Source organism: Streptomyces sp. NPDC031670, from assembly GCF_055580545.1.
Genome location: NZ_JBVILC010000001.1, coordinates 1 through 56,112, shown reverse-complemented (window position 1 = coordinate 56,112; position 56,112 = coordinate 1). Strand labels below are relative to the sequence as shown.

General features: G+C 71.6%; 52 protein-coding genes, 1 tRNA gene and 1 rRNA gene (1 of these 54 only partly in view). 29 read left to right on the top strand and 25 right to left on the bottom strand.

Annotated elements, in window-relative coordinates; all coding sequences use genetic code 11:
• From ACZ5ID_RS00270 to ACZ5ID_RS00210, 13 genes are all read left to right on the top strand, one after another.
• On the top strand, positions 1-53 hold the final stretch of the coding sequence (locus ACZ5ID_RS00270) for a DUF6284 family protein (protein ID WP_468891991.1). 217 nt of this gene lie to the left of the window's left edge; 53 of the gene's 270 nt are visible here — the last part of the coding sequence; its start codon lies beyond the left edge, outside the window; it ends in the stop codon at positions 51-53.
• On the top strand, positions 50-493 hold the full coding sequence (locus ACZ5ID_RS00265) for a Pycsar system effector family protein (protein WP_468891990.1): 444 nt from the start codon (positions 50-52) through the stop codon (positions 491-493). Before ACZ5ID_RS00270 ends, ACZ5ID_RS00265 begins: the two co-directional genes overlap by 4 nt.
• On the top strand, positions 490-1,347 hold the full coding sequence (locus tag ACZ5ID_RS00260; protein WP_468891988.1) for a DUF2637 domain-containing protein: 858 nt from the start codon (positions 490-492) through the stop codon (positions 1,345-1,347). The genes ACZ5ID_RS00265 and ACZ5ID_RS00260 overlap by 4 nt, the downstream gene beginning before the upstream one ends.
• On the top strand, positions 1,347-1,718 hold the full coding sequence (locus ACZ5ID_RS00255; RefSeq protein ID WP_468891986.1) for an RRQRL motif-containing zinc-binding protein: 372 nt from the start codon (positions 1,347-1,349) through the stop codon (positions 1,716-1,718). Before ACZ5ID_RS00260 ends, ACZ5ID_RS00255 begins: the two co-directional genes overlap by 1 nt.
• 11 nt (positions 1,719-1,729) lie before the next feature.
• Positions 1,730-1,963 carry a hypothetical protein gene (locus ACZ5ID_RS00250; protein ID WP_468891985.1) on the top strand — a complete coding sequence of 78 codons (234 nt, stop codon included), beginning with the start codon at positions 1,730-1,732 and terminating at the stop codon, positions 1,961-1,963.
• A 12-nt stretch (positions 1,964-1,975) separates the two neighbouring features.
• Positions 1,976-2,293, top strand: a complete 318-nt coding sequence (locus ACZ5ID_RS00245; RefSeq protein ID WP_468891983.1) for a hypothetical protein — start codon at positions 1,976-1,978, stop codon at positions 2,291-2,293.
• A 47-nt stretch (positions 2,294-2,340) separates the two neighbouring features.
• Positions 2,341-4,458 carry an FtsK/SpoIIIE domain-containing protein gene (locus tag ACZ5ID_RS00240; protein ID WP_468891982.1) on the top strand — a complete coding sequence of 706 codons (2,118 nt, stop codon included), beginning with the start codon at positions 2,341-2,343 and terminating at the stop codon, positions 4,456-4,458.
• A 205-nt stretch (positions 4,459-4,663) separates the two neighbouring features.
• Complete coding sequence (locus ACZ5ID_RS00235) at positions 4,664-5,116, top strand: hypothetical protein (RefSeq protein ID WP_468891980.1); 453 nt, start codon at positions 4,664-4,666, stop codon at positions 5,114-5,116.
• 82 nt (positions 5,117-5,198) lie between these two features.
• Positions 5,199-6,101: a bifunctional DNA primase/polymerase gene (locus tag ACZ5ID_RS00230; RefSeq protein WP_468891978.1), complete on the top strand. Its 903-nt coding sequence runs from the start codon at positions 5,199-5,201 to the stop codon at positions 6,099-6,101.
• The gene (locus tag ACZ5ID_RS00225; protein ID WP_468891976.1) at positions 6,098-6,508 is read left to right on the top strand and encodes a hypothetical protein; all 411 of its coding nucleotides are present in this window, start codon (positions 6,098-6,100) and stop codon (positions 6,506-6,508) included. The genes ACZ5ID_RS00230 and ACZ5ID_RS00225 overlap by 4 nt, the downstream gene beginning before the upstream one ends.
• A complete protein-coding gene (locus tag ACZ5ID_RS00220) occupies positions 6,505-7,665 on the top strand; it encodes a DUF3631 domain-containing protein (protein WP_468891974.1) in 1,161 nt (386 codons plus the stop codon). Before ACZ5ID_RS00225 ends, ACZ5ID_RS00220 begins: the two co-directional genes overlap by 4 nt.
• Positions 7,666-7,888: 223 nt before the next feature.
• Positions 7,889-8,125 carry a helix-turn-helix transcriptional regulator gene (locus ACZ5ID_RS00215; protein WP_468891972.1) on the top strand — a complete coding sequence of 79 codons (237 nt, stop codon included), beginning with the start codon at positions 7,889-7,891 and terminating at the stop codon, positions 8,123-8,125.
• 74 nt (positions 8,126-8,199) lie between these two features.
• Positions 8,200-9,429, top strand: a complete 1,230-nt coding sequence (locus tag ACZ5ID_RS00210) for a tyrosine-type recombinase/integrase (RefSeq protein ID WP_468891970.1) — start codon at positions 8,200-8,202, stop codon at positions 9,427-9,429.
• A gap of 103 nt (positions 9,430-9,532) precedes the next feature.
• On the opposite strand, the gene miaA is transcribed toward ACZ5ID_RS00210, so the two are convergent.
• Entirely contained in the window at positions 9,533-10,471 is a 939-nt protein-coding gene (gene miaA / locus ACZ5ID_RS00205; RefSeq protein ID WP_468891968.1) for a tRNA (adenosine(37)-N6)-dimethylallyltransferase MiaA, read from the bottom strand.
• Here miaA and ACZ5ID_RS00200 point away from each other — a divergent pair.
• Both ACZ5ID_RS00200 and ACZ5ID_RS00195 read left to right on the top strand, forming a co-directional pair.
• Positions 10,440-10,520: a hypothetical protein gene (locus ACZ5ID_RS00200; protein ID WP_406551936.1), complete on the top strand. Its 81-nt coding sequence runs from the start codon at positions 10,440-10,442 to the stop codon at positions 10,518-10,520. The two genes, miaA and ACZ5ID_RS00200, sit on opposite strands and share 32 nt — an antisense overlap.
• A gap of 134 nt (positions 10,521-10,654) precedes the next feature.
• Positions 10,655-10,918: a hypothetical protein gene (locus tag ACZ5ID_RS00195; RefSeq protein ID WP_468891967.1), complete on the top strand. Its 264-nt coding sequence runs from the start codon at positions 10,655-10,657 to the stop codon at positions 10,916-10,918.
• Between the two features lie 144 nt (positions 10,919-11,062).
• Here ACZ5ID_RS00195 and ACZ5ID_RS00190 read toward each other — a convergent pair whose 3' ends face one another.
• Positions 11,063-11,782 (bottom strand): class III extradiol dioxygenase subunit B-like domain-containing protein, encoded by a 720-nt coding sequence (locus ACZ5ID_RS00190; RefSeq protein ID WP_468891965.1) that lies wholly within the window; start codon positions 11,780-11,782, stop codon positions 11,063-11,065.
• Between the two features lie 156 nt (positions 11,783-11,938).
• Positions 11,939-13,435, bottom strand: a complete 1,497-nt coding sequence (gene miaB / locus ACZ5ID_RS00185) for a tRNA (N6-isopentenyl adenosine(37)-C2)-methylthiotransferase MiaB (RefSeq protein WP_468891964.1) — start codon at positions 13,433-13,435, stop codon at positions 11,939-11,941.
• Between the two features lie 97 nt (positions 13,436-13,532).
• Here miaB and ACZ5ID_RS00180 point away from each other — a divergent pair, with 97 nt between their 5' ends.
• Positions 13,533-14,528, top strand: a complete 996-nt coding sequence (locus tag ACZ5ID_RS00180; RefSeq protein WP_468891962.1) for a TAXI family TRAP transporter solute-binding subunit — start codon at positions 13,533-13,535, stop codon at positions 14,526-14,528.
• Positions 14,529-14,590: 62 nt separating this feature from the next.
• Here the strand turns inward: ACZ5ID_RS00180 and ACZ5ID_RS00175 are convergent, their stop codons facing one another.
• Entirely contained in the window at positions 14,591-15,991 is a 1,401-nt protein-coding gene (locus ACZ5ID_RS00175) for a sensor histidine kinase (protein ID WP_468891960.1), read from the bottom strand.
• A gap of 15 nt (positions 15,992-16,006) precedes the next feature.
• Positions 16,007-16,711 (bottom strand): response regulator transcription factor, encoded by a 705-nt coding sequence (locus ACZ5ID_RS00170; RefSeq protein WP_406551922.1) that lies wholly within the window; start codon positions 16,709-16,711, stop codon positions 16,007-16,009.
• A 252-nt stretch (positions 16,712-16,963) separates the two neighbouring features.
• Here ACZ5ID_RS00170 and ACZ5ID_RS00165 point away from each other — a divergent pair, with 252 nt between their 5' ends.
• The 8 genes from ACZ5ID_RS00165 (at position 16,964) to ACZ5ID_RS00130 (ending at position 23,376) form a co-directional block, all read left to right on the top strand.
• Positions 16,964-17,749, top strand: coding sequence for an amino acid ABC transporter ATP-binding protein (locus tag ACZ5ID_RS00165; RefSeq protein ID WP_406551921.1), 786 nt, complete (start codon positions 16,964-16,966; stop codon positions 17,747-17,749).
• Positions 17,750-17,849: 100 nt separating this feature from the next.
• Positions 17,850-18,770 carry a glutamate ABC transporter substrate-binding protein gene (locus ACZ5ID_RS00160; RefSeq protein ID WP_468891957.1) on the top strand — a complete coding sequence of 307 codons (921 nt, stop codon included), beginning with the start codon at positions 17,850-17,852 and terminating at the stop codon, positions 18,768-18,770.
• Between the two features lie 142 nt (positions 18,771-18,912).
• Positions 18,913-19,560: an amino acid ABC transporter permease gene (locus ACZ5ID_RS00155; RefSeq protein WP_406551919.1), complete on the top strand. Its 648-nt coding sequence runs from the start codon at positions 18,913-18,915 to the stop codon at positions 19,558-19,560.
• A complete protein-coding gene (locus ACZ5ID_RS00150; protein WP_468891954.1) occupies positions 19,557-20,471 on the top strand; it encodes an amino acid ABC transporter permease in 915 nt (304 codons plus the stop codon). Before ACZ5ID_RS00155 ends, ACZ5ID_RS00150 begins: the two co-directional genes overlap by 4 nt.
• A gap of 143 nt (positions 20,472-20,614) precedes the next feature.
• Positions 20,615-22,219, top strand: coding sequence for an FAD-dependent monooxygenase (locus tag ACZ5ID_RS00145; RefSeq protein WP_468891952.1), 1,605 nt, complete (start codon positions 20,615-20,617; stop codon positions 22,217-22,219).
• Positions 22,126-22,338, top strand: a complete 213-nt coding sequence (locus ACZ5ID_RS00140; RefSeq protein WP_468891951.1) for a putative leader peptide — start codon at positions 22,126-22,128, stop codon at positions 22,336-22,338. Before ACZ5ID_RS00145 ends, ACZ5ID_RS00140 begins: the two co-directional genes overlap by 94 nt.
• 79 nt (positions 22,339-22,417) lie before the next feature.
• Positions 22,418-22,981 (top strand): cupin domain-containing protein, encoded by a 564-nt coding sequence (locus ACZ5ID_RS00135; protein ID WP_468891949.1) that lies wholly within the window; start codon positions 22,418-22,420, stop codon positions 22,979-22,981.
• Entirely contained in the window at positions 22,972-23,376 is a 405-nt protein-coding gene (locus ACZ5ID_RS00130) for a rhodanese-like domain-containing protein (protein WP_468893120.1), read from the top strand. The genes ACZ5ID_RS00135 and ACZ5ID_RS00130 overlap by 10 nt, the downstream gene beginning before the upstream one ends.
• Positions 23,377-23,593: 217 nt before the next feature.
• On the opposite strand, the gene recX is transcribed toward ACZ5ID_RS00130, so the two are convergent.
• From recX to ACZ5ID_RS00110, 4 genes are all read right to left on the bottom strand, one after another.
• Positions 23,594-24,250 (bottom strand): recombination regulator RecX, encoded by a 657-nt coding sequence (recX, locus tag ACZ5ID_RS00125; protein ID WP_468891947.1) that lies wholly within the window; start codon positions 24,248-24,250, stop codon positions 23,594-23,596.
• A gap of 3 nt (positions 24,251-24,253) precedes the next feature.
• On the bottom strand, positions 24,254-25,375 hold the full coding sequence (gene recA / locus ACZ5ID_RS00120) for a recombinase RecA (protein WP_468891945.1): 1,122 nt from the start codon (positions 25,373-25,375) through the stop codon (positions 24,254-24,256).
• A 270-nt stretch (positions 25,376-25,645) separates the two neighbouring features.
• Positions 25,646-26,797 carry an AI-2E family transporter gene (locus ACZ5ID_RS00115; protein ID WP_468893118.1) on the bottom strand — a complete coding sequence of 384 codons (1,152 nt, stop codon included), beginning with the start codon at positions 26,795-26,797 and terminating at the stop codon, positions 25,646-25,648.
• A gap of 307 nt (positions 26,798-27,104) precedes the next feature.
• A complete protein-coding gene (locus tag ACZ5ID_RS00110) occupies positions 27,105-27,299 on the bottom strand; it encodes a DUF3046 domain-containing protein (protein WP_406552668.1) in 195 nt (64 codons plus the stop codon).
• A gap of 79 nt (positions 27,300-27,378) precedes the next feature.
• Between ACZ5ID_RS00110 and ACZ5ID_RS00105 the strand changes: the two genes are divergently transcribed.
• Positions 27,379-28,329 (top strand): hypothetical protein, encoded by a 951-nt coding sequence (locus ACZ5ID_RS00105; protein WP_468891943.1) that lies wholly within the window; start codon positions 27,379-27,381, stop codon positions 28,327-28,329.
• An 89-nt stretch (positions 28,330-28,418) separates the two neighbouring features.
• On the opposite strand, the gene ACZ5ID_RS00100 is transcribed toward ACZ5ID_RS00105, so the two are convergent.
• From ACZ5ID_RS00100 to ACZ5ID_RS00090, 3 genes are read right to left on the bottom strand one after another with little or no spacing between them, the layout of a single operon-like run.
• On the bottom strand, positions 28,419-28,727 hold the full coding sequence (locus ACZ5ID_RS00100) for an AzlD domain-containing protein (RefSeq protein WP_468891941.1): 309 nt from the start codon (positions 28,725-28,727) through the stop codon (positions 28,419-28,421).
• Positions 28,724-29,566: an AzlC family ABC transporter permease gene (locus tag ACZ5ID_RS00095; RefSeq protein ID WP_468891939.1), complete on the bottom strand. Its 843-nt coding sequence runs from the start codon at positions 29,564-29,566 to the stop codon at positions 28,724-28,726. The genes ACZ5ID_RS00100 and ACZ5ID_RS00095 overlap by 4 nt, the downstream gene beginning before the upstream one ends.
• Positions 29,567-29,576: 10 nt before the next feature.
• Positions 29,577-30,431 carry an AraC family transcriptional regulator gene (locus tag ACZ5ID_RS00090; protein ID WP_468891937.1) on the bottom strand — a complete coding sequence of 285 codons (855 nt, stop codon included), beginning with the start codon at positions 30,429-30,431 and terminating at the stop codon, positions 29,577-29,579.
• Between the two features lie 56 nt (positions 30,432-30,487).
• Between ACZ5ID_RS00090 and ACZ5ID_RS00085 the strand changes: the two genes are divergently transcribed.
• The 3 genes from ACZ5ID_RS00085 (at position 30,488) to ACZ5ID_RS00075 (ending at position 37,029) form a co-directional block, all read left to right on the top strand.
• Positions 30,488-35,137 (top strand): ATP-dependent helicase, encoded by a 4,650-nt coding sequence (locus ACZ5ID_RS00085; RefSeq protein WP_468891935.1) that lies wholly within the window; start codon positions 30,488-30,490, stop codon positions 35,135-35,137.
• Positions 35,138-35,397: 260 nt separating this feature from the next.
• Positions 35,398-36,192 (top strand): Fpg/Nei family DNA glycosylase, encoded by a 795-nt coding sequence (locus ACZ5ID_RS00080; protein WP_468891933.1) that lies wholly within the window; start codon positions 35,398-35,400, stop codon positions 36,190-36,192.
• A 72-nt stretch (positions 36,193-36,264) separates the two neighbouring features.
• Entirely contained in the window at positions 36,265-37,029 is a 765-nt protein-coding gene (locus tag ACZ5ID_RS00075) for an SDR family NAD(P)-dependent oxidoreductase (protein ID WP_468891931.1), read from the top strand.
• Here ACZ5ID_RS00075 and ACZ5ID_RS00070 read toward each other — a convergent pair.
• The 10 genes from ACZ5ID_RS00070 to ACZ5ID_RS00025 all read right to left on the bottom strand — a co-directional run bounded on the left by ACZ5ID_RS00070 (position 36,977) and on the right by ACZ5ID_RS00025 (position 51,945).
• Entirely contained in the window at positions 36,977-37,210 is a 234-nt protein-coding gene (locus ACZ5ID_RS00070; RefSeq protein WP_468891929.1) for a hypothetical protein, read from the bottom strand. The two genes, ACZ5ID_RS00075 and ACZ5ID_RS00070, sit on opposite strands and share 53 nt — an antisense overlap.
• Before the next feature lie 191 nt (positions 37,211-37,401).
• The gene (locus tag ACZ5ID_RS00065) at positions 37,402-37,872 is read right to left on the bottom strand and encodes a Dps family protein (RefSeq protein ID WP_406555690.1); all 471 of its coding nucleotides are present in this window, start codon (positions 37,870-37,872) and stop codon (positions 37,402-37,404) included.
• 230 nt (positions 37,873-38,102) lie between these two features.
• On the bottom strand, positions 38,103-38,486 hold the full coding sequence (locus ACZ5ID_RS00060) for a helix-turn-helix domain-containing protein (RefSeq protein ID WP_067165033.1): 384 nt from the start codon (positions 38,484-38,486) through the stop codon (positions 38,103-38,105).
• A gap of 109 nt (positions 38,487-38,595) precedes the next feature.
• On the bottom strand, positions 38,596-39,105 hold the full coding sequence (locus tag ACZ5ID_RS00055; RefSeq protein ID WP_468891927.1) for a CinA family protein: 510 nt from the start codon (positions 39,103-39,105) through the stop codon (positions 38,596-38,598).
• Positions 39,102-39,791: a CDP-diacylglycerol--glycerol-3-phosphate 3-phosphatidyltransferase gene (gene pgsA / locus ACZ5ID_RS00050; RefSeq protein ID WP_468891925.1), complete on the bottom strand. Its 690-nt coding sequence runs from the start codon at positions 39,789-39,791 to the stop codon at positions 39,102-39,104. Before pgsA ends, ACZ5ID_RS00055 begins: the two co-directional genes overlap by 4 nt.
• Entirely contained in the window at positions 39,788-41,263 is a 1,476-nt protein-coding gene (rimO, locus tag ACZ5ID_RS00045) for a 30S ribosomal protein S12 methylthiotransferase RimO (protein ID WP_468891923.1), read from the bottom strand. Before rimO ends, pgsA begins: the two co-directional genes overlap by 4 nt.
• Before the next feature lie 94 nt (positions 41,264-41,357).
• The gene (locus ACZ5ID_RS00040) at positions 41,358-42,248 is read right to left on the bottom strand and encodes a helix-turn-helix domain-containing protein (RefSeq protein ID WP_468891921.1); all 891 of its coding nucleotides are present in this window, start codon (positions 42,246-42,248) and stop codon (positions 41,358-41,360) included.
• A 256-nt stretch (positions 42,249-42,504) separates the two neighbouring features.
• Complete coding sequence (locus ACZ5ID_RS00035) at positions 42,505-45,306, bottom strand: DNA translocase FtsK (protein ID WP_468891919.1); 2,802 nt, start codon at positions 45,304-45,306, stop codon at positions 42,505-42,507.
• A 219-nt stretch (positions 45,307-45,525) separates the two neighbouring features.
• Positions 45,526-46,206, bottom strand: coding sequence for a response regulator (locus tag ACZ5ID_RS00030; RefSeq protein WP_067165024.1), 681 nt, complete (start codon positions 46,204-46,206; stop codon positions 45,526-45,528).
• A 276-nt stretch (positions 46,207-46,482) separates the two neighbouring features.
• Positions 46,483-51,945: a HAMP domain-containing protein gene (locus ACZ5ID_RS00025; RefSeq protein ID WP_468891917.1), complete on the bottom strand. Its 5,463-nt coding sequence runs from the start codon at positions 51,943-51,945 to the stop codon at positions 46,483-46,485.
• Between the two features lie 300 nt (positions 51,946-52,245).
• Between ACZ5ID_RS00025 and ACZ5ID_RS00020 the strand changes: the two genes are divergently transcribed.
• Positions 52,246-54,948, top strand: coding sequence for a SpoIIE family protein phosphatase (locus tag ACZ5ID_RS00020; protein WP_468891915.1), 2,703 nt, complete (start codon positions 52,246-52,248; stop codon positions 54,946-54,948).
• Between the two features lie 110 nt (positions 54,949-55,058).
• On the opposite strand, the gene ACZ5ID_RS00015 is transcribed toward ACZ5ID_RS00020, so the two are convergent.
• From ACZ5ID_RS00015 to rrf, 3 genes are all read right to left on the bottom strand, one after another.
• Positions 55,059-55,131 (bottom strand) — tRNA-Thr (locus ACZ5ID_RS00015).
• A gap of 111 nt (positions 55,132-55,242) precedes the next feature.
• The gene (locus ACZ5ID_RS00010) at positions 55,243-55,929 is read right to left on the bottom strand and encodes a DegT/DnrJ/EryC1/StrS family aminotransferase (RefSeq protein ID WP_468891913.1); all 687 of its coding nucleotides are present in this window, start codon (positions 55,927-55,929) and stop codon (positions 55,243-55,245) included.
• A gap of 96 nt (positions 55,930-56,025) precedes the next feature.
• Positions 56,026-56,112 (bottom strand): 5S ribosomal RNA (rrf, locus tag ACZ5ID_RS00005); the annotation flags it as partial.

Here is a 56,112-nt window from a genome sequence, read left to right as displayed (position 1 = left end):
TCGCCCTGCTCAACCACACGAGCGGCACGACCCTGCCGGGCGGTGCCGCATGAGCGTCAACACGAGCCTGTGCATGGCGCATGCCGAGGTGAAGGCAGAGATCGCCCGGACGGATTCCAAGGCTGCGCTGTTGCTGGCATTCGTCGGCGCGGTGCTCGCCGGGAGCTGGAGCGTGGCGCGCGACCTCCCGCTCACCCTGCCTGCCTACGTGCTGGGCAGTCTCGGGCTGGCTGTGCTGGTGGGTGCGGCCGGGCTGCTGCTGCGCTCGGTCCGCCCGAACCTGAGCGGCCGTCACGGCTTCCCATTGTGGGCCGCCCTGACCCCGCAGGAGATCACGGCCGTTGCGGCCGTGGACCTGGCGACTGACATCGCGGGTCTGTCCCGGATCGCGGTGAAGAAGTTCACCACGCTGCGCCGGGCCGTCGATGCCACCATGGCGGGCGGCGCCCTGCTTGCCCTCGGGCTTCTTGTCGCCGTGGGTGGTGTGGCATGACCCGCCGGGGCAAGAGCCTGCTCGTGCTCGCGCTGGTGGCCGTGGTCGCCATGGCGTTCCGGGTCTCGTGGAACGCGCTGCGGGACATCGCCCGTGCGGTCGGTGCCGACCGGACCGCCGCCACGCTCTACCCGGTCGTGGTCGACGGGCTGATGGCACTGGCGCTGGTCGCCACCCTCGTACTCGTGGGTCAGGACCGCCGGTTCGCGCTGCGGGTGCTGGGCACCTACACCGCCGCCTCGCTGGTTCTCAACTATGTGCACGGCCTGGCGCCCGGTCTGCACGGCCGGGCGGTCGACTGGGGTCGACTGGCCGACTGGGGCCCGGCGAACTGGGCCCTCGTGCTGCTGGCGACGTCGCTTCCGGTCGGGTCGATCTACTTCGGGTCCGATCTGGTGGCCAAGGTCCTCCATCACCAGCCCGCCTCGATCGCGAATGCGGAGAAAACGACTGAGAACGTGAGTAATCGGTCGATGGCTGACCAGGGTGAATCCGTTCCCGAACCGGTCGTCGTGAACAGGAAGCCGATCCCGCGTCCGGTGCAGGTCGGCTTCCTGAAGCCGACCGTTGCGCTCAAGCCGCTGCCCGCGACCGCACCGGCCCCGGCCCGGTCCGCGTCGGCGGTGGCAGCCGACTCGTCTCGGCCGCGCCGGGCGACCGGTCGGGTCCCCGACATCGCACGATCGCCCCGACCCAAGCGCACCCCGGATGAGCTTTTGGAGCAGGCGCGGGCGGTGTCGGCCGACTGGCCGGACGCCCATCTGACGGCTGACCGCATCCGCAAGTCGGTCCACACGTCGGCCCAGAAGGCGCGCGGTCTGCGGGACGTGCTGCTCGCTGAGCGGGCCGCGTGATGGGCGCCGCGTACGGCAAGTGCTTCGACCCGTCCGGCGCCCGCTACGGCATCCCGACCTTCCCGTGGCGGCTCGCCCCCGAGGGCTACGCCACCCGCCGACAGCTCCGTGCACAGGGCTTACGGCCCGGTGGTCAGCCGGTGGCCGCGCAGGTCATGCGCCGCTCGCGGCGCCGCACGGGCGGGGTGAGCGTGGCCTACCTGTACCGCGTGGACCGGGCGTTGCCGGTGCGGCCGATGACGGCCCGCAAGTGGGGCGCGCTCGCGCTGGCGATGCTCGCCCGCCGCACCTGCCCCGAGTGCCGACTCGATGCCGGGTACTGCATCCCGCGCTCGCTCGGCATGTGCGTGACCTGCGCCTATCCGACCTGAAAGGGACACCGATGGTCTTCCGATTCGTCAACGACAACCCCAGTGGTGACCACGGGACGCTGACCGCCGAGCCTGTCATCGTGCGTGAGGGCTCCGACCGTACAGCGCCCGCCGTGGCCGTACGGATCACCGGGGGCGGGCGGAGCAGCATGCTCTACGTCCCGCTCGACCGTGTGGCGGAGCTGCTGAACGGCATCACGGGCGCCGCCCGGCAGGCCGCCGCCGACTTCGGCCAGGACAAGTGAGGGGGCCGAAGCATGGGTAAGGCCGACACCCGGCGCCTTGACCGGGAGATCCAGCAGAACGAACGCAAGTTGCAGGCGGTCCAGAACCGGGAGTTGTGGCCGCTCAACGGCCGTGAGCGCCGGGCGGTGCTGGGGGCGGTCGTCTCCACAGCGCGCGGCCTGCACAGGGGCACCGGCACCGACCGGGCGGACCAGCGCATGGACACCGCCTGGCAGAGCGCCGAAACCCGTCTGATCGCGGAGATCACCGCCTTGCAGATGGAGCGGCAGCGCGTCGTGACCGAAGCCGCCCGCGCGAAGGCAGCCAAGAAGTCCTCCGGCTGGTGGTAGTCCCCACCCGCTTCCCCGCACCCCTTCCCTGGCAGGAGTCAACACCCATGGATTCCAACGTCGTTCGCTTCACCAAGAACCCCGCACGCGCCCCCGTGGCACCCTCTGGGGTGCCGGACGCTGCATTAGCATCGCCGGGCCCTGAGAAGCCGTCTGTGCCCCTGTGGGTGCGCTCCGGGCGGGCACTGCGCGCTGCGGCCACCCACGAAAACACCCGCACCGCTGGACGGCTGGCGGTCCGGCACAGCATGTACGTGATCGGTGGCACCCGCATCGTGGCCCGCCGCACCTGGGAGGGCCGCACCGCCACCCGCTACGAACGCATGCTGCGCGCCGCCGAAGCGGCCGGGAACTACGAGGTCGCGGCGGAATGGGAAGAGCGCGGCCAGCGCTTCCGCGACGCCCGCCACCGCCGCCGCATGGACCTCCTCCACTCACCCATCGACGCGGCCAAGGGCGTAGCCGTGAGCACCGGAATGGGCGTCGGCTCGCTCGTCGCCCTCGGTGTCGTCATGGCGACCGCGACGAAGGACGCAACGCAGGTCGTCACGTCGCTGATGGCCACAGTGGACTTCATCAACCTGCTCATCACCATCGTTCAGGTGGTGTGGGGACCCGCGCTCACCATCGGCCCCCTCCTGGCCCTGCTCGCCCTGTGGGCCGTGGGCCAGCACCAGCAGGCCGCCCCCAACTGGGCACTGCCCGAGCGAGCCCGCAACGGTGAGGGTGAGCCCATCACCCCGTCCATCGTCGTCAAGGCCCTGCGCGACCTCGGCGTGCCCGCACTGCGCAACGCCATCAAGGAAATGGGCGACGCCGGGGCGTCGATGCTCGGACCGATCCGCATCGCCGGATGCGGCGTGGAAGTCGACGTCACCCTCCCGTCCGGGGTGTCGACGATCGAGGTGCAGAACCGCCGGCGGAAGCTCGCGGAGAACCTTTCCCGGCACGAGCACGAGGTGTTCATCACCATCCCGGAGGCGGCCCGCACGGTCCGCCTGTGGGTCGCCGACAGTGGCGCGCTGGACGAGCCGATCGGCCCCTCCCCGCTGGTCACGGACGAGACGATGACCGCCGACTACGCCAAGGGCCGCGCCCCCTGGGGCCAGGACCTGCGCGGCGACGCGGCGGCCATCAGCCTCTACCAGCGCCACCTCCTGATCACGGGACTCTCGAACCAGGGCAAGACCGTGGCCCTGCGGTCGCTGGCCCTGTGGCTGGCGCTGGACAAGTCGGTTCAGTTCCTGATGGGCGACCTCAAGGGCGTGGGTGACTGGGCCATGTTCGACGGCCTTGCCACCACCCTGATCCAGGGCCCGACCGACGACCACGTCATCCAGGTCACCGAGATGGTCGAAGGCGCCGTGGACGAAATGAACCGACGCATCCAGGCACCCCAGGGGACCGTGTTCCCGCCGCTCATCGTGCTCGTGGACGAAGCGCAGGTGGCGTTCATGTGCCCGGCCAAGGACGACGAAAAGCGCCCCTACGGCGGCTCGAAGGCCAACTCCCGCTACTTCATGGCCGTGCGGAAGATCCACAATCAGGGTCGGGCCGTGAACGTCCTCATGTGGCAGGGCACCCAGGACCCGACCAACGAAAACCTGCCCAAGCTCGTGCGCGAAGGCGCCCACACCCGGGCCTCCCTCGCGCTCGGCACCGAGTCCCAGGCCCGCATGGCGCTTGGGGACAAGGCCGTTGACGGCGGCGCCGCCCCGAACCTGCTCCGCCCGGGGCTCGACCGGGGAACGCTGGTCGTCGCGTCCGACGGCATCGCCATCCCCGCCGGACAGGCATCCATCACCGTGCGCACGCACCTCGTGGACGACGACGCGGCCAAGGCCATCACCGGCCGGGCCAAGGCCCTGCGCGACGGCGTCACCACCCTGCACGCGATCGAGCGGGGCGAGAAGTTTGACCCGCTCGCCGACATCGCCTCCGTGGTCGGGACGGCCGATCGGGTGCGGACCAAGGATGTTCTCGCCCGGCTCGCCGCCCTCAACGCGGGCGCCTACGGCAAGTGGTCCTTCCTCGACCTCAAGCGCGTTCTCGACGGCACCGGGGCCGAGCCGTACAAGTCCGATGGCGTCATGGTCGTCGGCCGTGACCGCGTCTCCCGGGCGCTCGCCAACCGCGACGGAGACGGTTCCGCTTCTGTCGCGTAGATCAGGGAGCCGGACCCCGGCGGGTCAGGGAGGCAGGGAGAACTCCCTGACCCCCTCCCTGACCCGCCTCCCTCCCTCTCACCTGCGCGAATGATCTGTCAGGGAGTCAGGGAGGCCCGCAGGTCAGCACCCCCGAAACCCCCTCCAGCACGCCCCCGGCAAGGGGTCCCCCTGCCTCCCTGCCTTCACCCGGAAGGGATTCCGCATGTACCCCGAGCACCCCGGCCACGCGCCCGCACAGCGGGCCGTGGAAGTCCACTACGCCACTCCCATTCAGCCCGTTGCGGCGCCGCTCGTGCCCGTGCAACCCGGCGCCGTTCCGGCGGTGGCGAGCATCGTCCTGCCGGACGGGCGAATCGTCACCGGCTACGCCATCGAACCCGCCAAGCCCGAACCGCTCGCCGCCAAACCGGCCGTGTCCCGCACGGCCGTGAACGTCGCGCTCGGTGGGGTCGGCTTCGCCGCCGTGTGCGGCGGCCTGCTCCTGCTCACGAGCTTCATCGCCGCGCTCGCCGCGTTCATCCACCAGCTCATCATCCTGGCCGCCGTGATCTTCGGCGGCTTCATCGCCGCGCAGGTCCTCGGACCCCGCCACGGCGACGGAACCACGGTCAACATCCGCAAAGCGATCTTCAAACGGAACCACTTCCACAGCTAGCAACGCCAAGGGCGGCCCCCGTCTCGCCAAAGTCCGGGGCCGCCCTCGTCCAGCACGCCCAAACGAACTGGAGGCATCCAGCATGACGCATCACCCTCCTTCCGCGCTGCTGTCGGCGGCGCTGGAAGCCGCTGAACGCGGCTGGCACGTCATCCCGCTGCGACCCTGCGACAAGCGCCCCGCCCTGCACGGAGAGGACGCCTGCCCCGGACTGCGGGACTGCGCGGGCGGTCACCGCAAGTGGGAGGACCGCGCGACCACCGACCCGGACCGCATCCGCCGGGCCTGGGCCGACATCCCGTTCAACGTCGGCATCGCCACCGGCCCCTCTGGGCTGGTCGTCGTCGATCTGGACATGCCCAAGCGAACAAGCAGTGCGGACACGCCTTGCGGCGTGACGACCTTTGGGGCGCTCTGCGAGCGCGCCGGACAGGCCGTGCCGACGACGCATACGGTGCGGACTGCGAGCGGCGGGAGCCACCTGTACTTCACCGCCCCGTCCGGCGTCCGTCTGCCCAACAGTGCGGGCAGGCTCGGCAAGCTCATCGACACCCGCGCATGGGGCGGTTGCGTGGCCGCCACCGGCAGCCGCACCGCCACGGGCGCGTACACGGTCACCGACCCCCGCGAGCCGGTGCCGCTCCCGGAGTGGCTGTACGCCCTTCTGGCGCCCCGCAAGGCATCGCGCGCCGCTCTGCCCGCAACGCCCTCGGTTCGGGCCTCACGCTACGCGGAAGCCGCCCTGAGGGCCGAACTCACCTCCGTGCACGAGGCGCTGGAGGGCGAGCGGAACGTGACGCTGCTTGCGGCGGCGCGAGCCCTGGGGCGGTTCATCGCGTGGGGCGACCTTCCCCGATCAGTGGTGGAGGAGGCTCTTCAGTCGGCGGGGGAGGCGACGGGGCTGTCTGAGCGGCAGTGCCGGGCCACGATCCGCAGCGCTCTGAACTGGTCCATTGCCCGCAACAGGACCCGGAGGGCCGCATGAGCCACCCCCCACGCCCCCCACTGAAGAGCCTCACTCAGCTCACCAGCCACCCGGTCGCCGCCCAACCGGCGTCGCAACAGAAGGCCGTGGGCGCCTTGAAGGTCGTCGCCCGTCAGGGCGTCCTTTCAGTCCTTTGCCCGGACCCGCACCCGCCCGCCGACCCGACACCCGAGCGGCCCGGAATCTGCATCTCTGCGCCGCCCGTCTACCGCCATCACTACGACGGGGCCCGCTGGTCCAAGCGCTACGCCAGCACCCCCACCGCCGCATACGCGTGTGCCTGCGGCAAGACCGCCAGTGCCACCGGCGCTGATGCCGTGGCCGCGCTGGTCGACGACTACGCCTACCACCGCTCCACCTGCACCGGAACGCCCCACGTCCCCGCCGAAGGGAGGGCCGCCGCATGACGACCGCCATCGACGGTGCCGCGCTGCTGAACGAGGTGGAAGCCTTCCACCGCCGCTTCAACGTCTTCCCCTCCGAGGCCGCCTACGTCGCCGTAGTCCTGTGGGACGCGCACGCCCACCTGCTCGACTGCTTCGACGCCACCCCGCGACTGGCGTTCCTCTCCCCCGAACCGGCCTCGGGCAAGTCCCGCGCGCTGGAGATCGTAGAGACTGTCGCGCCGTTCCCGATGGTTGCGGTGAACGCGTCCGCCTCAGCCCTGTTCCGGGCTGTGTCGGGGATGTCGGCGCGGCCGACGATCCTGTTCGACGAGATCGACACCGTCTTCGGCCCCAAAGCCGGGGACAACGAACAGCTCCGGGGCTTCCTCAACGCCGGACACCGCCGCTCCGGGGTCATGTACCGGTGCGTCGGAGACGGGGCGAACCAGCAGGTGCAGGAGTTCCCCTCGTTCTGCGCGGTCGCGGTCGCAGGACTCGGCTCCCTGCCGGACACGATCCTCACCCGCTCCGTGATCATCCGCATGCGCCGCCGGGCCCGGAACGAGAAGGTCGAGCCGTTCCGCCAGCGCGTCCACGAGGGCGAGGGGCACGCCCTGCGAGACCGCCTGGCTGTGTGGGCCGACAGCGTCCGGGATGTGGTCGACGGGGCGTTCCCTGCCATGCCGGAGGAGGTCACCGACCGCCCCGCCGACGTGTGGGAACCGCTGATCACTGTGGCGGACGCTGCGGGCGGGGACTGGCCCAAGCGGGCCCGCGCCGCCTGCATCGAGCTGGTCAACGCCTCCAAAGCCGACGACAAGGGCAGCGTCGGCATCCGTCTGCTGACCGACCTTCGCGATCATGTCCTCAACGGCATCGACCGCCTGCCCACCGTGTCTGTGCTGGAACGGCTCCACAGTCTCGATGAGGCACCGTGGGCCGACATGGGGGGCAAGCCCCTGGACGCACGGGGACTGTCACGGATGCTGCGCGAGTACATGACCGGCGACAACACCCCCATCGTGGCCCGCAATATCAAGGCCGGGGGAGCCGTCCTCAAGGGCTACTACGCCACCGACCTGAACGACGCGTGGCAGCGCTACTGCCCACCCCCCGCTGAAAGTCCGCTACTTCCGCTACCTCCGCTACCGGGCAGGTCAGAGCCCTTGATCAGGTAGCGGGAAGCCCGGACTCATCCGCTACCGCGCACCGCTTTGCCGCTACCGGCCCGGTGTCCCCCGCCCGGCCGGTAGCGGCACCCATCCGCTACCGCTACCCCTATCCGCTACCTCGATCATGCCCCTGACCAGGGCGGTAGCGGAGGTAGCGGAAGTAGCGGACCTGACAGGGGGAGGGCCCCCTCTCCCAGACGTGCCACCGGACATGAGGAATCCCACCGCCATGGCCACGCATACGTCCAGCGACCCACGCACCACCCTGCGGGCCGGACTCCCGGACCGCTACCTCACCCCCGAAGACCTGGTGACCCTGTTCGCCCTGGAAAGCATCGAAACCGTCTACGCCTGGCGCAAGAAGCGCACCGGACCGCCCGGCTTCCGCGTCGGCAAGCACCTGCGCTACGACCCCGCCACAGTCCGTGCCTGGGTCGAAGACCGCTCCAACCAAGACGACGACTGAACCTCCACAGCCCCAGGCAGGGACGCACCGCCCCCGGTCGCGTCCCTGCCTCACGTTCCATGAGGAGTACTCAAGTGGCAGGCCACATCCAAGACCGCTGGTACAAGACCGAAACGACCGCCGGTGGCAAGACCACCCGCACCAAGACCGACCGCTACGGCACCGGTCTGCGCTACCGGGCTCGCTACGTCGGCCCCGACGGGACCGAGAAGAGCAAGAGCTTCCCGGACCGCCAGAAGCGTCTGGCCGAGCAGTGGCTGAGCCACATCGAAGCTGACATGGCACGCGGCCAGTACATCGACCCGAAGGCCAGCCGTACCACGTTCCAGCAGTACTCGAAGCGTTGGCTAGCCGGGCAGACCACGGATGTCTCCACGCAGAGCAGCGCGGAACGGTACCTGCGCCTGCACGCCCTGCCCTTTCTCGGGTCCCGCCCGCTGGGCTCCTTCAAGCCTGAGCACATCAGGACGTGGCTGCGGGAGCTGGAAGCAGGTGGCGTACCTGGCTCCCACGCAGTGCACATCTACGGCACCGTACGAGCCGTTCTGACGGCCGCAGTTGACGACGGCTACCTGAACCGCAATCCGTGCAGCGCGCGTTCCGTACGGCCGCCCTCGCGGGAAGCCAAACGCGTCGTGCCATGGCTCCCGGAACGCGTGCTGGCGGTCCGTTCTGCCCTCCCCGAGCGCTTCCGGGAGATGACCGACGTGGCTGGCGGATGCGGGCTTCGGCAGGGGGAGGTGTTCGGCCTGGCCGAAGATGCGGTGGACTTCGAGGCACAGACCCTGCACGTCGTACGTCAGATCAAGCTGATCCGGGGCCGCCCTGTGTTCGCACCGCCGAAGGGCGGCAAGGAACGCGACACTCCGTTGCCCGCCATCGTCGCTGACGCGCTCAAGTCGCGAAGGGGAACGTATCCGGCGGACAAGGTCACCTTGCCGTGGCGCACGCTTGACGGCCCCCTCGTGACGCATTCGCTGATCTTCACCGGATCGTGTGGTGCCGTGGTGCGGCGGGGTGACTTCAACTCACGGTGCTGGAAACCGGCTCTCGTGAGCGCTGGCGTCCTTCCAAAGCCCGAGGAGGGGGAAGACCCGGAGGCGGCGCGGGAGCACGGCATGCACGCGCTCAGGCACTTCTACGCCTCGGTGCTGCTGGAGGCGGGAGAGAACATCAAAGCGGTCAGCGAGTACCTGGGACACGCCGACCCCGCGATGACGCTACGGGTGTACGCCCACCTGATGCCGAGCAGTCGGGAGCGCACGCGGAAGGCCATTGATGCCGTGCTCAAGCGCGCGGCCTGATGCCCTGACGGCCCACAGACGGCCCGGGAGCACACGCACGGCCCTGCCCAGAGGGGGAACTCCCTGGTCAGGGCCGTTTCAGCACGAGTGGGCCATCACGTGATCAGGCTGTGACCGCTCGTTCGACCAACGCCAGCGCCTGCCCCGGGAGTTCCCCGCGGTGCTCGGCGGCGCCGCTGAGCCAGTGCACGCGCGGGTCACGGCGGAACCAGGAGTCCTGGCGGCGCGCGAAGCGTTTGGTGGCGCGGACCGTCTCGGCGCGCGCCTCGTCCTCACCGCACTCCCCCGCGAGCGCCGTGAGCACCTGCTGGTAGCCCAGCGCGCGCGAGGCGGTGCGCCCCTCCCGCAGCCCCCGGGCCTCCAGTGCGCGCACCTCGTCCACCAGACCCGCCTCCCACATCCGGTCGACCCGGACGGTGATCCGCTCGTCGAGTTCGGGGCGGCCGACGTCGACGCCGATCTGCACGGTGTCGTACACGGAGTCGTGGCCCGGCAGGTTGGCCGTGAAGGGCTTGCCGGTGATCTCGATGACCTCCAGGGCCCGTACGATCCTGCGCCCGTTGCTCGGCAGGATCGCGCGCGCCGCCTCGGGGTCGGCCTCGGCCAGCCGCCGGTGCAGCGCGCCCGGCCCGTCCTGCTCCAGCTCGCCTTCGAGGCGCGCGCGCACCTCGGGGTCCGTGCCGGGGAAGTCGAGTACGTCGATCGCGCCGCGCACGTAGAGGCCGGACCCGCCGACGAGCACGGGGGTGCGGCCTTCGGCGAGCAGCCGGTCGATCTCGGCGCGGGCGAGCTTCTGGTACTCGGCGACGCTGGCGGGCTCGGTCACGTCCCAGATGTCCAGCAGGTGGTGGGGGACGCCGCCGCGCTCCTGGGGCGTCAGCTTGGCGGTGCCGATGTCCATCCCCCGGTAGAGCTGCATCGAGTCGGCGTTGACGACCTCGCCGCCGAGCTGCTGGGCCAGGAAGACACCCAGATCGGACTTTCCGGCCGCTGTCGGACCGACGACGGCGATGACCCGCGGTGCGGGAGCTGCAGTTCTCACGGTCCCAGTCTCGCAAACCTCGGCGGTCGTCCCCGAACGAGCTACGTGACGGAGCGCATCCGGGTTCGTTGCCTGTTGCGAGGTTCCGACCGCCGGTTTGCCGAACCGGTGCCCCCGGCCGCCGCAATGAGGCGCTCCGGATGGGGTGGGATTTCGCCCACACACGTACGCTATGGAGTTGATATGGGCGTTTTTTCGAGGTTTCGCCGTAAGGCGGTAGAGGCATCGACCGAGGAGGCCGCGTCCGCCACCGTGACGCCCGAGGCCGAGGAGGCTGTCGAGGCCGGACCGGAGGCCGCCGCTTCCACGGAGGAGCCCGAGCCCGCCGCGGAGGCCGCACCGGCGGAGACCGCCGAACCGGTCGCCGCCGAGGGCATGGAGATCCCCAAGCAGCAGTCGGCGGAGGAGGCGGCGGACAACGAGGCGGGCGAGAGCGCCCGGAAATAACCTGGCTCGCTGGGCCGACGGCGGCATTCCGCCACCGCCGGTCCGATCATCTCGGGGACGGCCGCGGAGCACTTGGGCTCCGCGGCCGTCCCCGTATGCGCTCCTGGGTGCGCGCGCCCTCCCGTGGGCCGCCGCGCCGTGCTGTCAGGACCAGACGGCCACGAAGTACCCCACGCCGTACGGGGCGTCCTCGTACAGCAGCCGGCCCTCCAGTCCCGCGCCCTCGGCGGCGCCCGCCAGCACCTGCCAGGGCGCCCGGCCCGCCGCCTTCAGCTCGTACGCGAGCTCCGCGTCCAGCTCCAGCAACGCGCGCGTGTCGGCGGCGCCCAGCGCGCTCGCCACGCATCCGTCGAAGGCGGCGGCGCGCTCGTCGAGATAGCCGGGGGCCTTGAGGGTGCGGCAGGCGCTGCCGTCGCCCATCACCAGGAGGGCGACCCGGTCGGCGCGGGCGGGCAGGCCCCGGCCCACATCGGCGCAGCGCGCGGCCTCCAGCGGCTCACCGACCCCGAGGCCCTCCACGGGGGCGTCGGACCAGCCGGAGCGTTCCAGCAGCCACGCTCCGACGGCGAGCGAGGGCGGCAGTTCGCGCGCGTTGCCGTCCGGCTCGGCGGGCGCCGGGCCGAGCGTCACGCGAAGGTCCACGCCGAAGGGCGCGAAGGACCCGGGCGCGCCCTGGGGGTGCGGGCCGCGGGCCGCCTGCTCGGCGGGGCCGACCACGACGAGCAGGTCGGGCCGGGAGGCGGCCAGCAGGCCCACGGCGTCGGCGCAGGCGTCCCGCGCGGCGTCGAGTTCCGGCGCGGCGCCGGAGGCGACCGCGGGCACCAGCAGCGGCGGACAGGGGCAGACGGCGGCGGCTACGAGCATGATCCGCAGCGTAGTGGGTGCGCCCGGCCACGGCGCCGCACGGGCACCGCGAACCGGCCACGCGCGCGTGGCGGCCGGCCCGTCCGGGAGCCCCGCCACGCGCGTGTGCGGGCGGGGCCGCAGACGACGGCGCCCCCACGCGCGCGTGGACAGGCCTCAGACGGCGCCGCACCCGCCCGTCGCGGCCGGCAGCGGCTCGGGAACGCCGATCTTCGGCAGCCCGAGCATCACCCCGGCGGGCTGGGCCGGGGCCGCGGTGCGCCTCTCCCAGGCGTCACCGGCGCGGGTGCGGCGCACGGCGGTGGTGGGGCCTTCCGCCAGCAGGTGGTGCGGGGCCGCGTAGGTGATCTGGACGGTCACCACGTCGCCGGGGCGGACGTCCTGCTCCGGCTTGGTGAAGTGCACCAGACGGTTGTCGGGGGCGCGGCCGGAGAGGCGGTGGGTGCTGCCGTCCTTGCGGCCCTCGCCCTCGGCGACCATGACCTCCAGGGTGCGGCCGACCTGCTTCTTGTTCTCCTCCCAGGAGATCTCCTCCTGGAGCGCCACCAGACGCTCGTAGCGCGCCTGCACGACCTCCTTGGGGATCTGCCCCTCCATGGTCGCGGCGGGGGTGCCGGGGCGCTTGGAGTACTGGAAGGTGAAGGCGTTCGCGAAGCGGGCCTCGCGGACCGCGTGCATGGTCTGCTCGAAGTCCTCCTCGGTCTCGCCGGGGAAGCCCACGATGATGTCGGTGGAGATGGCCGCGTGCGGGATCGCTGCGCGGACCTTCTCGATGATCCCGAGGAAGCGCTCCTGGCGGTACGAGCGGCGCATCGCCTTCAGGACGGTGTCCGAGCCGGACTGGAGCGGCATGTGCAGCTGCGGCATCACGTTGGGCGTCTCGGCCATGGCGGCGATCACGTCGTCCGTGAAGTCGCGCGGGTGCGGCGAGGTGAAGCGGACCCGCTCCAGGCCGTCGATCGTCCCGCAGGCGCGCAGCAGCTTGGAGAAGGCCTCGCGGTCGCCGATGTCCGAGCCGTACGCGTTGACGTTCTGGCCGAGCAGGGTGATCTCGGAGACGCCCTCGGCGACCAGCGCCTCGACCTCGGCGAGGATGTCGCCGGGACGGCGGTCCTTCTCCTTGCCGCGCAGGGCCGGGACGATGCAGAAGGTGCAGGTGTTGTTGCAGCCCACGGAGATGGAGACCCAGGCGGCGTAGGCGGACTCGCGCCGGGTCGGCAGCGTCGAGGGGAACGCCTCCAGCGACTCGGCGATCTCGACCTGTGCCTCTTCCTGGACGCGGGCGCGCTCAAGGAGGACCGGCAGCTTGCCGATGTTGTGCGTGCCGAACACGACGTCCACCCAGGGCGCCCGCTCGACGATGGTGTCGCGGTCCTTCTGGGCCAGACAGCCGCCTACGGCGATCTGCATCCCGGGCCGCTTCGTCTTCATCGGGGCGAGCCGGCCGAGATTGCCGTACAGCTTGTTGTCGGCGTTCTCGCGCACCGCGCAGGTGTTGAAGACGACGACGTCCGCGTCACCGTCGCTGCCCTGGGGCGCGCGGACGTACCCCGCGCCCTCCAGGAGGCCGGACAGCCGCTCGGAGTCGTGCACGTTCATCTGGCACCCGTAGGTGCGCACCTCGTAGGTTTTCAAACCCTCTACCTCGCTCATCTCGTACACCAGGGTACGAGGTCGCACCGACAGGCCGGTCCGCCTTCCCCGGCCCCGGGCCTGGCCATCACGGGGAGTGAGCTGGCAGGATCGCGCCATGCTCCAGGCCCTTCCCCGCGTCAGCCGCCGCCGTGCCCTCCAGGGGGCGGTCGCGGCCCTGGTCGCGTTCGGGCTGCTGCTGTGGTGGCTGCTGTCGCTGGGGGCCTCGCGGCCCTCGGGGACGATCACGTTCAGTACCGGTGTACGGACCGGGGTGTACCAGCGCTACGGCGAGCTGCTGGAGCGGGCGCTCGCCGACGACCTGCCCGAGGTGGACGTCCGGCTCCAGACCAGCGAGGGCTCGCAGCAGAACCTCAAGCGGGTGGCCACCGGCGAGGCGGACTTCACCATCGCGACCGCCGACGCGGTGGCCAAGTACCTCCGCGACGGCTCCACCGGGGCCGACCGGCTGCGCGGCTGCGCCCGTCTCTACGACGACTACGTCCAGCTCGTGGTGCCCCGCGACTCCCCGGTGCGCAGCACGGCCGACCTGCGCTCCAGGCGCGTCGGCATAGGACAGCCCGGGTCGGGGGTGCGGCTGCTCGCGGAGCGGCTGATGACCGCCGCCAAGCTGAACCCGGCGCATGACATCACCCCGGTTTCGGCGGGCATCGACACCATGCCTGAGCTGCTGCGGACGGGGAAGATCGACGCGTTCTTCTGGTCGGGCGGGCTGCCCACCACCGCGGTGCTGCGGCTGTCCGAGCAGGACCAGATCCGCCTGGTACCGCTGGGCGACCTGGTCACCGCGCTGCACGCGGCGGACGGTCTGACCGGCTTCTACCGGGCGGCGACCATGCCGGCCGACGCGTATCCGCAGGCACAGCGGGGTGTCGCCGTACCGACGATCGCCGTGGCGAACCTGCTGGTCACCACGGACCGCACGGACCGGGGCCTGACCGAGGAGTTCACCCACACGGTGATCCGCAGCCGGGACGCCATCGGGCGCGAGGTGCACGCGGCGCAGTTGGTGGACCTGCGCACCGCGATCTACACGGAACCGCTGCCGCTGCACGACGGCGCCCGGCGCTACTACCTGTCGACCAAGCCCTGAACGGGGCCGGGCCCGGACGGGGGCCGTGCCCGGACGGAACCGGCCGCCGGGGCCGCGCGTCCTCAGCCCGTCGGTGAGGTGCGCGGCACCCTGAGGGTGACCCGCAGGCCGTGGGGGGCGTGGTGGGCGTAGGTGATGGTGCCGCCGCCCGCCGCCAGCAGGGTCCGCGAGATGGACAGGCCGAGGCCCGATCCCCTGACGTTCTGGTGCCGGCCCGAGCGCCAGAACCGGTCTCCGACGCGGCTCAGCTCGTCGTCGGTCAGGCCGGGGCCGCGGTCGGTCACCGTGATCTTCGAGTGGTCGCCGTCGGCGGCGACGGCGACCGTGACCTCCTCACCCTCCGGAGTGAACTTCAACGCGTTGTCGATGACGGCGTCCAGGGCGCTGGAGAGCGCCACCGGGTCCGCCCAGGCGGTCACGGCGGCCCGCCGCTCGGTGAGCCGCACCCCCTTGTCCTCGGCGAGCGGACGCCAGGCCTCCACCCGCTCGCCCGCCAGGGCTCCGATGTCGGTGAGCCGCAGGTCCGCCTCGGTGTGCTCGGCCAGCGCCAGGCCCAGCAGGTCGTCGAGCACCTGGGCCAGGCGTTTGCCCTCGGCGCGCACCGAGGCGATCTCCTCGTTCCCCTCGGGCAGTTCGAGGGCGAGGAGCTCGATGCGCAGCAGCAGGGCGGAGAGCGGGTTGCGCAACTGGTGGGAGGCGTCGGCGACGAAGGCGCGCTGCTGGTCCAGCACGTCCTCGACGTTGTCCGCCATCTCGTTGAACGACCGGGCCAGCCTTCTGAGTTCCGGGGGACCGCCGGCGACCGCGACCCGTGACTTCATGCGTCCGGTCGCGATGTCGTGGGTGGCCGCGTCCAGGACGCGTACGGGCCGCAGCACCCAGCTGGTGAGCCGGAAGGCCGCACCGACCGCGAGCAGCATCGCGGCCACCTCCCCGGCCGCGATCAGCAGCCAGCCGCGCAGTACCGCCGAGCGCATGTGCCCGGTGGGCGAGTCGGTGACCACCACGGCGATCACATCGCCCTCGCGCACCACCGGGGAGGCCACCACGAGCCGTCCGCGCTGCCAGGGCCAGACCTGGGGCGGATCGTGGCTGCGGCGGCCCGCCAGCGCCTCCTGAAAGGCGTCACCGCCCTTGCCGTCGTCCGGCACGCCCCAGCCCCGGGGGGCACTGGCCATGGCGCTTCCGTTGCGGAAGAAGACGCCCGCGCGGATCCCGTACAGCTCGTGGTAGCGGTCGAGTTCCTCCTCCAGGGTGGCCAGGCGCTCCTTGCTGCTGGTGTCCTTGTCGTCGGCGACGGTGACGAACTGGGCGAGCGCGGCGAAGCGCGCGGTGTCGTCGATCCGGTCGACGACGACCTTCTGCTGCTGGGCGGAGGCCACGCTCATCGCGAGCGGGAAGCCCAGCGCCATCAGGACGAGGGCGAGCAGGGAGATCAGCAGGGGCAGGAGTCGCGTACGCACCTGGGGTGTCGGGCCCTACGCCGCGGCCGGGGCGACGAGCCGGTACCCGACGCCGCGGACGGTCTCGATCAGGGCCGGCATCCGCAGCTTGGAACGCAGCGAGGCGACATGCACCTCGAGGGTGCGCCCCGTGCCCTCCCAACTGGTGCGCCACACCTCGCTGATGATCTGCTCGCGCCGGAAGACCACTCCGGGCCGCTGGGCGAGGAGCGCGAGGAGGTCGAACTCCTTGCGGGTGAGCTGGACGCTCTCGCCGTCGACGCTGACGCGCCGGGTGGGCAGCTCGATCTCCACGGGGCCGAGCCGCAGGGCGACGGCGGGGATCGCACCGCTGTCCTCGCCCGCGGTGGTGCGGCGGCTGACGGCGTGGATGCGCGCCAGCAGCTCGCCGGTGTCGTAGGGCTTGACCACGTAGTCGTCCGCGCCGAGGTTGAGGCCGTGGATGCGCGAGCGTACGTCCGCGCGCGCGGTGACCATGATCACCGGCGTGGCGGTGCGCTTGCGGATCTTGCCGCAGACCTCGTAGCCGTCCTGGTCGGGCAGACCCAGGTCGAGCAGGACGACGGCGAAGGGCTCCTTGGGGGCACGGTCGTCGGGCAGCAGCGCCCGCAGCGCCTCCTCGCCGTTGCGCGCGTGCACGACGGCGAAGCCGTGCCTGGCGAGCACGGCGGACAGGGCCGCGGCGACATGGTCGTCGTCCTCGACGAGCAGCAGTCTCATCGTCCCCCCTCCGTAGTCGTCGCCAGGCATGTACTCCCGCATCCACGCCCATGCCGCGGGTGTGCGTCAAGGGGACACCCACCGGAGCGCGGCATCCGTTACGGAGCCGGTATTGCGCCGCGCGCCCCCTTCACGGAGAGTGCCACCCCGCTACCGGATCGTGATGCTCAATTCTCGCTCAGATGTAATGACGCTGGTCGCAACGGCGCACTACGTTCCTCCCCAACCGAGGAAGAGCGGAGCTGGAAGCCGATGAGCGGAGTATCAGTGGCCAAGGACGCCGAGGACGCGGCACCCGCGTCGGGCGACCTGGTCGTGCTGAGCGGCGTCAACAAGCACTTCGGCGCGCTGCACGTGCTCCAGGACATCGACCTGACGATCGCGCGCGGCGAGGTCGTGGTCGTGATCGGACCGTCGGGGTCCGGCAAGTCCACGCTGTGCCGCACCATCAACCGCCTGGAGACCATCGACTCCGGGGCGATCACGATCGACGGGAAGCCGCTGCCCCAGGAGGGCCGCGAACTGGCCCGGCTCCGCGCCGACGTCGGCATGGTCTTCCAGTCGTTCAACCTCTTCGCGCACAAGACCGTGCTGGAGAACGTCATGCTGGGCCAGACCAAGGTCCGCGGGACGGAGAAGAAGCAGGCCGAGGAGAAGGGCCGCGCCCTGCTCGACCGGGTCGGCGTGGGCACCCAGGCCGACAAGTACCCGGCGCAGCTGTCCGGCGGACAGCAGCAGCGTGTGGCCATCGCGCGCGCGTTGGCGATGGACCCGAAGGTCATGCTCTTCGACGAGCCCACCTCCGCGCTCGACCCCGAGATGATCAACGAGGTCCTGGAGGTCATGCAGCAGCTGGCGCGCGACGGCATGACGATGGTCGTCGTCACCCATGAGATGGGCTTCGCCCGCTCCGCGGCCAACCGCGTCGTCTTCATGGCCGACGGCCGGATCGTCGAAGAGGCCACGCCCGACCAGTTCTTCAGCAACCCGCGCAGCGACCGGGCCAAGGACTTCCTGTCCAAGATCCTTCACCACTGAGGCCGCCGAGGACCCGGAGCGCCCGCCCCGGCGCCGCTCCTCCCCGACAAGCCGACGGCCCCCACATCTGAGTGATTCAAGCGATACGAGGGATGTTCACATGAAGCTCCGCCAGTCCGCCGCCCTCGCGGCGATCGCTGTGCTCGCGCTGACCGCGACCGCCTGTGGCGGCAAGTCGGGTTCCGCGGGCGACAAGCAGGCCGCCAAGCCCGGCGAGTCCGGCGCCCCGCAGCTGCCCACGTACACCGTCGCCAAGGACGTCGCCCTCGACTCCCCGACGTTCAAGGCCGCCAAGGCGCGCGGCAAGCTGATCATCGGTGCCAAGGCCGACCAGCCGTACCTGGGCTTCCAGGACCAGTCGACCAACGAGCGCTCCGGCTTCGACATCGAGCTCGCCCGGATGATCGCCGCCGACCTGGGCTTCGGCAAGGACCAGATCGAGTGGAAGACGGTCGACTCAGGCGTCCGGGAGACCGCGATCTCCAAGGGCCAGGTCGACTACTACGTGGGCACCTACACGATCAACGACAAGCGCAAGAAGCTGGTCGGTTTCGCGGGCCCGTACTACAAGGCCGGCGCCGACCTCCTGGTCCGCAAGGACGAGACGGCGATCACCGACAAGAACACGGTCAAGGGCAAGAAGGTCTGCTCGATCGTCGGCTCCACCCCGCTCCAGGAGATCAAGAAGCCGGAGTACGGCGCGAAGGTCGTCGAGCTCGCCAAGTACTCGGACTGCGTCCAGCAGCTGCTGACCAAGCAGGTCGACGCGGTCACCACCGACGACTCGATCCTCAAGGGCTACGCCGCGGCCAACTCCGGCAAGCTCAAGGTGACCGGCCACCCCTTCACGCAGGAGCCGTACGGCGTCGGTATGAACAAGGACGACAAGGCGCTGCGCGACTTCGTCAACGACGCGATCGAGAAGCACGTCAAGGACGGCACCTACAAGAAGATCTACGAGGCGACGCTCGGCCTGTCCGGCGCCGGCTACGTCGAGCCGCCGGCCGTCCAGCGCTACTGATCCGGTGCCACCCGTCCGGGTGGCACCGAGTCGGCGCGGTTGACCGCGCCGCCGCCGACCCGGCCGCCAGAGCCGCCCTCCACGCACGCGTGGAGGGCGCTCCCGGCCCTGCCCGCCAGCCGCCCGCCGACGCGGAGACCTCATGAACGTACTGCTCGACAACTTCTCGGAATTCCGTGACGGCTTCATAGGAACCGTGGAGATCACCGCCGTCAGTTCGGTCATCGCCCTGGTCCTCGGGCTGCTGCTGGCCGGATTCCGGGTCTCGCCGGTGCCGCCGCTGCGCTTCTTCGGCACCGCCTGGGTGACGCTGCTGCGCAACACCCCGCTGACCCTGCTGTTCCTCGTCTTCTTCTTCGTCGTCCCGGAGATCTTCTTCCCGGGGATGAGCCCCTTCCTGCTGGGCTCGCTCGCCCTCGGTTTCTACACCGCCTCCTTCGTCTGCGAGACGATCAGGTCCGGTATCAACACCGTCCCGCTGGGCCAGGCCGAGGCCGCCCGCTCGATCGGGATGTCGTTCACGCAGACCCTCCGCCTGATCGTGCTGCCACAGGCCACCCGGACCGTCATCCCGCCGCTGAGCTCGATCTTCATCGCGCTCACCAAGAACTCGGCGATCGCCGGCGCCTTCAGCGTCACGGAGCTCTTCGGCTGGCAGAAGCTGATGAGCGACCAGGGCTACGACATCGTCCCCGTCTTCGTCTGGGTCGCCCTGGGCTACCTGGTCGTCACCTTCTTCATCAGCGGTGTCTTCCGCCTGCTGGAGAGCCGTATGGAGGTCGCCCGATGAGCGCCAGCGTTCTCTACGACGCCCCGGGCCCCAAGGCCGTCGTACGCAACCGGATCTATGCCGTCCTCGGCTCCCTCGCCATCCTCGCGCTGCTCGCCCTGAGCATCGTGCGGCTGTCGGACAAGGGCCATCTCGCCCCCGAGATGTGGGACATCTTCAACTACTCGGGCATCCGGCAGAACATCGCCGACGGCGTCGTCGCCACCCTGAAGGCCTTCGGCCTCGCGGCGGTGGGCTCGCTGGTCCTCGGCGTCCTCCTGGCGGTCGCCCGCCTCTCCGACCACAAGCCGGTCCGCTGGGCCGCGACCGGCTTCGTCGAGCTGTTCCGGTCGATCCCGCTGCTGATCACCATCTACGCCGTCTGGGTCGGATTCCTCACCGACTACTCGATGTGGGCGCTGGCGCTCGGCCTGTCGATCTACAACGGCTGCGTCCAGGCCGAGGTGCTGCGCGCGGGCGTCAACTCCGTGCCCAGGGGCCAGCGCGAGGCGGCGTACGCGCTCGGCATGAGCAAGACCCAGGTCATGACCAGCGTGCTCATGCCGCAGGCGGTCCGCGCGATGCTGCCGACGATCATCAGCCAGCTGGTGGTGACCCTGAAGGACACCTCGCTCGGCTTCATCATCCTCTACCCCGAACTGCTCCAGACGGCCCGTCTGATCGCGAGCAACACGCAGGTCAACGGCCAGTACCCGTACGTTTCGACGATCGTCGTCATCGGCGCCATCTACGTGGCCATGTGTCTGGCGCTCTCGGGGCTCGCCACCTGGATCGAGCGGCGCGGCCGGCGCGCGAAGACCGGCATCACCGTCGCCGGGGCTACCGCCCCGACGGCCGCCGCCGATCCGGTCGGCGCGATCGTGGGAACCGGCGGCAAGGCGACCGACCGGCGTGATGATAAGACGAACTGACGGCGCGTGAGGCAGTGGCGCTCCCGCCACTGCCTCCGTCACTTGACGCAAGCACCCGCAGTGGGTTGCATACGTTCTGTGATCGTGCACCGGGTCCTCAGCGCCACCTGCCAGCCGTCCCGCCGGGCCCAGGGAGCCACGCCGTGGACCCGGTGATCGTCGTCGGCGCCGGTCCGGTCGGACTCGCGCTCGCCCTCTCCCTCGCCGCCCAGCAGGTTCCCTCCGTCGTCCTGGACGAGCAGACGGGCGGCGAGGAGCCCCGACCGGTCCGTACGGCCGTCCTGCGGCCCGACACGGCCGCCTTCGTGGAACGGCTGGGCTGCGCCGCGGTACGCTACGAGGGGGCCCGCTGGACGGGCTGGCGGGGCATGCGGCGCGCCACCCTGCAACGCCAGGTCTCCTTCGACGACGACCTCGACGGCGGCCCCTCGCCGGTCCATCTGCCCCAGCACGTCCTCACCCGCGCCCTGCGGGACGCGGCGGCCGTCTCCCGGCTCGTCCGGCTGGCGCCCGCGAGCCGTCTGGACGCCCTGGAACAGGACGACGACGGCGTCGCCGCCCACACCACCGGCCCGGACGCCACCTGGTGGCGCGGCAGCTACCTGGTGGGCTGCGACGGCGCGCGCTCCACCGTCCGCAAACTCCTCGACGTCCGTTTCGCCGGGCGTACGGCGGTGGAGCGCCAGGCCGTCGTGGCCCTGCGCACCGAACTCCCCTGGCCCGGCGAGGCGTTGCTGCACCGGCTGCCGCCATGGCGCTCGGCCGGCGAGGAGGTGACGGCCCGTCCGCTGCCCGAGGGGGCGTGGCGCATCGACTGGCTGCTGCCCGACCGCGCCGAACTCGTCACCCCGGACGCGCTGACGGGCCGGCTGCGCGACACGCTGGCCGGGTGGTGCGGCACGACTCCCCCGTACGAGCTCCTGGACACCGGCGTGTACACGCTGCACCACCGCCTCGCCCGACGCTGGCGGGTGCGCCGCGCCTTCCTCGCCGGGGACGCCGCCCATCTGCTGGGCGCCGTGGGCATCCAGGGCCTGGACGAGGGGCTGCGGGACGTCTCCAACCTGGCCTGGAAGCTGGCCCAGGCCTGGCACCACGGCGCCTCCGAAGTGCTGCTCGACAGCTACCAGACGGAGCGCCGCGCCAGTGTCGCCGCCCGGCTGCGCGCCGCCGACCAGGCGATGCAGGTGCTGCGCGGCGGTGGAGGACTGCGGTCGTACCTCCCGGGCGCCGCGCGCGGCCACGACGCCCTGCTCGCCGACGGCCATCTGGGGCGCGGCCCGCTCGGCGCGCCCCCCTCCTACCCGCACTCCCCCCTCGCACCCCCACCCGCCGAGGCGCACACACCGGTCGGCACCCAGGTGGGCGCGCCCGTCGACGACGTCCCGGTCACCGCGCCGGACGGGTCGGTGGTGGCCCTGCGGGACCGGCTCGGCCGGGGCCGGCTCCTGGTGGTCCTGATCGCCCCCGGCACCGGCATCTGGGACCGGCGGCACTGGCTGACCGCCGGGGTGATGCCGCGCCTGACGGCCGCGGTCAACACCCTGCCCGCGGGGGCCGAGTTGCTGGTGGCCGAGGCGTATCCGGGAGCGGCGGCCCACACGGTGCTGCTCGTACGCCCCGACGGGCACCTGATCGCGGCGTTCGAGGGGGTGTGGCCGGGCGAGCTGTACACGGCCGCCGACGCGGCGCGCGGCGGAGCCGCCGCCCACGCGCGCGTGGAGGACCGCACCGCGGACATCAATTGACCCGCACAGGCGCACATGGTGTACTCCGGAACGTGACCGACACCTATGCGCGCCTGTGGCGGAGGGTCCATATGGACCTCGTCCGCTACGCGGGCTGCGTGTGTCGCCCGTCCCGCTGATTCGCCCCTCCCTCCGCGCGCCGCCAAGCCGCTTTCCGGCGTACGCGCGCACACGCGAACTCCCCCAGGACGGCTCCACATGTCACCTTCCGCGCACCCCTCCACGCCCGGCTCCGCCCGCGTCTCCCCGCCCGCTCCCGCCTCGCCCGCCGCGCCGAGCCAGGCGGACCTGCTCGACTTCGTCCGCCGCACCGCCGCCGACACCTCGCTCGTCTCCTCCCTGCCGCTCGACCCGCAGGGCAGGACCTGGATCCGGCTGGAGGGGCCCGGCGGCAGCGAGGCGTGGCTGATCGGCTGGCCGCCCGGTACCGGCACCGGCTGGCACGACCACGGGGGCTCCCACGGCGCGTTCGCCACGGCCGCCGGAACGCTCCGGGAGGACTCGCTGGCTGCCAGGCTGCCGGCGGAGGGGTGGAAGACGCTGGAACTCGCCGGGGACCTCGACCGTTCACGCAGCGTGGGGGCCGGTGAGGGGCGGGCTTTCGGACCCCATCATGTGCACGAGGTCCGGAACGAGTCGACGACCCGGCACACGGTCTCGGTGCACGCCTATTATCCGCCGCTGCCCCTGATCCGGCGCTTCAGCCGTACCGGCGCGGTGCTGCGGCTGGAGCACGTCGAGCGCCCGGAGGACTGGCAGTGAGTGAACATCCGGTGGGAGTCGACGAGTTGCTGGACCGCGTCCGCGAGGGCCTGGACCGGGTCGGGCCGCGCGAGGCGCACGACGCCGCGCGGGCGGGCGAGGCGCTCCTGGTCGACATCCGGTACGCGGCGCTGCGCGAACGCGACGGTCTGATCCCGGGGGCGCTCGTCATCGAGCGCAACGAGCTGGAGTGGCGGCTCGACCCACGGGGCAGCCACCGCGTCCCGGAGGCCACGAGCCATGACCTGCGGATCGTGGTGATCTGCAACGAGGGCTATGCCTCGTCGCTGGCCGCCGCCTCCCTGCACCAGTTGGGGCTGCACCGGGCGACGGACCTGGTCGGCGGATTCCAGGCGTGGCGTGCGGACGGGCTACCGGTGACGACGCCCGCTTGAGGACGGCTCTCGGCGGGCCGGTGGGGCGGGGCGGGGCCGGGGGCCCGGGGGCGGGTTGAGCCTGCGACCGGCCGCCCGGCCCGGGCCATCCGTCCGACCGGTTCGCCTCGTCGCCGCATGCCCGAGAACGCCCGGTCCGGCCCGCACGTCCTGTCCATACGATCGTCCGCACGTCCCGTCCGCACGGCTCACCGGTACGCCTGTCCGCACTGCCCCGTCAGAACGGCTCGTACAGGTCGTCCGCCGTCTCGCCCTCGGCTTCCAGGGCCTGGCGCACGACGCGCAGGGCCATGCCTTCCGGGTAGCCCTTGCGGGCCAGCATCCCGGCGAGGCGGCGGATGCGGCGGTCGCGGTCCAGGCCGCGGGTGGAGCGGAGCTTGCGGGCCACCAGCTCCCGCGCGGTCTCCTCCTCCCGGTCGGAGTCGAGCTGCCCGACGGCCTCGTCGACGACCGCCGAGTCCACACCCTTGGTGCGGAGCTCCCGGGCGAGCGCCCGGCGGGCCAGGCCGCGCCCGTGGTGACGGGACTCGACCCAGGCGTCCGCGAACGCCGCGTCGTTGATCAGTCCCACCTCCTCGAAGCGGGAGAGGACCTCCTCGGCGACCTCGTCGGGGATCTCACGCTTCTTGAGGGCGTCGGCCAGTTGCTTACGGGTCCGGGGGGTCCCGGTGAGCAGGCGCAGGCAGATCGCCCGCGCCCGCTCGGCCGGGTCCTCAGGCGCCGGCTCCCGCTCGGGCCCCGGCGAGCCGGCGCCGTCGCCGAATCCCTCAGGGCCGGCCCGTCGGGAGCCGGCCCGCTTCGGGCCCGGCCGCGCGGACCGGGCCCGGTCGGGGCCCGTCCCGTCCGGCTCGGCCCATTCGGTCCTGCGTGTCATGGTCTAGCTCTTGGCAGCGGTGGCCTTGGCCGTCTTGGCCTTGGTGGCCGGGGCGGGCACGGATGCCGCCTCCGCCTCCGAGGCCGCACCGGCCGCGTCCGCGCCGGGCTCGGCCTTCGGCTCCTCGGGCCGGACGCCGACGCCCAGCTTCTCCTTGATCTTCTTCTCGATCTCGTTGGCGAGGTCGGGGTTGTCCTTCAGGAAGTTGCGGGCGTTCTCCTTGCCCTGGCCGAGCTGGTCGCCCTCGTACGTGTACCAGGCGCCGGCCTTGCGGACGAAGCCGTGCTCGACGCCCATGTCGATCAGGCCGCCCTCGCGGCTGATGCCCTGGCCGTAGAGGATGTCGAACTCGGCCTGCTTGAAGGGCGGCGCGACCTTGTTCTTGACGACCTTGACCCGGGTGCGGTTGCCGACCGCGTCGGTGCCGTCCTTCAGGGTCTCGATACGGCGGATGTCGAGGCGCACCGAGGCGTAGAACTTCAGGGCGCGGCCACCGGTGGTCGTCTCCGGCGAGCCGAACATCACACCGATCTTCTCGCGGAGCTGGTTGATGAAGATCGCGGTGGTCTTGGACTGGTTCAGCGCGCTGGTGATCTTCCGGAGCGCCTGGCTCATCAGCCGGGCCTGGAGACCCACGTGGGAGTCGCCCATCTCGCCCTCGATCTCCGCGCGCGGCACCAGGGCCGCGACGGAGTCGATGACGATCAGGTCGAGCGCGCCCGAGCGGACCAGCATGTCGACGATCTCCAGAGCCTGCTCGCCGTTGTCCGGCTGGGACAGGATCAGGTTGTCGATGTCGACGCCGAGCTTCTTCGCGTACTCCGGGTCCAGGGCGTGCTCGGCGTCCACGAAGGCCACCTGGCCGCCGGCCTTCTGCGCGTTCGCCACCGCGTGCAGGGTCAGGGTCGTCTTGCCGGAGGACTCCGGGCCGTAGACCTCCACCACTCGGCCGCGCGGCAGCCCGCCCACGCCGAGCGCCACGTCGAGCGCCGTCGACCCGGTGGGGATGACCTCGATGGGCTCATTCGGCCGCTCGCCCAGGCGCATCACCGCGCCCTTGCCGAATTGCCGTTCAATCTGTGCGAGCGCGGCGTCCAGCGCCTTCTCGCGGTCGGTTCCTGCCATGGGTTCCACCCGATTTGCTTGAGTCGATCGCTTCACGTCAAAGACGCTAACCCCTGCCACTGACAATGGGCCCCGGAGTCCCTCCCGCCTGTGGATAACCCCCACCGGAAACCCGGCGGAACCCAAGTGAACACAGGGCCAGTGAACACCGGGCCGCGCTTCCATATGAATGGATGTTCGATTTTGGTGTCAAGCGCACCACGCGGCCCGGGCCGGGGCATCGCGTGCCGCCCCCCGCGGGGGCGCCCGGAAGGGCTCCGGCCGCCCCTCTCAGACGCCGTCCGCGCCGCCCGACGCGGCCGGCTGCTCCGCACGGTCCCGGCGCAGCGTCCGCCGTACACGCACCAGGGCGGAGTCTCCGACCCGCTCGCGCCGGCCGTGGACGCGCGGGTCGTCCATCACGTCGTAGCGCTTCACATAGGCGCCCAGGAACGCCTGGAGCGTCGCCACCGCGGGGATCGCGATCAGCGCGCCGACCGCTCCCATCAGGGCGGTGCCCGCGATGACCGACCCGAAGGCGACCGCCGGGTGGATGTCGACCGTCTTGGCGGTGAGCTTGGGCTGCAGCATGTAGTTCTCGAACTGCTGGTAGACCACCACGAAGCCCAGCACCCACACCGCGTACCAGGGGTCGACGGTGAAGGCGATCAGCATGGGCAGCGCGCCCGCCAGATACGTGCCGATGGTGGGGATGAACTGCGAGACCAGCCCCACCCAGACCGCGAGGACCGGGGCGTACGGCACGCCCAGGATCTGCAGCAGGACGTAGTGCGCGACTCCCGAGATCAGGGCCATCAGACCGCGCGAGTAGAGGTAGCCGCCGGTCTTGTCGACCGCGAGCTCCCAGGCGCGCAGCACCTCGGCCTGGCGGGAGGGCGGCAGCATGGAGCAGACCGTGCGCCGCAGCCGGGGCCCGTCGGCGGCGAAGTAGAACGAGAAGAGGAAGATCGTCAGCAGCCGGAAGAGGCCGCCCAGGACGGTCGTCGAGACGTCGAGCACACCGCTCGCGCTGTTCTGCACGTACTTCTGGAGCCAGTCCGAGTGCAGCAGGCTGTCCTGCACCTCGACCCGGGAGAGGTCGGTGTGGAAGTTCTGGTTGACCCAGCTGATCACCGAGTCGAGGTACTTGGGGAAGTGCTCGACCATGTCGACGATCTGGCCGGCCAGCATCGAGCCGAGCAGCACGATGAACCCGGCCGTCACCAGGAAGACCGCGAAGAAGACGATGAAGGTGGCCAGGCCGCGGCGCATCCCGCGAGCCGACATCCGCCCGACGGCCGGTTCGACCGCGAGGGCGAGGAAGAACGAGATCAGGATATTGATCAGCAGCCCGATGAGCTGGTGGAAGGCCCAGTTGCCGAGCTGGAAGCAGGCGTAGAGGGCGAGCGCGAGCACCATGGCGCGCGGCAGCCACCGCGGCATGCGCACGGCGCCGCCGGTCCCGGGCACGGCCGGCGGCGGCCCGGCGGTCCCGGCGCCCGGTGCCGCGCCGGGCGCGGCCGGGACGTCGCGCGCCCCCGTGTGCGGGGCCGCGCCCTCGTCCTGGGGCCGGCGCCCGCCGTCCGTGGAACGCGGCTCGCCGTCGGAACGGGCTGTTTCCCCTCGTCCTCGGTCGTTCCCGGCCGGGCGGTCGGCCCGGTGGTCTGTCTGGGTGTCGCTCTCGTCAGTGGGTGCCACCCGGCAAGTCTCGCCCATGCCCCGGACAGCCCGGGCCGTCAGCCCCGGATCGTCACCGCCTGTGCGCGGGCACGTCCATGGCGGTGCACACGGCCCGCCAGACGTCCTTGGTCTCCCAACCCGCGTCGAGCGCCTCGTGCACGGTGCGATGGCCGAGCTCGGCGATCACGTGGTCGCGCGCGAAGGAGTCGGCGTAGGCGGCGCCGAAGTGGTCGGCCATCCGCTCCCAGAAAATCGTCAACCGCATGACACCAGTATCCCGCCCCTGAGAGTGCAGCCGGGGCCGTCCGGCTCGACCGCGGCGCCGGGCGCCCTACGGTCGGAGCATGGCCGGATCCGGAACATCACCCGCGACTGTCCGCACGTCCCGCGCGCCCCGCACACCGCTCGCCCGAGCCGAGCAGTTCGTCTGGCTGACGGCCCGGGTGCTGGAGCAGCGGCGGTTCGCGCACCACTTCCTCGGCGGCGGCGCCGACCCCGTGGAGACCGCACTCGCCGCCTACCAGAACGACGACGGGGGCTACGGGCACGCGCTGGAGCCCGATCTGCGCGGCCCCGTCAGCCAGCCGCTGCACACCGCGCACGCGCTGCGCGTCCTGGACTCCGTCGCCCGTGTGAGCGGGCGGGGGGCGGAACGGATCTGCGGCTATCTGACGGCGGTCTCGACGCGGGACGGCGCCCTGCCCGCGCTGCACCCGTCGGCGCGCGGCTACCCCGTGGCGCCGTTCGTACGGATCGTCGACGACCCGCCCAGCGAGCTGCTGGCCACCGGGCCGGTGGTCGGGCTGCTCCACCGCAATCAGGTGTGGCACGCCTGGCTCTTCCGGGCCACGGACTTCTGCTGGGCGGCCGTCGACGCCCTGGAGAAGTCGCATCCGTACGAGATCGAGGCGGCGGTCGCCTTCCTGGACGGGGCGCCGGACCGCGCCCGGGCCGAGGCGGCGGCCGACCGGCTCGGGCGCCTGGTGCGTGAGCAGCGGCTCGCGGTGCTCGATCCGGACCGGCTCGGGGACTTCCCGGTCGCCCCCGGATACGCCCCGTCCGAGCACCACTTCCCGCACGACTACGCGCGCGTGCCGGAGTCCCTGGCCCGCCGCTGGTTCACGGACGAGGAGATGGCGCGCTCGCTCGACCACCTCACGGCCGAGCAGCGGGAGGACGGCGGCTGGCCCATCCACTGGAGCGAGTGGGCGCCCGGCACTTCTCTGGAGTGGCGGCCGATCGTGACGATCGAGGCGCTGCGGACCCTGCGCGCGCACGGCCGCGCGATCGGCTGACGCGGGGCGTCCGGACATTCGCCCGCCCGCCCGCCCGCGGTACGGGACGGGCGGAACGGATGCTCCCCGTACGGACCGCCGGGAAGCGCTCAGCCGCCCAGGGCCCGCGCTCCGGCCGTCACCAGGACGGCGGCGGCGACGATCACCAGGAAGGGGGCGCGCAGCATCAGGGCGACGGCCGCCGCCGCGAGACCCGCGCCCCGGGCGTCGAGGGCGAGGTGGTGTCCGCTGCTGAAGGTCTGCTGGGCGGTGAGGGCGGCCAGCAGAGCCACCGGAAGCAGCGCGGAGAGCCGTCGCACCAGGGGCCGCTCCAGCGCCCCGGCGGGGACCAGGAGACCGAGGAGCTTGACCAGGTAGCAGCTGACGGCGGTGGCGGCGATGGCGATCCAGATGTTCAACGCCCCGCTCCCTTCGTGGAGTTCCCGTCGGCCGGGGCGGAGCCCGGAGTGGGACCGGGGCGCTTCGCCCCGTCCGCGCGCCCCTTCAGGAACAGCACGACGGGCGCGGCGAGCGCGGCCACCAGGACCGGCGCCCCGGCGGGCAGCACCGGCAGGAAGCCCAGGGCCAGCAGGACCGCGAGCCCGGCGGTGATCCGTTCCGTCGCGGTGGTGAGCATCGGCGCGAGCAGCGCCAGGAAGACGGCGGGGCTCGCCGCGTCCAGCCCCCAGGCGTCCGTGTCGCCGATCGCCTCCGCGCCCATGGCGCCGGCCAGGGTCGTCAGGTTCCACAGGACGTAGAGCGTGAGTCCGGTGACGGTGAAGCCGATCCGCGCGGCCCGGCGGGTGGGCTGGGCGAGGGTCACGGCGGTCGTCTCGTCGATGACCCACTGGGCGGCGAGGGGCCGCACCGCGCGCGGGAGTGCGAGCAGCTGCGACAGACGCAGTCCGTAGAAGGCGTTGCGTACGCCCAGGAAGAAGGCGCCGGCCGCCGCCGTGAACGGGTTGCCGCCCGCCGCGAGCGCGCCCACCAGGGCGAACTGTGAGGCCCCGGTGAAGACGAGCAGGCTGAGCGCGCACGTCTGAAGGAGGGTGAGTCCCGAGCCCGCCGAGGTGACGCCGAAGGCGAAGCCGGAGAGCCCGACGGCGATGCCGACGCCGAGGGCGTCCCTGACCACGGCGGAGTCCGGCTTGTGGGGGTCCGCGACGGCGGGGCCCGGCCCTGCGCCCCGGCTGGGGGAGCTCGCGGGGCGCGCGCCGTCGGGGCGTATGTCTGGGAGTGCTGACTGTTCTGCTGCCACGTCCCGGACGTTACGTGGGTGGGTCGCCCGCGTTCTTGTACGTTCTTGCGCGCTCCTTGCGGTACACGCCGGGGGTGACGCCCACGATGCGGGTGAAGTGGCGGTTGAGGTGCGGCTGGTCGGTGAAGCCCACGGCCGCGGCGGCCTCGGCGGGCGCGGTCCCGGCCTCCAGGAGCAGCTTGGCGCGGCGGACGCGCTCGCCGGTGAGCCAGGTGTGCGGGGGCAGCCCGTACGCGCCCTTGAAGGCCCGCAGCAGGGCGAACGGGCTGGTCCCGAGGTCGTGGGCGAGCCCCTCCAGGGACGGCGGGTCGGCCAGGCGCTCTTCCAGGAGGGCGCGGGCGGACGCGGCCGTACGGGCGCCCGCCGATCCGGTGGTGCGCGCGGGCAGGGAGTGTCCGTGGCGGCGCAGCAGCCGGGCGACGGCGACGCGGAACACCGTGTCGGCGGCGAGCGCGTTGCCCTCCTCGGCCGCGCGGTGCACCTCCTGGATGAGCCGGGAGGTGTGCGGGTCCTCGACGATGGTCTCGGCGAATCCCACGGTCCCGCGCAGGGTGGTGACCTCGGCGGCGAGACCGGCGATCAGCTGCGGCGACGGGTAGAGCGTGGCGTACGTCCAGCCCTCGGGGACGCCGGCGTGGGCCGAGTGCGGCACCTCGGGGTTGATCATGACGACGGTGCCGGGGCGCGCCCGTACGGTCTCGCCGGGCAGGACCACGTCCTCGATCCCGCCGCGCACCGCCCCGAAGACGAAGCCCTCGTGGCTGTGGCGGGAGAAGGAGTGGCTGACGTAGCGGGCGTGCAGCAGTTCGAGGCCCGGCAGCCCCGGGTACCGCCAGTGCCGTGCCCACTCCTCGGCCGCGTTCATGTCCGCATTCTCGCAGCTCCGGGCCATTGTCAGTGGGTGGGTGCACGATGGGGACCATGGCAAGGACAGCGCTCGACTCCTTCTCTCCGGCGACCAGGGGCTGGTTCACGGGGGCCTTCACCGCGCCCACCGCCGCGCAGGAGGGCGCCTGGCGGGCGATCTCCGAGGGGTCGGACGTGCTGGTGGTGGCGCCGACCGGCTCGGGCAAGACCCTCGCCGCGTTCCTGGCCGCGCTGGACGGGCTGGCCGCGGCCCCGCCGCCGGCCGAGCCGAAGAAGCGCTGCCGGGTGCTGTACGTGTCACCGCTGAAGGCGCTGGCGGTCGACGTCGAGCGCAATCTGCGCTCCCCGCTCACCGGCATCCGCCAGGAGTCGGTGCGTCTGGGCATGCCGGAGCCGGAGGTGCGGGTCGGGATCCGTTCCGGCGACACCCCGCCCGCCGAGCGCCGCGCCATGTCGACCCGGCCGCCGGACATTCTGATCACCACTCCCGAATCGCTGTTCCTGATGCTGACGTCCTCCGCGCGCGAGGCGCTGTCGGGTGTGGAGACGGTGATCCTGGACGAGGTGCACGCGGTGGCGGGCACCAAGCGCGGAGCCCATCTGGCCCTGTCCCTGGAGCGGTTGGACGAGCTGCTGGCCCGACCGGCCCGCCGGATCGGTCTGTCGGCGACGGTCCGTCCGGTGGACGAGGTGGCGCGCTTCCTGTCGCCGCAGCGCAAGGTGGAGATCGTCCAGCCGCGCTCCGCCAAGGAGTTCGACCTGTCGGTGGTCGTGCCGGTGGAGGACCTGGGAGAACTGGGCGGCGCCCCGGCGGCCGACGCCGCCGAGGGTGCGGAGAAGCCGTCCATCTGGCCGCATGTGGAGGAGCGCATCGTCGACCTGGTGCAGGCGCACCGCTCGACGATCGTCTTCGCCAACTCCCGCCGGCTCGCCGAGCGGCTGTGCAACCGGCTCAACGAGATCGCGTACGAGCGGGCGACGGCTGCCGCGCTGGAGGCGGGCGAGTCCGCCGTGCCGCTCGGGGAAGCCCACTCCCCCGCCGAGGTCATGGCCCAGTCGGGAGCGGCCAAGGGCGCGCCGCCCGTCCTCGCGCGCGCCCACCACGGCTCGGTCTCCAAGGAGCAGCGCGCCCTGGTCGAGGAGGACCTGAAGGCCGGCCGGCTGCCCGCCGTGGTCGCCACGTCCAGTCTTGAGCTGGGCATCGACATGGGCGCGGTGGACCTGGTCGTCCAGGTCGAGTCGCCGCCCTCGGTCGCCTCCGGTCTCCAGCGGGTGGGCCGCGCGGGCCACCAGGTGGGCGCGGTCTCCACGGGAGTGGTCTTCCCGAAGTACCGGGGCGATCTGGTCCAGTCGGCCGTGGTGACCGAGCGGATGCGTTCGGGAGCCATCGAGTCGCTGCGGGTCCCGTCCAACCCGCTGGACGTACTGGCGCAGCAGCTGGTCGCCATGACGGCGCTGGACAGCTGGCAGGCCGACGACCTGCTGGCCCTGGTCCGCCGGGCGGCGCCCTTCGCCGCCCTTCCGGAGTCGGCGTTCACGGCCGTCCTGGACATGCTGGCGGGCCGCTACCCCTCGGACGCCTTCGCCGAGCTGCGCCCCCGCGTGGTCTGGGACCGTGTGGCGGGGACGGTCACGGGCCGCCCCGGCGCGCAGCGCCTCGCGGTGACGTCCGGCGGGACCATCCCGGACCGCGGCCTCTTCGGCGTCTTCCTCGCGGGCTCCGACCCCAAGAAGGGCGGCGGCCGGGTCGGAGAGCTCGACGAGGAGATGGTCTACGAGTCGCGCGTCGGCGATGTGTTCACGCTGGGCACCACGTCCTGGCGGATCGAGGACATCACCCGCGACCGGGTCCTGGTCTCCCCGGCCCCCGGCGTGCCGGGCAGGCTGCCCTTCTGGAAGGGCGACCAACTGGGCCGCCCGCTCGAACTGGGGCGCGCGCTGGGCGCGTTCCTGCGCGAGGTCGGCTCCCTGAGCGCCGAGGACGCGCGGCTGCGGCTGCTGAGCGCGGGCCTGGACGCCTGGGCGGCGGACAATGTGATCGCCTACCTCGACGAGCAGCGCCGCGCCTGCGGCCATGTCCCCGACGACCGCACCATCCTCGTCGAGCGGTTCCGCGACGAGCTGGGCGACTGGCGGGTCGTCATCCACTCCCCCTTCGGCGCCCAGGTGCACGCCCCCTGGGCGCTCGCCCTAGGCGCCCGCCTGGCCGAACGGTACGGGATGGACGCCCAGGTCATGCACGCCGACGACGGCATCGTGCTGCGGCTGCCCGACGCGGATCTGATGGGCCTCGACCTGCTCGACCAGGACCCGGGCCATCTGGATTCGACGTTCGACAGTGAGCAGGCGCCGGTCGGGGCCGCCGACACCGTCTTCGACAAGGGCGAGATCGAGCAGATCGTCACCGAGCAGGTCGGCGGCTCGGCGCTGTTCGCCGCCCGCTTCCGGGAGTGTGCCGCGCGCGCGTTGCTGCTGCCCCGGCGCAACCCCGGCAAGCGCACCCCACTGTGGCAGCAGCGCCAGCGGGCGGCCCAGCTGCTCCAGGTGGCGAGCGAGTTCGGCTCGTTCCCGATCGTCCTGGAGGCCGTCCGCGAGTGCCTCCAGGACGTCTTCGACGTGCCGGGTCTGACCGAGCTGATGGGTGACCTGGAGGCGCGCCGGGTCCGGCTGGTCGAGGTGACCACGCCCGAGCCGTCCCCCTTCGCGCGTTCGCTGCTCTTCGGCTATGTCGCCCAGTTCCTGTACGAGGGCGACTCACCGCTGGCCGAGCGGCGGGCCGCCGCCCTCTCGCTCGACTCCCATCTGCTGGCCGAGCTGCTCGGCCAGGCCGAGCTGCGCGAGCTGCTGGACGCGGAGGTCCTCACCGAGCTGGAGCAGGAACTCCAGTGGCTCACCGAGGACCGCCGGATCAAGGACCTGGAGGGCGTCGCCGACCTGCTGCGGGTGCTGGGCCCGCTGACGGACGAGGAGCTGGTCGCGCGCGGCGCCGAGACGCCGTGGGCGCCTGAACTCGCGTCCGCCCGGCGCGCCATCCGGGTGCGGCTCGGCGGCGTCGAGCACTGGGCGGCGATCGAGGACGCCGGGCGGCTGCGCGACGCGCTGGGCACGGCGCTGCCTGTGGGTGTGCCCGAGGCGTTCATGGAGCCGGTCAAGGACCCCCTCGGCGACCTCCTGTCGCGGTACGCGCGCACGCACGGCCCGTTCACCTCGGCCACGGCCGCCGCCCGCTTCGGCCTCGGCACGGCCGTCACCGAGGGCGCGCTGCAGCGGCTGGCGGCGAGCGGGCGGGTGGTGCAGGGCGAGTTCCACCCGGCGGGGCTCGGACAGGAGTGGTGCGACGCGACGGTGCTGCGCCGGCTGCGGCGCCGTTCCCTGGCGGCGCTGCGCCACGAGCTCGAACCGGTGCCGCCCGCGGCACTGGCCACCTTCCTGCCCCAGTGGCAGCACCTGGGAAGCAACAGCCTGCGCGGCATCGACGGCCTGGCGCGGGCCGTCGAGCAGTTGCAGGGCGCCGCCGTTCCCGCGTCGGCCCTGGAGAAGCTGGTGCTGCCGTCCCGGGTCTCCGACTACGGCCCCGGGATGCTCGATGAGCTCACCACCACCGGCGAGGTCCTGTGGGCGGGGGCGGGAGCGCTGCCCGGCAAGGACGGCTGGGTCTCCCTGTTCCTCGCGGACGCGGCGCCCCTGCTGCTGCCCGCGCCGCATCCCCTGGAACTCACCGCGCTGCACGAGTCGGTGCTGACCGCGCTCGCTCCCGGGTACGGGCTGTTCTTCCGCCAGATCGCCGACCAGGTCCGCGCCACCACGCACCCGGAGGCGACCGACCCCCAACTCGCCGACGCGGTCTGGGACCTGGCGTGGTCGGGGCGGCTCACCAACGACACCCTGGCCCCGCTGCGGGCGCTGCTTGGCTCGGGCCGCACCGCCGGGTCGACCGCGCACCGGGCCAAGCGGACCGTGCCGCGCGGGAGGTACGGGTCGCTGACGGCGGCGGCACGGTCCGCCTCGCGCACCGGGCCGCCGACGGTCTCGGGGCGCTGGTCCCTGCTGCCGGCCCGCGAGCCCGACCCGACGCACCGGGCGCACGCCCTGGCCCGGACGCTCCTCGACCGCCACGGAGTGGTGACCAGGGGCGCGGTCGCGGCCGAGGGGGTCGAGGGCGGCTTCTCGGCCACGTACCGGATCCTGGCCGCATTCGAGGACAGCGGGCAGGCGCGGCGGGGCTATGTGGTCGAGGGGCTGGGGGCGGCCCAGTTCGCGATGGACGGGGCGGTGGACCGGCTGCGGGCGGCGGCCACCGCGCGCGACCGTGCGGAGGCGCGTCCGACGCCGCGCGGGGTGGTGCTGGCGGCGGCGGACCCCGCCAACGCGTACGGGGCGGCTCTTCCGTGGCCCGAACCCCCGTCCAAGGCCGGGCACAAGCCGGGCCGCAAGGCCGGGTCGATGGTGGTCCTGGTCGACGGTGAGCTCACGCTCTACATGGAGCGCGGCGGCAAGTCCCTGCTCGCCTGGCCGCCGGAGCCGGACGATCCGGCGCTGCTGGCTGCGGTGGAGTCCCTGGCGGGGGCGGCTCGGGCGGGGCGGCTGGGCACGGTGACCCTGGAGCGGATCAACGGGGAGGCCGCGCTCACGTCGCCGCTGGCGCGGACGCTGGAGTCGGCGGGGTTCGTTCCCACGCCGAGGGGGTTGCGGCTGCGGCCCTGATCCCCCATCCGAGGCTCCCCGGGGCCGCGCCCGGGCCCGCTTTCGTCTGCGGACCGTGCTGGGTCGCTCGCGCGGTTCCCCGCGCCCCTGAGGGGGTCCACCGCACCAGGACCGCTTGCCTCAGCCACAAACTCCCAGGGGCGCGGGGAACCGCGCGGCCAACCCCCACCAACCCGCAGACGCACCGCCTCCCAGACACCCCGCCCCGCAGGCACCGCGCCCCGCGCACCCCCGCCCCGCCTGCCCTGCACAATGGCCTCATGCCCGAAGGAGACACCGTCTGGCAGGCCGCGCGCCGGCTCGACGCCGCGCTCGGCGGATGCGAGCTGATCCGGTCCGATCTGCGTGTGCCACGGCTCGCGACCGTAGACCTGACCGGCCGGACCGTGCTGGACGTCACCCCGCGCGGCAAGCATCTGCTCACTCGTATCGAGGGCGGCCTCACCCTCCACTCCCATCTGCGGATGGAGGGCACCTGGCGGATCTTCGCGCCCGGCGAGCGCTGGCGGGGCGGCCGGAGCGACCAGATCCGGGCGATCCTGGGCACCGAGGAGCGGACCGCGGTCGGCTACCGGCTGGCCGTCCTGCAACTGCTCCGCACCCGCGACGAGCACCGCGTCGTCGGCCACCTCGGACCCGATCTGCTCGGCCCGGACTGGGACCCCGATCTCGCTCTGAGCAATCTGCTCCGCGACCCGGCCAGACCACTCGGCGAGGCACTGCTCGACCAGCGCAACCTGGCGGGCGTCGGCAACATCTACAAGTCCGAGATCTGCTTCGCCGTCCGGGCGGTGCCCTGGCTGCCGGTGGGCGAGCTCACCGACCCCGCCCGGGTCGTCGTCGCCGCAAAGAAGATCATGGAGGCGAACCGGGAGCGTACGTCCCGGCAGGTGTACGTGTACGGACGCGGCGGGCGGCCCTGCCCCCGCTGCGGTACCGCTCTGCGCGCCACCACCCTGCGCGACCCCTCCGGCAGCGAGCGCCCCACGTACTGGTGCCCCCGGTGCCAGCCGAGCCCCCCGGTCCACGGCCGCTCCGAGCAGACCGACAGTTGACGGGACACCACTGAAACCACAGTGACACCACAGCTGTTGACGCCCCGTCAGGTCCCGCCGTACCGTCCCCGCATGCCCCTCTCGGCGTACGACCTCACCGATCGCACCGCCTTCGTGACCGGCGCCGCCGGCGGTATCGGGCGGGCCAGTGCCGTCCTGCTCGCGGAGGCGGGCGCCCTCGTGCACTGCGCCGACCTCGACGAGCTGGGCCTCCAGGGCACCCGTGAGCTGATCGCCAAGGCGGGCGGCACCGCGTACACCCATGTGCTCGATGTGACCGACCGCACCCGGCTGCGCGCGGCCGTCCGGGGCGCGGGCCGGGTCGACATCCTCGCCGCCGTCGCCGGGATCATGCACACCAGCACGGTCCTGGACACCGACGACGCCGACCTCGACCGCGTTCTCGCGGTCAACTTCAAGGGTGTGCTGCACGCCTGCCAGGAGGCGGCCCGGGTGATGATCGAGAACGGCACGCCCGGCAGCATCATCACCATGGCGTCCGGTGCCGTCGACTCCGCCGGCGCCGGGCTGTTCTGCTACAGCGCATCGAAGGCGGCCGTCATTCAGCTGACCAAGACCCTCGCCACGGAGCTGGGCCCGCACTCCATCCGCGTCAACGCCATAGCGCCGGGCTGGGTCCGTACGCCGATGACCGAGCGGCACTCTGCCGAGCACCAGCGGCGGATCGAGTCGACCATGGTCCGGCTCTCCCCGCTCGGGCGGCTCGGCGAGCCCGAGGACATCGCGCACACCGTGCTGTATCTCGCCTCGGAGGCGTCCTCGTTCACGACGGGTCAGATCCTGCGCCCGAACGGTGGCGTCGCGATGCCCTGGTGACCGCGGGCCGTGGGACATCGGCTGTGACATGGACGGGCAGGAGGCTCAGGCCCCAGCCGCCCGCCGCCACCGCGCCTTCGAGCACCCCGGTCTCGTCGGGCACCGTCAGCAGGCGGACCACCGCCCACCACCACAGCGCCCCCACCACGAGCGCCGGCACCCATCGCACCGCCACTGCCATGGCCGCCTCCTCGGGCCGACGCTAGACCGCTCCCCCCGGTCACCGGGAGGGCGCACCGGGATTCACCCCGGCGCACGCACCGCCCCCCACGCCCCGCGAACCGGCCCGGACCCTCCGGCTCCGTCAGTCCTGCCCCGCCAGCCCTGCTCCCAGCCCCGCCCCGTCAGCCCTGCCCCGCCAGCCCAGCTCCGTCAGCCCGTCTCCGCCTGGAACATCCACGCGTGCTTCTCCAGGTCGGCCGTCAGACCGATGAGCACGTCCTGGCTGACCGGGTCCGGGTCGCCGGTGGCGTCGATCCGCTCACGCATTTTCGTCACGACCGCGCCCAGCGCGTCGACGAGGATCCGTACCGCGTCCCCGTCCCTGATCCAGCCGGTGGGCGTCTTGCCGATGGCGCTCGTCGAGGACACGGTCGCCGCGCGGCCGTCCGGGGTGACCCCCAGCGCGGCGGCCCGCTCGGCCACCGTGTCGGAGTGCAGCCTGGCGGTGTCGACGACCTCGTCGAGCTGGAGGTGCACGGACCTGAAGCGCGGCCCGACCACGTTCCAGTGGACCTGCTTGGCCACCAGCGCCAGATCCACGAGGTCGACGAGGGCGCCCTGCAGGGCGTCCCCCACCACCTTCAGGTCGGTCTCGGACAGCGAGCTCTTCACGACAGACATGCAGGCACTCCGTTCCGTATGCAGCTCCGTACGCGGCGGCTCGCGTCCGCACGGGCTCACGTCCGCGTCGGCTCCCCGCGCTTCCCCCACCTTTACACGGAAGCCCCAAAGGGGGCATTCCGGGGATTGCACGCAAGACCGTGGCCCCGCACCCAGAAGCGCCGCACAAGAAGAAGCCCCGGTCGGTCAGAAGACCGGCCGGGGCCACTCACAGACAGAGCCCGACAGCGTCAGGCCGCGACGACGTCCACCGCTTCCGCGGGCGCCTTGATCGTCACGCGCTCGGTCGGGACGCCGGTCACCGACGTCACGGAGATCGAATTGAGCATCGGACGTACCGGTGCAGGCACCGGGTCGCTCGCCGCCGCCGAGGCAGCGAGCTCGGCAAGTGCCAGCTCGTCGCTCACTTCTCGCATGAGCTCGGACATCCGTACGTCAAGCGCGTCGCAGATCGCGGAGAGCAGCTCGGAGGACGCCTCCTTCTGCCCCCGCTCCACCTCGGAGAGATAGCCGAGTGAGACTCGGGCGGACGAGGAGACTTCGCGCAGAGTACGGCCCTGGCGCTGGCGCTGCCGACGCAGCACGTCACCCAGCAGGCGACGGAGCAGAATCATCGGTGGCTCCCTCCTCGGACCGCGTAGCCGCATCCTTCACGCCCCACCGTACCGCCTCGCGCTGCGGCCGTGCGGGGAGCGATGTCGTGTTCACTCAGGGCTGCAAACATCAATTCCCCCCGTTCTGTTCCGTATCCTGTGCCCGCGCATCTCCGCGGAGTTCACCGGCGAGCAGTTCGAGCACGCTCCGTACACTCTCCCTACGGATTTCCTCCCTGCCGCCGTTCAACCGCAAAGCGAGGGTTTTCCCGGTCCCGTCCGGTCTCTCGACCGCCACGTGGACGGTCCCGACGGGCTTGCCGTCCTGGGGCTCGGGGCCGGCCACGCCGGTGGTCGACACTCCCCAGTCGACCCCCATCAGCCGCCGCACACCCGCCGCCATCTGCCGCGCGACCTCGCCGTCCACGGCTCCGCGCTCCGCCAGAAGGGTCGCGTCGACGCCCAGGACCTTCTGCTTGACGTCCGTCGCGTAGGCCGTCACCGAGCCGAGGAAACCCGCTGAGGCGCCCGGCGCCTCGGTCAGCTCCGCGGCCACCAGACCACCGGTCAGCGACTCCGCAGCCGCGACCGACTGCTCACGTTCCGTGAGCAGTTGCATGATCCGCGCAGCCTCTTTCACCGGCCCGGTCCCTCCATGGCGGTCTCGGCGGCGCGGGCCGCGCGCTGTGCGGCGAGCCCCTGACGCCTCAGTACGACCGCCTGTCGCACATAGTCCAGTCCCGTGACGACCGTCAGCACCACGGCGACCGCCATCACCCAGAAGCGCAGGGTCGCCAGTGGACCCGTGAGCGCCAGTACGTACATCCCCGTCGCCGTGCCCTGGGCGAGCGTCTTCAGTTTCCCACCTCGGCTGGCGGGAATCACCCCGTGCCTGATGACCCAGAAACGCATGAGCGTGATCCCGAGTTCCCGGAAGAGGATCACCCCGGTCACCCACCACGGCAGATCGCCCAGCGAGGAGAGGCAGACCAGCGCGGCCCCCATGATCGCCTTGTCCGCGATCGGGTCCGCGATCTTCCCGAAGTCGGTGACCAGGTTGTACGTCCGGGCCAGATGACCGTCGAAGATGTCCGTGATCATGGCGACGGCGAACGCCGCCCACGCCCAGGCCCGCCAGGCCGGGTCGTACCCGCCGTCCTGCAGCATCAGCACCACGAAGCCCGGTACGAGCACGAGCCGGACCATGGTGAGGAGGTTCGCGACGTTCCAGAGGCTCGCCTGGTTGACGGCCGCCGCGCCCAGCTTGCCGCCGGGCGCCGGCGTCCGGCCGGTACCGCCCGCCGCGGATGCCGGGACTCCGGTCATCTGGCCGCCTCCTCAGGGACGTCGAGACTCGTCACCACCAGGTCGACGCCCTCGGCGGCGACGACCTTCGCCTCGACGATACGGCCCGGCGTCAGTCCCGCGCCCTCCGTGAACCGCACTTGACCGTCGGTCTCCGGCGCCTGGTGCTCGGCGCGGCCGATCACGCCGTCCTCGGTGTCGACCGACTCGACCAGCACCCGGACGGTGTCGCCCACGCGCTCCTCGGCGCGCTGGGCGGTGAGCTCCTCGGCGAGCCGCGACAGGTGGTCGAGCCGCTCGGCGATCACCTCGTCGTCCAGCTTGTTGTCGTAGGTGACGGCCTCGGTGCCCTCCTCGTCGGAGTAGCCGAAGACGCCGATGGCGTCGAGCCGGGCGCTGGTGAGGAAGCGTTCCAGCTCCTGGAAGTCGGCCTCGGTCTCACCGGGGAAGCCGACGATGAAGTTGGAGCGGACACCGGCCTGCGGGGCCTTGGCCCGGATCGTCTCCAGCAGCTCCAGGAAGCGCTCGGTGTCGCCGAAGCGCCGCATGGCCCGCAGCACGCCGGGGGCGGAGTGCTGGAAGGAGAGGTCGAAGTACGGGACGACCTTGTCGGTGGAGGTCAGCACGTCGATCAGGCCCGGCCGCATCTCGGCGGGCTGGAGGTAGCTGACGCGTACGCGCTCGATGCCCTCGACGGCCGCGAGCTCGGGCAGCAGCGTCTCCAGGAGGCGGATGTCGCCGAGATCCTTGCCGTACGAGGTGTTGTTCTCGGAGACCAGCATGACCTCCTTGACGCCCTGCTCGGCCAGCCAGCGCGTCTCGCCCAGTACGTCCGAGGGGCGGCGCGAGATGAAGGAGCCGCGGAAGGACGGGATGGCGCAGAACGAGCAGCGGCGGTCGCAGCCGGAGGCCAGCTTCACCGAGGCGACCGGGCTGGTGTCCAGCCGGCGGCGCAGCGGGGCGCGCGGACCGGACGCGGGGGCGACGCCCTCGGGCAGGTCCTCGGGGGCGCTCTCCTGGGCCTCCTGGGCGTGGCCGGGCAGCGCCACGGCGGCGCCCTGGCGCTCGACGGGGCTCAGCGGCAGCAGCTTGCGCCGGTCGCGCGGGGTGTGCGCCTCCACGCTCCCACCGCTGAGGATGGTCTGGAGACGGCTGGAGATGTCGGCGTAGTCGTCGAAGCCGAGCACACCGTCGGCCTCGGGGAGGGCGTCGGCGAGCTCCTTGCCGTACCGCTCGGCCATACAGCCGACCGCGACCACGGCCTGGGTCCTGCCGTGATCCTTGAGATCATTGGCTTCGAGGAGGGCGTCGACGGAGTCCTTCTTGGCGGCTTCGACGAACCCACAGGTGTTGACGACGGCGACATCGGCGTCCGAGGCGTCCTCGACGAGCTCCCAGCCGTCCGCTGCCAAGCGGCCTGCAAGCTCCTCCGAGTCCACCTCGTTACGGGCGCAGCCGAGAGTGACAAGGGCGACGGTACGGCGTTCGGGCATGGACTCAAGACTACTTTGTCCCGGCCCGCGTCCCCGCCCCGAGGGCTGATCAAGGAACCGGGGGCCGTACCGGGCCGGGGCGCGGCGGTCCCGGTCAGCCGACGACCGGGTCGCCCTTGGTGTAGGTCAGCCGCTCGACCTGGCCGTCACCGAACTGGTCCTCGACCTTCTTGCCGTTGACGTAGAGCTCGATCGCCCCGGCGTTGCCGAGGATCAGGTCGATCTTCTCGCCGTCCACGAAGGTCTTCGACTCGCCCTTCTCCAGGAGGCCGTCGTAGAGCACCTGTCCGTTGTGCGCCTTGGCGGAGATCCAGCTCTTGTCGGAGATGGCGCTCAGCTTGACGGTGACCTTGTCCTGCGGGGCCGCCGCGATGGCGCTGTCCGTGGGGGTCGGGGGCTTCACGGGCGGGACGCTGGGGGTCGGCTTGGGGCTCGGGCTGCGCTGCTGCGTCTGGGTGGGGCCCTCGGCGACCTGGGTGCCCTTGCTCTTGGAGTCGCCGCTGCCGCTGAACATCGTGAAGCCGACGAAACCGACGACCACGACGATCGCGGCGACCATGGCGGCGGTCCAGTTCGGCCGGCGCCGCTCGGGCCGGATCCGCTCGGCCTCGAACATGGGTGCGGCGGGCGTGGGCTCGGGACGGCCGCCGTGGTCGGCGTCGTACTGCGCGACCAGGGGTTCGGGATCCAGGTGCACGGCGCGCGCGACCGTGCGGATGTGTCCGCGCGCGTACACATCGCCGCCGCAGCGGGAGAAGTCGTCATCCTCCATGCCGTGGACGATCGGGATGCGCACTCTCGTGATCGAACTGACCTCGTCGACGGTCAGTCCCGCCGCGATACGGGCCTGCTTGAGCGCGTGCCCGATCGTCGGCCGGTCGTCGTCGGACCGGTGGTCGTCGGGCCGGTTGTCGTCAGCAAAGGAGGGCCGGTCGTCGTCGCCGAGGGAAGGCCGGTCGTCTTCGGGGAAGTTGCCGATGGACACGGGGGCGCCTTTCGAGCGTGAGCCACCTGCTGGAGGTTCAGTCTAGGGGGGGTACGAAAGGGTGGGGCAACCGGGAGGGTGGAGTTTGTACGCCATAGGAATGGCCACCCCCCTTCCTCCTAACGGGTCAGGAGGGGGGCATGTTCCTGGTCTTCCCTCAACTGGACGTACAACCGGAGGAAACGGTTGCCCCGCGCTCCCTTTCGTATGCTCCATTCGGCCGCAGAATTGACTGCTCGACAGCCGCCCCGCGCCTTCAGGGAGCCTCCCCCCGGATCACCGCCAGCACGTCGTCGAGTTCGTCCGGTTTGACCAGGACATCGCGCGCCTTGGAGCCCTCGCTGGGGCCCACGATCCCGCGCGACTCCATCAGGTCCATCAGCCGGCCGGCCTTGGCGAAGCCGACCCTCAGCTTGCGCTGGAGCATCGAGGTGGACCCGAACTGGGTCGAGACCACCAGCTCGGCGGCCTGGCAGAGCAGATCGAGGTCGTCGCCGATCTCCTCGTCGATCTCCTTCTTCTGCTTCTGGCCGACCGTGACGTCCTCACGGAAGACCGGCGCCATCTGGTCCTTGCAGTGCTGGACGATCGCCTGGATCTCGTCCTCGGTGACGAACGCCCCCTGGAGCCGGGTCGGCTTGTTCGCCCCCATCGGCAGGAACAGTCCGTCACCCTTTCCGATGAGCTTCTCGGCGCCGGGCTGGTCGAGGATGACGCGGCTGTCGGCGAGCGAGGAGGTCGCGAAGGCGAGCCTGGACGGCACGTTCGCCTTGATCAGACCGGTCACCACGTCGACCGAGGGCCGCTGGGTGGCGAGGACCAGATGGATACCGGCGGCGCGGGCCAGCTGGGTGATGCGCACGATCGCGTCCTCGACGTCACGCGGCGCCACCATCATCAGGTCCGCGAGCTCGTCGACGATCACCAGCAGATACGGGTAGGGGGTCAGCTCCCGCTCGCTGCCCTCGGGCAGCTTGACCTTGCCGTTGCGGATCGCCTCGTTGAAGTCGTCGATATGGCGGAAACCGAACGCCGCCAGGTCGTCGTAGCGCAGATCCATCTCACGCACGACCCACTGGAGCGCCTCGGCCGCCCGCTTCGGGTTGGTGATGATCGGTGTGATCAGATGCGGAATGCCCTCGTACGCGGTGAGTTCGACCCGCTTGGGGTCGACCAGCACCATCCGCACGTCCTCGGGGGTCGCGCGCACCATGACCGACGTGATCAGGCAGTTGATGCAGGACGACTTGCCGGAGCCGGTCGCACCGGCCACCAGGACGTGCGGCATCTTCGCCAGGTTGGCCATCACATAGCCGCCCTCGACGTCCTTGCCGAGCGCGACGAGCATCGGATGGTCGTCCTCGGCCGCGTCCGCCAGGCGCAGCACGTCACCGAGGTTGACCATCTCGCGGTCGGTGTTCGGGATCTCGATGCCGACCGCCGACTTGCCGGGGATCGGCGAGATGATCCGTACGTCCGGGCTGGCCACCGCGTACGCGATGTTCTTGGTCAGCGCGGTGATCCGCTCGACCTTGACGGCCGGGCCCAGCTCCACCTCGTACCGGGTGACCGTCGGGCCCCGGGTGAAGCCGGTGACGGCGGCGTCGACCTTGAACTCCACGAAGACGTTCTGCAGCGACGCCACTATGGCGTCGTTGGCGGCGCTGCGCGTCTTGCCCGGCCCGCCGCGCTCCAGCAGGTCGAGCGAGGGCAGCGCGTAGGTGATGTCGCCCGCGAGCTGGAGCTGCTCGGCGCGCGTCGGCATCTGCGAGTGCTCCGGAGCCGCCTTGGTCAGGTCCGGTACGGCGGCGGGGGCACCCGGGGTCGCCCGGGGCGCGGGCCCGGCCGTGTCGGCCCCCGCGGCGGGCCGCGCCCCGGCGCCGCCCGTCGCCCCGCCGCGGGCCGTGGGCACCGGTGTGGTGCTCCCCCGCTCCCGCTCGGTGGAGACGCCCTGGGTGAGGTCCGCGACGACCGGGGACGGCGGCAGGCCGTTCAGTACGGCGCCGTCGAGGGCCGCCGCCGCCGCTGCTGCCACGTCGACCGGGTCCATCGGGTTGTCGAACGCCGGTTGCACGGAGGCGCGCCGGGGCTTGCGGCGCTGCGAGAGCGCCGCCTGCTCGGCCTCGCCCGGCCCGTACCCGTCGTCCGGCGCGATCCGGCGTCCGGGCGTGCGCCGGGCGCGCGGTGCGGGCTCTGGTTCGTCGGCGGCGCGCCAGTCGTCCTCGTACAGCTCGTCCTCACCAAGCTCCCCCGGCAGCGGCTCCAGGACGCCGAGCCGGACGCACAGGGCGCGCAGGCGCTGCGGGATGGCGTTGACGGGCGTCGCGGTGACGACGAGCAGCCCGAAGACGGTCAGCAGCACCAGCATCGGTACCGCGAGCACATCGCCCATCAGGAATTCCAGCGGCTTGGACGCGCCCCAGCCGATGAGCCCGCCGGCGTCCTGCATCGCGCTGGTGCCGTCGTCGCGGCCCGGCGAGCCGCAGGCGATGTGGACCTGGCCGAGCACGCCGAGCACCAGCGCGGAGAGGCCGATCACGATCCGGCCGTTGGCCTCCGGCTTCTCCGGATAGAGGATCAGCCGGACGGCGATAGCCCCGAGCAGCAGCGGCACCAGCAGGTCGAGCCGGCCGAACGCACCGGTCACCAGCATCTCGACGAGCTCGCCGACCGGCCCGCGCAGATTGGACCAGGTGCCCGCGGCGACTATCAGGGCGACCCCGAGCAGCAGCAGGGCGACCCCGTCCTTGCGGTGGGCCGGGTCGAGGCCCTTGGCGCCGCGCCCCACGCTCCGGAACATCGCCCCGACACCATGGGCCGCGCCCAACCAGACGGCGCGCGCGAGCCGGTACACGCCCCCGGTGGGCGAAGGCGCCCGCTTGGGCGCGGGCTTGGGGGCCATCGCCTTCTTGGCGGGCGCCCTTTTGGCGGGTGCCCTCTTCGCGGGCGCGACGGTCTTCTTCGCAGGCGCCTTCTTGGCGGGCGCCGCGGTACGGCCGGTGCGCTTCGCGGTGCCCGCCGTGCCCTGGGAACCCTTGCCGGACGTACGTGAGGCCATGGTGCTGAGGTTACCGGTGCGGACGGCCGTCGACACGACGGCCGGTGCTTCACCCGTTCGTGTCGTACCGAAAGACAGCGGTCACATACGCGTGGACGAGGACCGGCCTGTCCGCGAAGGGGACTGACGCCTCGTCAGCGCCCGGCCGCCGCGGACCGCTCGCTTCCGGCCCGCTCACTTCCGGACCGCTCACTTCCGGCCCGCTCGCTTCCGGTCCGCTCAATTCTGCGAGGGCAGCGCCGCCGTGCCGCTGCCGGTTCCCGGCTCCAACGCGTCCAGCGCCCGCCGCAGGCCGGTCAGTTTGCGCTCCAGATGGGCCGCGGTGGCCACCGCAGCCGCGTCCGCCGACTCGTCGTCGAGCTGTTTGGAGAGCGCCTCGGCCTGCTCCTCCACCGCCGCGAGGCGCGCGGACAGCTCGGCCAGCAGACCCGCCGGCTCCTTGGGGTCGCCGGCCGTCTGGCCGCCGCCCTCCAGCTGGAGCCGGAGCAGCGCGGCCTGCTCGCGCAGCTGACAGTTCTTCATGTAGAGCTCGACGAACACCGACACCTTGGCGCGCAGCACCCAGGGGTCGAAGGGCTTGGAGATGTAGTCGACGGCTCCCGCCGCGTAGCCCCGGAAGGTGTGGTGGGGGCCGTGGTTGATGGCGGTGAGGAAGATGATCGGGATGTCCCGGGTCCGCTCCCGCCGCTTGATGTGCGCGGCGGTCTCGAAACCGTCCATGCCCGGCATCTGCACATCCAGCAGGATGACCGCGAAATCGTCCGTCAGCAGCGCTTTGAGCGCTTCCTCCCCTGACGATGCCCGCACCAGTGTCTGATCGAGCGCGGAGAGGATGGCCTCCAGCGCCAGCAGATTCTCCGGCCGGTCATCGACCAGGAGGATCTTGGCCTTCTGCACCATGGCCCGCCCTCCTCGCCCCGGCTTGGGGCCTCCCCTGTCCGAAGGACTCGGGGAAGCACCGGACGCCGCCCCAGGGGACGACTCCCTTGCGCCGCCCGTCCTTGTGCCGGTCATGGTAGCCGCACCCCGCCTGTCGCCACACCCTGTCACCGCGATGTCACTGTGCACGTAGCAGAAACGTAGTGGGAGACCAGAAGGTTCCCCGAATACCGCCCTCCCACACGCCCGCGGCCACAGTCAGTCAGCAACGCGCGCTGTGGACCGTGCGGCCACCGGTCACTTCTCCCTCATCCACTGCTCCATCACCGAGAGCAGATGGTCCGGGTCGACCGGCTTGGTCACATAGTCGGACGCGCCGGACTCGATCGCCTTCTCCCGGTCGCCCTTCATCGCCTTCGCGGTGAGCGCGATGATCGGCAGCCCGGCGAACTGCGGCATCCGGCGAATCGCCGACGTCGTGGCGTACCCGTCCATCTCCGGCATCATGATGTCCATCAGTACGACGGCCGTGTCCTCGTGCTGCTCCAGGACCTCGATCCCCTCACGGCCGTTCTCCGCGTAGAGCACCGACAGCCCGTGCTGCTCCAGCACGCTGGTGAGCGCGAAGACGTTCCGTACGTCGTCGTCGACGATCAGCACCTTCTCGCCGCCGAAGTGGAAGGTGCGCACCGGCGCGTGCTCCGGCTCCTGGGTCGCCCACGCGTCCCTCGGCGCCTCTCCCGGCTGGCCGGGCAGCGTCGCGCCGGGCTCCGCGCCGAGCGCCTTGCGGCGGCGCCGGAACAGCCCGGCCGTCCCCGGCTGGGCCTCGCTGGGGGCGAGCGTCGCCGTCTCGTGCGGGAACGGGTCCTGGTGCCCCGTCTCCCCCTGACCGGCCTCGGTGGCCGCCTCGCCGCCGGGCGGCAGCTGCGGGTAGCCCTGCGGCGGCAACTCGCTGGGGTGCAGCGGCAGATACAGCGTGAAGGTGGAGCCGCGGCCGGGCTCGCTCGCCGCGTGGATCTCACCGCCGAGCAGCCGGGCGATCTCCCGGCTGATCGACAGCCCCAGGCCCGTACCGCCGTACTTGCGGCTGGTCGTGCCGTCGGCCTGCTTGAACGCCTCGAAGATCACGCGCATCTTGCTGGCAGCGATACCGATGCCGGTGTCGGTCACCGAGAACGCGATCAGATCGGCGTCCGCGTCGCGCAACGAGCCCGCTTCCAGGAGCTGTTCGCGGATCGCGTGCGGCACATCGGCGTGCGCGGGCCTGATCACCAGCTCGACGGCGCCGCTGTCGGTGAACTTCACCGCGTTGGACAGCAGGTTGCGCAGCACCTGGAGGAGCCGCTGCTCGTCGGTGTGCAGCGTCGCCGGAAGCTCCGGCGAGACCCGTACGGAGAAGTCGAGCCCCTTCTCCGCGGTGAGCGGCCGGAAGGTCGCCTCCACGTAGTCGACGAGCTGCACCAGGGCGATCCGGGTCGGGCTGACGTCCATCTTGCCCGCCTCGACCTTGGACAGGTCCAGGATGTCATTGATCAACTGGAGCAGGTCCGAACCAGCCCCGTGGATCGTTTCCGCGAACTCGACCTGCTTCGGCGAGAGGTTGCCCTCGGCGTTGTCGGCCAGCAACTTGGCGAGGATCAGCAGGGAGTTGAGGGGCGTGCGCAGCTCGTGCGACATGTTCGCCAGGAACTCGGACTTGTAGCGCATCGAGACGGCGAGCTGCTCGGCGCGCTCCTCCAGGACCTGCCGGGCCTCCTCGATCTCGGTGTTCTTCACCTCGATGTCGCGGTTCTGCTGGGCGAGCAGCTCGGCCTTCTCCTCCAGCTCCGCGTTGGAGGCCTGAAGGGCCTTCTGCCGGTTCTCCAGCTCCGCCGACCGCTCGCGCAGCTGCTCGGTCAGCTCCTGCGACTGCTTGAGCAGTACCTCGGTCTTGGAGTTGACGCTGATCGTGTTGACGCTGGTCGCGATCATCTCCGCGATCTGGTTGAGGAAGTCCTTCTGGATCTGGGTGAACGGCTGGAAGGAGGCCAGTTCGATCACCCCGAGGACCTTGCCCTCGAAGAGCACCGGCAGCACGATCACATGCGCGGGCGGCGCCTCCCCGAGCCCGGAGGAGATCTTGAGATAGCCCGGCGGCACGTTCTCCACCAGGATCGTGCGCTTCTCCTCCGCCGCCGTGCCGATCAGCGTCTCACCGGGCCGGAAGGAGGTGGGCATCGAGCCCGCCGAGTACCCGTAACTGCCGCGCATCCTCAGCTCGTACGGGCTGTCCTCGTCCCCGCCGACCTCGTTGGAGCCGCCGGTCGGCAGCGCCAGGAAGAACGCGCCGTGCTGGGCCGAGACCACCGGCGTCAGCTCGGTCATGATCAGCGAGGCGACGTCGTCGAGGTCGCGCCGGCCCTGCATCAGACCGGAGATACGGGCCAGGTTGCCCTTGAGCCAGTCCTGCTCCTTGTTGGCGACCGTGGTGTCGCGCAGGTTGGCGATCATCGTGTTGATGTTGTCCTGGAGGGCCTGGATCTCGCCCGCCGCGTCCACGTCGATCTTGAGGTTGAGGTCGCCGCGGGTCACCGCGGTGGCCACGGCCGCGATGGCGCGCACCTGCCGGGTCAGGTTCCCGGCCATCTCGTTCACGGACTCGGTCAGGTCGCGCCAGGTGCCGTCCACGTCGCGTACGCGCGCGTGGCCGCCGAGCTGGCCCTCGGTGCCCACCTCGCGCGCGACGCGGGTGACCTCCACGGCGAACGAGGAGAGCTGGTCGACCATCGTGTTGATGGTGTTCTTCAGCTCCTGGATCTCACCGCGCGCGTCGATGTCGATCTTCTTGGTGAGGTCGCCCTTGGCGATGGCCGTGGTGACCGTGGCGATCTGGCGCACCTGCCCGGTGAGGTTGTCGGCCATGGAGTTCACCGACTCGGTGAGGTCCTTCCACGTACCGGAGACGCCGGGGACGCGCGCCTGGCCGCCCAGGATGCCGTCGGTGCCCACCTCGCGCGCGACGCGGGTCACCTGGTCGGCGAAGGACGACAGGGTCGTCACCATCGTGTTGACGGTGTCGGCGAGCTCCGCGACCTCGCCGCGCGCCTCGACCGTCACCTTCTTGGTGAGGTCGCCGTTGGCGACGGCGGTGGAGACCCGCGCGATGTTGCGTACCTGGTAGGTGAGGTTCGCGGCCATCAGGTTGACGTTGTCGCTGAGGTCCTTCCAGATGCCGGTGACCCCGCGCACCCGGGCCTGGCCGCCGAGGATGCCCTCGGTGCCGACCTCGCGCGCGACCCTGGTGACCTCGTCCGCGAAGTTCGAGAGCTGGTCGACCATCGTGTTGACGGTGGTCACCAGCTCCAGGATCTCGCCCTTGGCGTCAACGGTGATCTTCTTCGAGAGGTCGCCCTTGGCGACCGCCGTCGTCACCTCGGCGATGTTGCGCACCTGGAACGTCAGGTTGTTCGCCATGAAGTTGACGGACTGCGTCAGGTCCTTCCAGGTGCCCGAGACGCCCTGCACCTCGGCCTGGCCGCCCAGGATGCCCTCGGTGCCCACCTCGCGGGCCACCCGGGTCACCTGCTCCGCGAAGTTCGAGAGCTGGTCGACCATGGTGTTCAGGACGTTCTTGAGTTCCAGGATCTCGCCGCGCGCGTCCACGTCGATCTTCTGCGACAGATCGCCGCGGGCCACCGCCGTGGCGACCTGGGCGATGTTGCGGACCTGGGCGGTGAGATTGCCGGCCATGCCGTTCACCGAGTCCGTCAGATCGCGCCACACCCCGGCCACGCCCGGCACCTGCGCCTGGCCGCCCAGACGCCCGTCGGTGCCCACCTCGCGCGCGACCCTGGTCACCTGCTCGGCGAAGCCGGACAGCTGGTCGACCATGTTGTTGATGGTGTTCTTGAGCTCCAGGATCTCGCCGCGCGCGTCCACGTCGATCTTCTGGGACAGATCACCGCGGGCCACCGCCGTGGTCACCTGGGCGATCTGGCGCACCTGGGAGGTCAGATTGCCCGCCATGAAGTTGACGGAGTCGGTGAGCTCCTTCCAGGTGCCGGAGACGCCGTCCACCCGGGCCTGACCGCCGAGCCGGCCCTCCGTACCCACGTCCTGGGCCATCCGCGTCAGCTGGGCGGCGAACGACGCCAGCTGGTCGACCATCGTGTTGACGGTGTTCTTCAGCTCCAGCATCTCGCCGGAGACGTCCACGGTGACCTTCTGCGACAGGTCACCGTTGGCGACCGCCGTCGTCACCTGGGCGATGTTGCGCACCTGACCGGTGAGGTTGCGGAACGCGTTGTTGACGGAGTCCGTCAGGTCCTTCCAGGTGCCCGCCGCGCCCGGCACCTCGGCCTGGCCGCCGAGCCGCCCCTCCACGCCGACCTCCCGGGCCACCCGGGTCACCTCGGAACCGAAGGACTGGAGCTGGTCGACCATCGTGTTGACGGTGTTCTTCAGCTCCAGCATCTCGCCCGCGACGTCGACCGTGACCTTCTGGGTCATGTCACCGTTGGCGACCGCCGTGGTCACCTGCGCGATGTCCCGCACCTGAGTCGTCAGATTGCGGAAGACCGTGTTCACCGAGTCGGTCAGGTCCTTCCAGGTGCCCGCCGCACCCGGCACCTGCGCCTGCCCGCCGAGCAGGCCCTCCGCCCCGACCTCGTTGGCGACCCGGGTCACCTCGTCCGCGAACGTACGCAGCGTCTCGGTCATCTGGTTGATCGTCTCGGCGAGCTGGGCGACCTCGCCGCGCGCGTTCACGGTCACCTTCTGTGACAGGTCACCGTTGGCGACCGCCGTCGTCACCTGCGCGATCCCGCGCACCTGGGCGGTCAGGTTGCCCGCCATCAGGTTGACGGAGTCCGTGAGGTCCTTCCACACGCCCGCGACCCCGGGCACCTGCGCCTGTCCGCCGAGCTCGCCCTCGGTGCCCACCTCGCGCGCGACCCGCGTCACCTCGGAGGAGAACGAGGAGAGCTGGTCGACCATGGTGTTCACGGTGTTCTTCAGCTGGAGCATCTCGCCGGCGACGTGCACGGTCACCTTGCGCGACAGATCACCCTTGGCGACCGCCGTCGTCACGAGGGCGATATCCCGTACCTGGGCCGTCAGCCGGTACGCCATCGTGTTCACCGAATCCGTGAGGTCCTTCCACGAACCGGACATTCCACGCACCTGGGCCTGGCCGCCGAGCTTGCCCTCGGTACCGACCTCCAGTGCGACCCTGGTCACTTCGTCGGTGAACGCCGACAACTGGTCGACCAGGTTGTTGACGGTCCGCCCCACCTTGAGGAACTCGCCCCGCAGCGGTCGCTCGGCGTTGTCCACGCCGTGCGAGCGCAGGTCCATGCGCTGCTCCAGATCGCCCTCCGCGACCGCCGACAGCACCCTGCCGACCTCGGAGACCGGCCGGGCCAGATCGTCCACCAGTGCGTTGGAGGCGTCGATGGCGGCTGCCCAGGAGCCCTCACAGGCCCCGGTCTCCAGCCGCTCGGTCAGCTTCCCCTCCCGGCCCACCATCCGCCGCACCCGGGCGATCTCACCGGTCAGATGCAGATTGCGGTCGGCGACCTCGTTGAAGACGGCGGCGATCTCGGCCATCATCCCGTCACCGGAGACGGTCAGCCGCTTACGGAAGTTGCCGTCCCGCATCGACGCCAGTGCGGCGAGCAGCCGCTGCAGCGCAGCGGTGTCCACCTCGGTCGTCCCGTTGCCGCGGGTCCGTCCGCTCTTCGCGCGCGTGCTCTTGCCACGCGCCGCCACGCCAGACTCCACCGTGTCCCTCCCGCAGGGGTCGACCGCCCTAGTCGGGCTTTCCTCGAAGCCTTCCCAGTGTTTCACCATGGCCGGACCCGGCCATAACAGTTCGGCAGCTTCGCATACCGTCCCCGCCCACGGAGGGCGGAAACACTGGTGACCGGCATCCGCTAGGACAGTGAAGGTAAGTAACCTGGCTTCCGGCTGTCCAACCGCCCCGGTCCGTCCGAAGGCGGCGGCGCCCCCTGCTCCTGTGAGCCCGGGGAGCCGCGGGAGCCACAAGGACGACCACGGGACACCGGAGGGGGCGGGCCACACATGGGAGTGTTGATTCCCGGGGGGCACCTTCCCGGACCCCGGCAGGGGAAACCGGCCGTCGAGACGTGTACGAGGAGTTCTGTGATCACCGCGCGGGCGGAAGCCAGCTTCGAACCGGTCGGACGGTCCGTCGCGACCGCCCGCGCCTTCGTCCGCGACACCCTCCAGGGCTGGGGGTACGCGGACGTCGTCGACGACGCCGTCGTCCTCACCAGCGAGCTGGTCACCAACGCGGTCGTCCACGCCGGTACCGCCGCCGACGTCCTGTGCCTGCGCTCCGAGGACGGCGTCCGCGTCGAGGTCGCCGACCACTACCCCGAACGTGAGGTTCCGCTCCACGCCTCCCCCGCCGAGGTCGCCGGCCCCGAACGCGAGAACGGCCGCGGCCTGCTGCTGTGCGCCGCCATCGCCTCCCGCTGGGGCGTCGAGTACACCCCCACCCAGAAACACGTCTGGTTCCAACTCGACCTGCCCGCCCGCCGGGTGGGCACCCGCTCGGCCGGACCTGCCCTGCCCCTGGACCTGCTGCCCGTCACCGACGGCCGGGTCCGCGTCGCGGTCATCCAGATCGACCGCACCGGCGCCGTCCGCGCCTGGAACGAGGACGCCGAGGAGCTGTTCGGCTACCCCGCCGAGAAGGTCACCGGAAAGCCGCTCACCGACTTCGCGGCCTGGCCGCACACCCCCGGCACCTCCACCGGGATCGTCGAGGCCCTACAGCTGTCGCGCTGGGAGGGCAGTTACGGCATCCGCGGCGCCGACGGCCGCGTCCTGCCCGTGTACGCGTCACATCTGCGGGTGCGGGACACCAACGGCGAGCCGTCCACCGTCTGCCTGCTGGTCCGCGACGACGAGCGGGCCGTGCTCCAGACCCCCGTGCGCGCCCCCGCGGGCGACCCGGCGGCCATGGGCGAGAGCCGCAACGCCGACCCGTTCGAGGTCTTCATCGGCTCCCCCGCCCCCGACGACCTGGACGGACTGCTCCAGCGCACCGTGGAGCGCGCCCGCGACATGCTCGACGGCGACGCCGCCTTCCTGCTCCTGGCCACCGACGACGAGACCGAGCTGGAGGTCCGCGCCACCACCGGCCTACCCTCCGCCCGCCAGCGCTTCGCGCGCGTGCCCGTCGAAGCGGGCACCGGCCGCTACGGCTCGGCCCGGATGCCCGCCGTCCACGAGGACCTCGCCGCCGTCCCCGGCGCCGTCCCCATCCTCGGCGGCTCCGGGATGCGCTCGGTCGTCACCGTCCCGCTCAAGGTCGAGGGCCGCCTCACCGGCTCCCTCGGCGTCGCCGCAGAATCCCCCGGCCGCTACTCCAACGAAGAGGCGCTGCGGCTGCAGTTCGCCGCCGACCGCATCGCGCTCGCCGTCGAGTCGGCACGCCTCGGTGAGCTCGAACGGCTCCGCCGGGGATCGCTGAGCTTCCTCGTGGAGGCCTCGGACCTGCTGGCGGGAACCCTGGACCGGGACCAGACGTTGGCCCTGATGGCACAGATGACCGTCCCCACCCTCGCCACCTGGTGCGCCGTCTACACGATCGCGGACCAGTCCTCCGATCCGTACCTGTCCTATGTCCTCCACGAGGACGAGGAGCGCATCGACGGCCTCAAGGCCCTCCTGTCCAAGATCGACCCGCCGGAGCCGGTCCCCACCCCGGGCGCCCGCGTCTGGAGCGCCCCCGGCGAAGCGGCCCACCAGGCCGCACTGCGCACCTCGATGCGCGACCTCGGCCGCGACAGCAGCCCGCACCTGGGCAGCGGCCTCGGCACCACACTGTCCACCGCCGCCGCCGTCGGCGGCGAGACGGTCGTCCTGCCCCTGGTCGCCCGTAACCGCGTCATCGGCATGCTCACGCTCGGCAAGCCCTCCGACGACCACTTCCGCCAGGAGATCCTGGAGCTGGCCGAGGACCTCTCGCGCCGGGCCGCGCTCGCCCTCGACAACGCCCGCCTCTACTCGGAGCGCACGGCCATCAGCCGCTCCCTCCAGCGCAGCCTGCTGCCCCCAGGCCTCCCCCAGATCCCCGGCGTCGAGGTCGAGGTCATCTACCGAGCGGCCGGCGAGGGCAACGAGGTCGGCGGCGACTTCTACGACCTCTTCCCCATCCGCGACGGCGCGTACGGCTTCGCCATCGGCGATGTGTGCGGCACCGGCCCCGAGGCGGCGGCCGTCACGGGCCTGGCCCGCCACGCGCTGCGCCTGCTCGCCCGCGAGGGCTTCGGCGGCCCCGCGGTCCTGGAGCGCCTCAACGCCGCGATCCTCGACGAGGGCGCCCGCAGCCGCTTCCTGACGCTCCTTTACGGCGAGCTGTGGCCCCAGGAGGACGGCAGCGCCGTCCTGAAGGTCGTCTGCGCGGGCCACCCGCTTCCGCTGCGCCTGCGCCAGGACGGCACGGTCGAGCCCGCCGCCGAACCGCAGCCGCTGCTCGGCGTCATGGAGGACCTGGAGCTGTACGAGGAGACGATCACCCTCGACCCGGGCGATGTCCTTCTCTGCGTAACGGATGGCATCACCGAACGCCGAGAGGGTACCCGCATGTTGGGAGACGACGGTCTGACCGACGTCCTCGCCACGTGTACGGGCCTGACCGCCGGCGCCGTTGCGGCCCGCGTCCTGCGCGCGGTGGAACGCTTCGCCGCCGAGCCCGCGTCCGACGACATGGCGATCCTGTCGATGCGGATCCCGGAACAGCCCCGGCATTAGTCGAGCCGGGGCACCGGGGCCCGACAGGACCAGGGCCACCGCCGGCCGGTGGCCGTAGGAACGCGAAAGGCCCCGCCCAATTGGGCGGGGCCTTTCATCGTTTCCAGCTGAGCCCCCATGCGGAATCGAACCGCAGACCTTCTCCTTACCATGGAGACGCTCTACCGACTGAGCTATAGGGGCCGGTTGTTGTTTCGGGGTTTCCCCCTCACCAACGAGATAAAGCATACCCCGAATCAGACGGTGTTCCGAACCACGCCCGCCCGTTCTTCCAGCTCCCTGCCCGGCACCCCGTCACGCGGGCTGCAGCAGGCCGCCGAGCGCATTGCAGACCGACACCAACTTCCGTACGTCCGCGCCGGAGAGCCCGTCGAGGCGGGGCAGCGCGAGCGTCTCGTCCACGGCCCGCTCGGTCTCCGGCAGCACACACCCGATCCGCCTGAACTCCCGAGTCCGGTGTACGGGCGTGAGCACGGGCACCTCGCACGCGACCCCGCGCCGCCGCAGCAACCGCGCGAACGCGTCCCGGTCCGGCCGCCCGTTCCCCGGCACCCGTACGACATAGCGCTGGTACGTGTGCCCCGTGGCCGGCACGGGTGTCCGTACACCGACGAGCCGCCGGTCCAAGTACCCGGCCCGCTCACGCCGTTGCCCCACATCACCGCCGCGACCGTCGTCGCCCTCGTCCTCGTCCTGCTCCACCAGCACCAGCTGGAGCCGGTCCGCGAGTTGCCTGAACTCCTCGGCGGCGCCCGGGTGCCCGAAGCGGTGCACGAGTACGAGCCCGGCCGTCCGCGAGGTCACCACGGCCTCGATGCCCCCGACCCCCAGGCAGTACGTCTCCGGGTCGATGTCGGCGAACACCGGCAGGGCTCCGGCCGCCACGACGGCCCGGGCCACGGTGCCGTCGTCGTAGGCCGGCACGATCACTTCGTCCCCCGCCGTGAAGCGTGCGGACTCCAGCTTTCCGATGATCCCCATAGCTGGGCATGGTGCTCGCACCATATGAACAACAGGTGATCGGGCATAAAAAAACGCGGGTCCCCGAGCCGAAGCTCGGGAACCCGCGTAAAGATTGTTCGGCGGCGTCCTACTCTCCCACAGGGTCCCCCCTGCAGTACCATCGGCGCTGAAAGGCTTAGCTTCCGGGTTCGGAATGTAACC

Coding starts and splice junctions, on each gene's coding strand:
- ACZ5ID_RS00265 (WP_468891990.1), top strand. CDS start 50: ATGAGCGTCAACACGAGCCTGTGCATGGCGCATGCCGAGGTGAAGGCA.
- ACZ5ID_RS00260 (WP_468891988.1), top strand. CDS start 490: ATGACCCGCCGGGGCAAGAGCCTGCTCGTGCTCGCGCTGGTGGCCGTG.
- ACZ5ID_RS00255 (WP_468891986.1), top strand. CDS start 1,347: ATGGGCGCCGCGTACGGCAAGTGCTTCGACCCGTCCGGCGCCCGCTAC.
- ACZ5ID_RS00250 (WP_468891985.1), top strand. CDS start 1,730: ATGGTCTTCCGATTCGTCAACGACAACCCCAGTGGTGACCACGGGACG.
- ACZ5ID_RS00245 (WP_468891983.1), top strand. CDS start 1,976: ATGGGTAAGGCCGACACCCGGCGCCTTGACCGGGAGATCCAGCAGAAC.
- ACZ5ID_RS00240 (WP_468891982.1), top strand. CDS start 2,341: ATGGATTCCAACGTCGTTCGCTTCACCAAGAACCCCGCACGCGCCCCC.
- ACZ5ID_RS00235 (WP_468891980.1), top strand. CDS start 4,664: ATGTACCCCGAGCACCCCGGCCACGCGCCCGCACAGCGGGCCGTGGAA.
- ACZ5ID_RS00230 (WP_468891978.1), top strand. CDS start 5,199: ATGACGCATCACCCTCCTTCCGCGCTGCTGTCGGCGGCGCTGGAAGCC.
- ACZ5ID_RS00225 (WP_468891976.1), top strand. CDS start 6,098: ATGAGCCACCCCCCACGCCCCCCACTGAAGAGCCTCACTCAGCTCACC.
- ACZ5ID_RS00220 (WP_468891974.1), top strand. CDS start 6,505: ATGACGACCGCCATCGACGGTGCCGCGCTGCTGAACGAGGTGGAAGCC.
- ACZ5ID_RS00215 (WP_468891972.1), top strand. CDS start 7,889: ATGGCCACGCATACGTCCAGCGACCCACGCACCACCCTGCGGGCCGGA.
- ACZ5ID_RS00200 (WP_406551936.1), top strand. CDS start 10,440: ATGACCCGCGGTGCGGGAGCTGCAGTTCTCACGGTCCCAGTCTCGCAA.
- ACZ5ID_RS00195 (WP_468891967.1), top strand. CDS start 10,655: ATGGGCGTTTTTTCGAGGTTTCGCCGTAAGGCGGTAGAGGCATCGACC.
- ACZ5ID_RS00190 (WP_468891965.1), bottom strand. CDS start 11,782: ATGCTCGTAGCCGCCGCCGTCTGCCCCTGTCCGCCGCTGCTGGTGCCC.
- miaB (WP_468891964.1), bottom strand. CDS start 13,435: ATGAGCGAGGTAGAGGGTTTGAAAACCTACGAGGTGCGCACCTACGGG.
- ACZ5ID_RS00180 (WP_468891962.1), top strand. CDS start 13,533: ATGCTCCAGGCCCTTCCCCGCGTCAGCCGCCGCCGTGCCCTCCAGGGG.
- ACZ5ID_RS00170 (WP_406551922.1), bottom strand. CDS start 16,711: ATGAGACTGCTGCTCGTCGAGGACGACGACCATGTCGCCGCGGCCCTG.
- ACZ5ID_RS00165 (WP_406551921.1), top strand. CDS start 16,964: ATGAGCGGAGTATCAGTGGCCAAGGACGCCGAGGACGCGGCACCCGCG.
- ACZ5ID_RS00160 (WP_468891957.1), top strand. CDS start 17,850: ATGAAGCTCCGCCAGTCCGCCGCCCTCGCGGCGATCGCTGTGCTCGCG.
- ACZ5ID_RS00155 (WP_406551919.1), top strand. CDS start 18,913: ATGAACGTACTGCTCGACAACTTCTCGGAATTCCGTGACGGCTTCATA.
- ACZ5ID_RS00150 (WP_468891954.1), top strand. CDS start 19,557: ATGAGCGCCAGCGTTCTCTACGACGCCCCGGGCCCCAAGGCCGTCGTA.
- ACZ5ID_RS00135 (WP_468891949.1), top strand. CDS start 22,418: ATGTCACCTTCCGCGCACCCCTCCACGCCCGGCTCCGCCCGCGTCTCC.
- recX (WP_468891947.1), bottom strand. CDS start 24,250: ATGACACGCAGGACCGAATGGGCCGAGCCGGACGGGACGGGCCCCGAC.
- recA (WP_468891945.1), bottom strand. CDS start 25,375: ATGGCAGGAACCGACCGCGAGAAGGCGCTGGACGCCGCGCTCGCACAG.
- ACZ5ID_RS00115 (WP_468893118.1), bottom strand. CDS start 26,797: ATGCCGCGGTGGCTGCCGCGCGCCATGGTGCTCGCGCTCGCCCTCTAC.
- ACZ5ID_RS00110 (WP_406552668.1), bottom strand. CDS start 27,299: ATGCGGTTGACGATTTTCTGGGAGCGGATGGCCGACCACTTCGGCGCC.
- ACZ5ID_RS00105 (WP_468891943.1), top strand. CDS start 27,379: ATGGCCGGATCCGGAACATCACCCGCGACTGTCCGCACGTCCCGCGCG.
- ACZ5ID_RS00090 (WP_468891937.1), bottom strand. CDS start 30,431: ATGAACGCGGCCGAGGAGTGGGCACGGCACTGGCGGTACCCGGGGCTG.
- ACZ5ID_RS00085 (WP_468891935.1), top strand. CDS start 30,488: ATGGCAAGGACAGCGCTCGACTCCTTCTCTCCGGCGACCAGGGGCTGG.
- ACZ5ID_RS00080 (WP_468891933.1), top strand. CDS start 35,398: ATGCCCGAAGGAGACACCGTCTGGCAGGCCGCGCGCCGGCTCGACGCC.
- ACZ5ID_RS00075 (WP_468891931.1), top strand. CDS start 36,265: ATGCCCCTCTCGGCGTACGACCTCACCGATCGCACCGCCTTCGTGACC.
- ACZ5ID_RS00070 (WP_468891929.1), bottom strand. CDS start 37,210: ATGGCAGTGGCGGTGCGATGGGTGCCGGCGCTCGTGGTGGGGGCGCTG.
- ACZ5ID_RS00065 (WP_406555690.1), bottom strand. CDS start 37,872: ATGTCTGTCGTGAAGAGCTCGCTGTCCGAGACCGACCTGAAGGTGGTG.
- ACZ5ID_RS00060 (WP_067165033.1), bottom strand. CDS start 38,486: ATGATTCTGCTCCGTCGCCTGCTGGGTGACGTGCTGCGTCGGCAGCGC.
- pgsA (WP_468891925.1), bottom strand. CDS start 39,791: ATGACCGGAGTCCCGGCATCCGCGGCGGGCGGTACCGGCCGGACGCCG.
- rimO (WP_468891923.1), bottom strand. CDS start 41,263: ATGCCCGAACGCCGTACCGTCGCCCTTGTCACTCTCGGCTGCGCCCGT.
- ACZ5ID_RS00035 (WP_468891919.1), bottom strand. CDS start 45,306: ATGGCCTCACGTACGTCCGGCAAGGGTTCCCAGGGCACGGCGGGCACC.
- ACZ5ID_RS00030 (WP_067165024.1), bottom strand. CDS start 46,206: ATGGTGCAGAAGGCCAAGATCCTCCTGGTCGATGACCGGCCGGAGAAT.
- ACZ5ID_RS00020 (WP_468891915.1), top strand. CDS start 52,246: ATGGGAGTGTTGATTCCCGGGGGGCACCTTCCCGGACCCCGGCAGGGG.
- ACZ5ID_RS00010 (WP_468891913.1), bottom strand. CDS start 55,929: ATGGGGATCATCGGAAAGCTGGAGTCCGCACGCTTCACGGCGGGGGAC.